This is a genomic window from Streptomyces tauricus, from assembly GCF_014650955.1.
GTDB lineage: Bacteria > Actinomycetota > Actinomycetes > Streptomycetales > Streptomycetaceae > Streptomyces > Streptomyces tauricus.
Genome location: NZ_BMVY01000040.1, coordinates 1 through 55418, shown reverse-complemented (window position 1 = coordinate 55418; position 55418 = coordinate 1). Strand labels below are relative to the sequence as shown.

Below are 55418 nucleotides of genomic sequence, written 5' to 3'. Positions count from 1 at the left end.
CACGGCGGAGGATCTCGGGGTAGCCGGGATCCTGACCTTCGCGATGTTCCACCCCGAGGCCGCCGCGATCATCGCGGGCGTCCTGCTGCTGGCCGGTCTGCTGACGCTCTACTTCCTGGTCTCGCGGATCAGACGGTTCCTGCGGCGCCGGGCCCAGCGCCGCGAGGAGAGACGGCTCGTGGGCCGGCACGGGCCGCCACCGCCCGGCTGACCCCGGCGGGCGCCCGGGCCCGCGGGCCCGTTGTCGGTGGCGGCCGATAAGGTCCCTGGCATGGCACGGATTGTGGTGATCGGCGCCGGGATGGGCGCGATGGCGGCCGCTGCCCGGCTGGCCGTCGCGGGCCACCGGGTGACGGTGTACGAGCGGGCGGCGACGTACGGCGGAGCGGTGGGCCGCTTCGAGCGCGACGGGTTCGCCTTCGACACGGGCCCCGGACTGCTGCAACTGCCCGCGGTCTACCGCGATCTGTTCGTGAAGACCGGCAAGGAGCCGCTGGAGGCGTGCGTCGACCTCGTCCAGGTCGACCCGGCGGCGCGCCACGTCTTCGCCGACGGCACGGAGGTCCCGCTGCCCAACGCCTCGCGCGCGGGGGTCGTCTCGGCCCTGGACGGGGCACTGGGCGCGGGCGCGGGTGAGCGCTGGGGCGACTTCCTGGTCCGGGCGCGTGAGGCCTGGGACCGGACGCGCAGACCGCTCCTGGAGGAGCCGCTGTGGTCCGACTGGCAGGTGCTGGGCGAGCGCGAGCCCTACCCCGCGCTGCGGCAGCGGCGTCTGCTGCGCACGCGTACGGCGGGCCGGCTCGCCGAGGTCGGCGCCTGGGAGCTGGGCGACCCCCGCCTCACCGCCCTCCTGGAGAGCTACGCGCTGGCGTACGGCCTCGACCCCCGCGCGGTCCCGGCGAGCGCGGCCGTCCTGCCGTACATGGAGCACGCCTTCGGCGCGTGGTACGTGCGCGGTGGGATCCGCGAGCTGGCGCGGGCCGTGTACGAGCGGTGCGTGGCCCGCCGGGTGGAGTTCGCGTTCGGGGCGGAGGTCGTCTCGGTCACCGAGAAGGACGGCCGGGCGAGTGGCGTGGAGCTGCGCGACGGGACCGTCACCGAGGCGGACTTCGTGGTGGGCGGCCCGCCGGAGCTGCTGAGGAGCCTGACGGGCCACGACGAGCTGTACGCGGGCGAGGCACCGGGGCAGCGTCCCGAACCTCCGTCCTGCGGCAAGGCCGTGGTCTGCCTCGCCCTGCGCGGCCCGCGCGAGGCGGGCGCCGTACACCGCACGGTCGTGCACACGGTGGACCGGGCCGAGGAGCTGGACCACACCTTCGGGGCGGGTGCGGCGGCGCCGCGGCCCACGGTGTGGGTGGACCGTCCGGACGATCCGCGGCTGCGCCCGGACGACGCCCACGAGTCCGTGGTGCTCACGGCGACGGTGCCGTCCCTCGCGCGCCACGACTGGGCGGCGGCCGGTGCCGCCGACGCCTTGGCGGACCGGATGGTCGCGGCGGCGGAGCGGGCCGTGCCGGATCTGCGCGCTCGGGTGCTGTGGCGCGAGGTACGGACGCCCCTGCACACGGAGCGGGAGACCGGGACCCGGGGCGGCGGTGTGCCCGCTCCCGCGCTGGCCGGCGCCGACGGCACCCGCCTGCGGCCGGGCAACGCCACCCGTGTACCGGGCCTGTTCGCGGTCGGCGGCTGGGCGCACCCCGGCGGCGGACTTCCGCACGCCGGTATGTCGGGGTCACTGGTCGCCGGACTGATCGTGGAGGGGCCGGACTTCAGGGGTTCGCAGTGACGGTGGCTGCCCGCGTGACACCACGCGGGCACCCGTGTCAGTACCGGTACTGCTGCTCGTCGTACCCGCCCTGCTGCTGACCGTTGCCCTCGTACGGATACGGCTGCTCCGGCGGGAGTTCGCCTCCGTACGGGTCCTCGGTGGTCCGCTGCTGCGGCACCCAGACGCCGCCGGGCGGAGTGCTGTCGCCGGCGTTGTAGGCACCCGCGGCGTACTGGTCCTGTTCGTAACCCTGCTGTCCCTGCTGCCCGTACTGCTGCTGCGAGGTGTCGTAGGACTGGCCGTAGGAGCCGGCGTCGTAGGACTGCGCGCCGACGTACGGGTCGGAGTAGGGGGCGTACTGCTGCTGCTGTCCGGTGTCGTAGCCGTACTGCTGCTGGTCGTAGCCCGAGTAGCCGTCGTACCCGTAGTTCTGGGCGAACTGGTCCTGGGACTGGCCCTGATCCGCCTGGCCGCCCTGCGCCTGTGCCTGGGCTGAGGCGGCGTACGCGGCGTCGGCGGCCGCCGCGTAGGCGGCTTCGCTGTAGACGCCGTACTGGCCGGTGTCGTCGGGCAGCGGCTGCGGCTCGTAGACCGCGGTGGACTCGGCGGCGTTCGCGGGGCGGTGCCCGAAGACCGAGTCCTCGCGTGCGAAGGCGTCGTCCCCGCCGAAGCTCTCGCTGCGGCCGAAGTCGTCCTGAGGATACGTTCCGCTCTGTGCGGCCTGGAGGTCCGTGACCTCCAAGGTCGGTTCCTGGCGGTCGGGTTCGCCGCGGCGGCGCTTGGTGATGCCCGGCCGTCCGGCGACGGCCCAGCCCGCCGCGAAACCACTGCGGAACGACAGCGTGACGTACGTCTGCCCGACGGCGAAGGCGGCGGCGCCCAGACCGATGACCACCACCGACGGGATCAGGACACCGATGACCACCCCGAGGAAGCCGCCGAAGGCCAGCAGCCGCCAGCGCAGCCGCGCCTTGTACTGCAGCAGGACCTCGCCCAGCAGCCACAGCGCGACGATGCCGAATGCGATGTAGAGGACCGTCCAGCCCATGTACGCCCCTCTCCCAGATGGCCGCTACGCAGTGTGTCGTATCACGATGCGACCGGTCTAGGCCTGCTGTGGGTGATGCAGGCCCAGGTTCTCGTAGATTTCCAGCGTCGCGGTGGAGTTGTTCAACGTAATGAAATGCAGTCCGGGGACTCCCTCGGCCAGCAGCCCCGCGCAGAACTCCGTGGCGAACTCGATGCCAATGGAGCGTACAGCCGCCGGATCGTCTTTGGCTGTGAGGATCCGCTCTTTCAGGGCCTCCGGGAACGAGGCGTTGCTCAGTTTCGGCAGCCGCTCCAGCATCTTGACGCTGGTCACCGGCATGACCTCGGGGATGACCGGGGTGTCGCAGCCCGCGGCGTCGACCCGGTCGCGCAGCCTCAGGTAGGCGTCCGGGCGGAAGAACATCTGCGTGATCGCGTAGTCGGCGCCGGCCCGGCACTTGTCGACGAAGTTCGCCACGTCCGTGTCCCAGTCCGCGGACCTCGGATGCATCTCCGGGAAGGCCGCGACACCCACGCAGAAGTCGCCGGACTCCTTGATGAGCTGGACCAGTTCGGCCGCGTAGGTGAGGCCCTGGGGGTGCGCCACCCAGTCGGCCATGGGGTCGCCGGGCGGGTCTCCGCGCACGGCGAGCATGTTCCGGATCCCGGCGTCCGCGTACTGGCCGATGATGTTGCGCAGTTCCGCGATGGAGTGGTCGACCGCGGTGAGGTGGGCGACCGGGGTGAGCGTCGTGTCGGCGACGATCTGCTCGGTGGCCTTGACCGTGCCGGCGCGGGTGGTGCCGCCGGCGCCGTAGGTCACCGAGACGAAGCTGGGGGCGACCGCCTCGACCCTGCGCAGCGCGTTCCACAGGTTCCGCTCGCCTTTTTCGGTCTTCGGCGCCCAGAACTCGAACGAGAAGGTCGTCTTGCCGGTCGCGAGCATGTCGCGCACGGTGCGCGCGCGGTCAGTCCTGGTGGAAGCAGATCCGAGGGCCATACCCGCAGGTTAGCCAGGGGGAGACGGTCCCCCAACCGGATGTGGGGAATTTGCCCGATTTGTCGACTTGTTGTCCACTCCTCGGACAACCGGCGCTCGACCGATCCTGGATCGGCGCGTACGGATCCCGCGGTTCAGGCCGCCCGGAGCCGCTTGGTGAACTCCGCCGCCGCCGCGCCCGGGTCGTCGGCCTCGGTGATCGCCCGGACGACGACGACCCGGCGGGCGCCCGCTTCCAGCACCTCGTCGAGGTTGCCGAGGTCGATGCCGCCGATGGCGAACCAGGGGCGGTCCGTGGCGAGCGCGGCCGTGTGCCGGACCAGGTCGAGGCCCGGCGCGTGGCGGCCCGGCTTGGTGGGGGTCGGCCAGCAGGGGCCCGTGCAGAAGTAGTCCACGCCGTCCTGGACGGCGGCGGCCGAGGCCTCCGGTCCGGCGTGCGTGGAGCGGCCTATCAGGACCTCGTCGCCGAGGATCGCGCGGGCCGCGGGGACGGGGAGGTCTCCCTGCCCGAGGTGCAGGACGTCGGCCCCGGCGGCGTGCGCGACGTCGGCCCGGTCATTCACCGCGAGGAGCTTGCCGTGCCGGCGGCAGGCGTCCGCGAACACCGCGAGGTGGTCGAGTTCCTCGGCCGCCTCCATGCCCTTGTCCCGCAGCTGCACGATGTCCACGCCGCCCGCGAGGACCGCGTCCAGGAAGGCGGCGAGGTCGCCCTGGCGCCTGCGGGCGTCCGTGCAGAGGTAGACCCGGGCGTCGGCGAGCTGCGCGCGTGCGGTGGATTCGGGCATGCGTGGGTCCCCCGTGTGGTGTCGGTGGCGTACGGGCCGCGGGCCGGGTCCTGCCTCGCGGCCCGTTGCCCGTGGCCCGTACGCCGTGCGGCGGTGCGGTGCTGCGGTGGTGCTGTGTGCTCAGGTCAGACGGCGAGCGCCTGGGCGCGGCGCTTCACCTCCGTGCCGCGATTCTCACTCAGAGCCTGTGCGGGGGTGCCGGGCAGGCTCTCGTCGGGGGTGAAGAGCCACTCCAGCATCTCTTCGTCGTTGTAGCCGTCGTCCCGCAGGAGCGTCAGGGTGCCTGCGAGGCCCTTGACGACCTTCTGTTCGTCCACGTCGATGAAAGCGGCGGGGACGTGCAGCGCGCGGTTCTCACCACGGCGTACGGCGATCAGCTGGCCTTCCCTGACCAGCTGCCGGACGCGCGTCACCTCGACGCCGAACTTTTCGGCGATGTCGGGGAGGGTGAGCCAGGCGGGGACGAGAGCATCGATCTTTGCGTCAATCTCGGTCACGAGGACAAGCCTGCCATCTCCCACTGACACCCGGTACCCGGGCGGTGCGCTCCGCGCGGATCGGGGGTGCGCCGGGTCGTCCGTGGGGTGCGGGCGGCTTCCGGCCGGTCGCGCTCCCTACGAGCGGCGTCCGCCACCGGGTCGTTCGTCGGGTGCGGGTCGTTCGTCGCCGGCCGCGCCGTTCCCCGCGCCCCTGACGGGGCGCCCAGTTGGGGGCGCGGGGAACTGCGCGAACGGCCCCCACCGGGCCGCGAACGACGCACGCCCTCCCCCGCGGAGCTCTAGAGCGCGGCCCCCTTCAGGGGGCGGGACGGGTCCGTCAGCAGGGCTGGGTCCATTCGGGTGCCCGACTCGATCAGGCGGCGGCCCTGCGCCAGGTCCCGCGGCCGCCCCACCGCGAGGACCGCGACCAGGCGGCCCTCCCGCAGCCAGCACACCGACCAGGACGGCCCCGCCGGATCCCCCCGCCAGAGCAGCGCGTCGGCGGCCCCGTGGTGCCCCGCGTACTGGACGAAGCGGCCGAACTGCTCGGACCAGAAGTACGGCACCGGGTCGTACGGCGCGGGCGTCTCCCCCACGATGTTCGCGGCGACCGTGCGCGGGCCCTGCAGCGCGTTGTCCCAGTGGTGGACCAGCAGACGCTCCCCGTAGCGGCCCGACGGGAACGACGCGCAGTCGCCGACCGCGTACACGCCCGGGAGGGAGGTCCGCAGATGGTCGTCCGCGACGATCTCCCGGTGGGCGCCGAGTTCGATCCCCGAACCGGCCAGCCACGCGGTGGCCGGCCGCGCCCCGATCCCGACGACGACGGCACCCGCGGGCAGCCGCGAGCCGTCGTCCAGCACCACCGCGCCGGGCTCGACGCGCACCACGCGCGCGTGGGTGCGCAGCGACGCCCCGCTGTCCGCGTACCAGGCGGCCATCGGCGCGGCCACCTCCGCGGGCAGCGCGCCCACGAGCGGCCGGCCAGCGGCCTCGACGACGGTCACCGAGCACCCCGCCTCACGTGCCGCCGTGGCGAACTCCGCGCCGATCCACCCGGCGCCCACCACCACGATGTCGTGCTGCCGGGCGAGGACGGGGCGCAGCCGCTCGGCGTCGTCGAGGGTGCGCAGCAGATGGACACCGGGTACGCCCTCGGCGCCCGGCAGCCGGACGGGTTCCGCGCCCGTGGCGACGACCAGGACGTCGTACGGGACGGGTCCCTCGGCGGTGTCGAGTTCGCGCCGGGCCGGGTGCACGCCGGTCACTTCCAGGCCCAGGCGCAGTTCCACGTCGAGCGCCTCGAAGTCGACGTCGAAGGCGGAGCCCTCGGCCTTGCCGAGCAGTACGGCCTTGGACAACGGCGGGCGGTCGTACGGCTGGTGGGGCTCCGCGCCGATCAGGGTCACGCTGCCGGGGAAGCCCTGTTCCCGCAGGGCGACGGCGGTCTGCACCCCCGCCATGCCCGCGCCGACGATCACGACGCGTACGCGCGCCGCCGGGCCCGTCTCCTGTGTCAGGTCGCTCACCCGATCACCATAGACAGTCGGTGAAATCGTCGGTCAGGGGCGCGGTCGGTGACCTGCTGCACACCCTCACGGCACGCCCTCCAGGTACGCGTCCTCGGGCTCGGCGTCAGCTCCCGGTGACCTCTTCGACCACACTCGTCCCGCTGCCCTCCTGGGACTCCCACTCCCAGGTCTCCGCCAGCCGCACCCGGCCGTCGGACGTCTCGGCGACCTGGGACACACAGTGCCCGGAGGAGGTGGTCCCGTCCGTCTTCAGCTGTACGTACCGGAAGTCGAGCCGGTCGCCCTCGCGGGTGCCCACGAGGTGGCCGCGCACGACATCGCCGCCCGCGTAGTCGGCCCAGATCACACCGCCCCGCTCGTGGTACGAGAACCGGGTGCGCGTACCCACCTGACCTGGCGCCTGGTCGGCCACGGGGGCGAGAACGAGTCCGTCGAGCGAGCGGGCCATGCCGTGAGGCTCCCTTACTGAGGTGCGAGGCGAAGAGCTAGGGTGGCCAACGTAAAGCACTCGCGGGAGCCCGGGCGTACCGGGCTGAGAGGGAGGCTGGGACGGCCTCCGACCGTACGAACCTGATCCGGGTCATGCCGGCGAAGGGAGGGGCTGGACGCCCATGTCGCGTACACCGCAAGCACCTTCATCCCACGTCCCGGCCGTCGACGTCCTGGTCGTCGGGGGCGGGATCATCGGCTTGGTCACCGCCTGGCGGGCCGCGCAGCGCGGGTTGACGACCGCGCTGGTGGACCCCGAGCCCGGCGGCGGCGCCGCGCAGGTCGCGGCCGGGATGCTGGCCGCCGTCACCGAGCTGCACTACGGCGAGGAGACCCTGCTCGGCCTCAACCTGGCCTCCGCGCGCCGTTATCCGGACTTCGTCACGGAGCTGACCGGGGCGACCGGCCAGGACCTCGGCTACCGCAGGTGCGGCACGCTGACCGTCGCGCTCGACGCCGACGACCGCGCCCATCTGCGGGAACTGCACGCCCTGCAGAGCCGGTCGGGCCTGGAGTCGGAGTGGCTGAGCGGCCGCGAGTGCCGTCGCCTGGAGCCGATGCTCGCGCCCGGGGTGCGCGGCGGGCTGCGGGTGGACGGCGACCACCAGATCGACCCGCGACGGCTCACTTCGGCGCTGGTCACGGCCTGTGAGCGGGCCGGAGTGGTCTTCCACCGGATGTGGGCCGAGCGTCTGACCGTCGTACGGGACCGCGCCCGCGGAGTCGTCGCCTCGGACGGCACCGAGCTGTCCGCGGGGCAGGTGGTCCTCGCCGCGGGCAGCCTCAGCGGACGTCTCGCGGGTGTGCCCGAGTACGTACTGCCGCCGGTGCGGCCCGTGAAGGGGCAGGTGCTGCGGCTGGCCATGCCGGAGCCGCCCCCGGCGCTCACCGGCCCGAGCGCGCCCTTCCTGAGCCGGACGGTGCGCGCCGTCGTCCGCGGCAGCCACGTCTACCTGGTGCCGCGCGAGAACGGCGAGCTGGTCGTCGGCGCGACCAGCGAGGAACTGGGCTGGGACACCACGGTGACCGCGGGCGGGGTGTACGAGCTGCTGCGGGACGCCCACGAACTCGTCCCCGGCATCACCGAACTGCCGCTCGTCGAGACGCGCGCGGGACTGCGCCCGGGCTCCCCCGACAACGCGCCGCTGCTCGGCCCGACCGAGCTTCCCGGGCTGCTCCTGGCGACCGGCCACCACCGCAACGGCGTGCTGCTCACCCCGGTGACCGGCGACGCCCTGGCGCACGCCCTGACCACCGGTGAACTCCCCGAAGAGGCCCGCCCGTTCGCCCCCGGCCGGTTCGACGCCGCCGCACTCACGGAGCAGCCCGCATGAGCGTGACCGTCCTCGTCAACGGGGAGCGGCGCCAACTGGCCGCCGACACCGCCCTCGACACCCTCGTCACGACGCTCTGCGCGGCCCCCTCCGGGGTCGCCGCCGCGCTCAACGAGACCGTCGTCCCGCGCACGCAGTGGCCGACGACCCTCCTGCGCGAGGGAGACCGCGTCGAAGTACTCACCGCCGTCCAAGGAGGCTGACCCATGGCCGACGACCCGTTCGTCCTCGGCGGTACGTCCTACACGTCCCGTCTGATCATGGGCACCGGCGGTGCCCCCAGCCTCGACGTCCTGGAGCGCTCGCTCGTCGCGTCCGGCACGGAGCTGACGACGGTCGCGATGCGGCGCGTGAGTCCCGGATCGCACGGCTCGGTGCTCTCCGTGCTGGACCGGCTCGGTATCCGCGTGCTGCCCAACACCGCGGGCTGTTTCACCGCCGGGGAGGCCGTCCTGACGGCCCGCCTCGCGCGTGAGGCGCTCGGCACGGACGTCGTCAAGCTGGAGGTCATCGCCGACGAGCGCACGCTGCTGCCCGACCCGATCGAGCTGCTCGACGCCGCCGAGACCCTGGTCGACGACGGCTTCACGGTCCTGCCGTACACGAACGACGACCCGGTCCTCGCGAGGAAGCTGGAGGACGTGGGCTGCGCCGCGATCATGCCGCTCGGGTCGCCCATCGGGTCGGGGCTCGGGATCCGCAACCCGCACAACTTCCAGCTGATCGTGGAGCACGCGCGCGTACCGGTCATCCTGGACGCCGGAGCGGGCACGGCGTCGGACGCGGCGCTCGCCATGGAGCTGGGGTGCGCCGGTGTGATGCTCGCCTCGGCGGTGACCCGGGCGCAGGAGCCGGTCCTCATGGCCGAGGGCATGCGGCACGCGGTCGAGGCCGGGCGGCTCGCGTACCGGGCCGGGCGCATCCCGCGCCGCCACTTCGCCGAGGCCTCGTCACCGGTGGACGGAATCGCGCGACTCGACCCGGAACGCCCCGCTTTCTGACCTTTGGCCTGAACATCCGTCCGGATCCGCACACCCCGTCGCGGTTTTCCGGTGCGAGGTCCGTCACAGCTCGGCTTCAGTACCGCCCCGGTATCGCCCGCACGGGCGGCTCCGTCAGTGGTGGCTCGTACACTCACCTGCGTGGATACGACCCTTCAAGACCCCTTGGTCGGGCATGTGCTCGACGGTCGGTATCGCGTCGACGCGCGCATCGCGGTCGGCGGGATGGCCACGGTCTACCGGGCCGTGGACACCCGCCTCGACCGGGTGCTCGCGCTCAAGGTGATGCATCCGACCCTGGCGGCCGACGCCTCGTTCGTCGACCGCTTCATCCGCGAGGCCAAGTCGGTGGCCAGGCTCGCCCACCCGAACGTGGTGCAGGTCTTCGACCAGGGCACCGACGGCCCGTACGTCTATCTGGCGATGGAGTACGTGGCCGGATGCACCCTTCGTGACGTACTGCGCGAGCGCGGGGCGCTCCAGCCGCGGGCCGCGCTGGACATCCTGGAGCCGGTCCTCGCCGCGCTCGGCGCCGCGCACCGCGCCGGGTTCGTGCACCGCGACATGAAGCCGGAGAACGTCCTCATAGGGGACGACGGCCGGGTGAAGGTGGCGGACTTCGGTCTCGTGCGGGCCGTGGACACGGTCACCCACACGACGGGCGCCGTCCTCGGCACGGTGTCGTATCTCGCGCCGGAGCAGATAGAACACGGCACGGCCGACCCCCGCGTGGACGTGTACGCGTGCGGCATCCTCCTCTTCGAGATGCTGACCGGCGACCGTCCCCACTCGGGCGACTCACCCGCCGCGGTGCTCTACAAGCACCTCCACGAGGACGTGCCCCCGCCGTCGGCGCTCGTGCCGGGCCTCGCCTACGAACTCGACGAGCTGGTCACCGCGGCGACCGCGCGCAACCCCGGCGTCCGCCCGTACGACGCGGTGGCGCTGCTCGCCCAGACCCTGGACGCGCGCAGTGCCCTGAGCGACGACCAGCTGGACGCCGTACCCCCGGGGGCCCTCACCACGGACCGCCCGGGCGGCGCCGAGAACCGTACGAGCGTGATCCCGCGCTCGCTGTCGGTGCCCCGGATGCTCCCGGTGAACGAGGACGACGACGCGGAGCTGCACCGCACCAGCTTCCTGCCGTCCCCGCCGCCCGAGCCCCCGCGGCGCGTGCGCACCATGGCACCTCGCCGGGGCGTCCTCGCGATCGTCGCCGCGGTGCTGCTGGTCCTCGGCGTCGGCGCCGGGGTCTGGTACATCAACTCCGGCCAGTTCACCGAGGTCCCCGCGGTGCTCGACAAGACCGAGGCGCAAGCCAGGAAGACCATCGAGGACGCCGGCCTCGACGTGCGGACGAACAAGGCGTACAGCGACACGGTCAAGCTCGGCCGGGTCATCAGCACCGACCCGAAGCCCACCTCCCGCATCCGCGACAACGGCTCCGTGACCCTGACGATCTCCAAGGGCCCCAACACCGTGCGGGTCCCGGACCTCAAGGGCTACACGCTCGACAAGGCCAAGCAGCGGCTGAAGAAGGAAGGCCTCGCCGCGGGCATGGTCACCAAGTCCTTCAGCGAGGACGTCACCGCGGGCTATGTGATCGGCACCAAGCCGGGGGCGGGCACCGAGCGCCGCGGCGGTTCGGCGATCGCGCTCGTCGTCAGCAAGGGCAGCCCGGTGGACGTGCCCGACGTGCTCGGCAACGACCTGGAGGACGCCAGGCAGGAGCTGGAGGACGCGGGTCTGACCGTCGAGGTCGCCTCCGGGCGGATCACCTCCGACTACGAGGCCGGCCAGGTCGCCGAGCAGTCGCCCGAGGCCGACAAGCAGGTGGCCCAGGGCGACACCGTCAAGCTGACGGTCTCCAAGGGTCCGCCGCTGGTCGAGGTCCCGGACGTCGTGGGCGACAGCGTCGACGACGCCAAGCAGACGCTGGAGGACGCCGGTTTCGAGGTCGAGGTGGACCGCGGGCTGCTCGGACTCTTCGGCGACACGGTCGAGAGCCAGTCGACCGAGGGCGGCGAGACGGCACCCAAGGGCTCGAAGATCACCATCGAGATCCGCTGAGTCACCTAGCCGCTGAGCCGCTGAGCCGCTGAGCGAGGTTCGTCAGGCTTGTACGGACATGGCCGACGACGGGACCGCCGGGACCGCGTGACACCCTTGGCGGGTGAGCACTCAGCAGTCCCGCAACCCCGTCGGCGGCCATGTCCCCGTCGCCGGAGGCCTTGCCTCCGTAGGCCTCTCGTACGCGCGTGACCTGGTCGCCGAGACCGTCCAGGTCTTCGTCGCCAACCCGCGCGGCTGGGCGACACCGCCCGGGAACCCGGCCCAGGACGAGCAGTTCCGCGCCGCCTGCGCCGCGGAGTCCATCCCCGCGTACGTCCACGCGCCCTACCTGATCAACTTCGGCTCGCACACCGAGGCGACCGTGGAGAAGTCCGTGGAGTCGCTGCGGCACTCACTGCGCCGGGCGCGGGCGATCGGGGCACTGGGCGTGGTCGTGCACACGGGCTCGGCGACCGGTGGCCGGGAGCGCTCGGTCGCGCTGCGGCAGGTGCGCGAGCACATGCTGCCGCTGCTCGACGAGCTGACCCACGACGACGACCCGTTCCTGCTCCTTGAGTCGACCGCCGGCCAGGGCTCCTCGCTCTGCTCGCGGACCTGGGACTTCGGGCCGTACTTCGAGGCGCTCGACGCCCACCCCAAGCTCGGCGTCTGCCTGGACACGTGCCACATCTTCGCCGCGGGCCACGACCTCACCGGGCCCAGCGGGATGCACCAGACCCTCGATCTGCTGGTGGACACGGTCGGCGAGGGCCGCCTGAAGCTGATCCACGCCAACGACTCCAAGGACGTGGCCGGCGCCCACAAGGACCGCCACGCGAACATCGGCGCCGGTCACATCGGCGAGGACCCGTTCCGCGCCCTGATGACCCACCCCGCCACCGAGGGCGTACCGCTGGTCATCGAGACGCCCGGCGGCAAGGAGGGGCACGCGGCGGACGTGGAGCGCCTGAAGAAGCTCAGGGACGGCTGAGAAGACACAAGCCGCCCGGCACGACTGCACGACTGCACCCGGTACGCGACACCTGGCACCCGGCACCCGACACCCGGCACCCACAGCGGGTCGAGCGCCTTGAATGGATACCCCCAGGGGGTATATGGTCGGACTGTTCGAACCCTGAGACAGGAACCGTCGTTCACCGATGCCGGAGGTTCTGATGCAGCACGACGGACACCCGCACGCGAGCTGGTCCACGGCCGTCCGCGCCACCCTGCACTGCCTCACCGGGTGCGCCATCGGCGAGGTGCTCGGCATGGTGATCGGCACCGCGCTCGGCTGGGACTCCGTGCCGACGCTTCTCCTGGCGATCGCCCTGGCCTTCTTCTTCGGTTACGCGCTCACCCTGCGCGGCGTCCTGAAGGCGGGCGTCGACCTCAGGTCCGCGATCCGGGTCGCGCTCGCCGCGGACACGCTCTCCATCGCCGTGATGGAGCTGATCGACAACGGCGTGATCGCCCTCTGGCCGGGCGCGATGGACACCGGGCTCGGGGATCCGCTGTTCTGGTGGGTGCTGGCGATCGCGCTGGCCGCCGCGTTCGTGGTCACGACGCCGGTCAACAAGTGGATGATCGGTCGCGGCAAGGGCCACGCCGTGGTGCACCAGTACCACCACTGACCAGGCAGTACCACCACCGACCAGGAGAGACGGCGGGACCGGGGACCGTCAGAGCTCGGGGCCGTCCCCGGGCTCCTCCTGGTAGGAGTAGCGCTGCTCACGCCAGGGATCGCCCACGTTGTGGTAGCCGCGCTCCTCCCAGAAGCCGCGGCGGTCGGCGGTCATGTACTCCACGCCGCGGACCCACTTGGGGCCCTTCCAGGCGTACAGCTGCGGGACGACGAGACGCAGCGGGAAACCGTGCTCGGCGGTGAGCAGTTCACCGTCCTTGTGGGTGGCGAAGATCGAGCGCTCGGACGCGAAGTCCTCCAGGCGCAGATTCGAACTGAAGCCGTACTCCGCCCAGACCATGACATGGGTGACGGCGGGCGCCGGCGGGGCGATCTCCAGGATCGTCCGGGTCGGCACACCACCCCACTCCGCACCGACCATGCTGAACTTGGTGACGCAGTGCAGATCGGCCACGACCGTCGCGTACGGCAGTGCGGTGAACTCGTCGTGGGTCCAGCGGTACTTCTCGCCGTCGGCGGTGGCGCCGAAGATCCTGAATTCCCAGCGCTCGGGGCGGAACTTGGGTACGGGCCCGTAGTGCGTGACCGGCCAGCCCCGCTGCAGTCGCTGCCCCGGCGGAAGCTCCGACTGCCCTGCTTCTCCAGATTCACGACCCACCGGCTGACCCATGACTCCATCCTGACAGACCGGGGAAGGTGGACATGACCAGGTCCGTACCCTCCCGGCCAACCACGACAAGTCGGACTAAGCCTGTACTTACTTACTAAGCATGCACTTACTGGACGATCTTCAACACCGGTGCAATCATGCGGCGCAACCCACCAGTTCCCCCGCCTGGAAGGAGCCTTCGCGATGCAGGGCGACCCCGAGGTTCTCGAATTCCTCAACGAGCAGCTGACCGCCGAGCTCACCGCGATCAACCAGTACTTCCTGCACGCGAAGATGCAGGAGAACTTCGGCTGGACGAAGCTGGCGAAGTACACGCGCTCCGAGTCGTTCGACGAGATGAAGCACGCCGAACTGCTGACCGACCGCATCCTCTTCCTTGACGGCCTGCCGAACTATCAGCGGCTCTTCCACGTCCGGGTCGGACAGACGGTCACCGAGATGTTCCAGGCAGACCGCCAGGTCGAGGTCGAGGCGATCGACCGCCTCCGGCGCGGTATCGACGTGATGCGGGCCAAGGGCGACGTCACGTCCGCGAACATCTTCGAGTCGATCCTCGCGGACGAGGAGCACCACATCGACTATCTGGACACCCAGCTGGAGCTGGTGGAGAAGCTCGGCGAGGCGCTCTACATCGCGCAGCTCATCGAGCAGCCGGAGAGCTAGGGCAGGCAGGCCAGGCAGGCCTCAGGCCGCCTCGTCCAGCCGCTCCTCCCGGCGCCGCGCCTCCGCGAGGGCGGGGATGCCCTGATCCGCCGACGCACGGCCGGGGACGGCGCCCCGGCCCAGCAGCGCCTGGATGCGCCGGACGCAGGATCCGCAGTCGGTGCCCGCCTTGCAGGCGGACGCTATCTGCCGGGGGGTGCAGGCACCGTCCGCCGCGTGCTTCTTCACCTGTGCCTCGGTCACTCCGAAGCAGTTGCAGACGAACACGCGGTTCCACCTCCCGACGGGATTCGATAGGTCGTGCCGTCCCGAAGATCGGTGAGGCTAACCTAACCTTACCCGTCGAGTCTGAGCCGCAAAAGTGCGGTGGGGCGCGGATCGTATGTGATCCGCGCCCCACCGCACATGCCGCTCACGTGCCTCCCGCGCCCCGGTGACCACCGGAACCGCTACCGGCCCACTACTGGTCCCGGTACATCTCCGCCACCAGAAACGCCAGGTCAAGCGACTGGCTGCGGTTCAGCCGGGGGTCACAGGCTGTCTCGTAGCGCTGGTGCAGGTCGTCGACGAAGATCTCGTCGCCGCCGCCCACGCACTCGGTGACGTCGTCACCGGTGAGCTCCACGTGGATACCGCCCGGATGGGTGCCGAGGCCCTTGTGGACCTCGAAGAAGCCCTTGACCTCGTCGAGCACGTCGTCGAAGCGGCGGGTCTTGTGGCCGGAGGCCGCCTCGTAGGTGTTGCCGTGCATCGGGTCGGTGATCCAGGCGACGGTCGCGCCCGAGGCGGTGACCTTCTCGACCAGCTCGGGCAGTTTGTCGCGGACCTTGTCGGCGCCCATCCGGACGATGAAGGTCAGCCGGCCCGGCTCGCGGTCCGGGTCGAGCCGCTCGATGTACTGCAGCGCGTCCTCGGCCGTGGTCGTCGGGCCCAGCTTGATCCCGATCGGGTTGCGGATCTTCGAGGCGAACTCGATGTGCGCGCCGTCCAGCTGCCGGGTGCGCTCACCGATCCACACCATGTGCCCGGAGACGTCGTACAGGTGCCCGGTGCGGGAGTCGACCCTGGTCAGCGCCGACTCGTAGTCGAGGAGCAGCGCCTCGTGGGAGGCGTAGAACTCGACGGTCTTGAACTCCTCGGGGTCGGCCCCGCAGGCGTTCATGAAGTGCAGCGCCTGGTCGATCTCGCGCGCCAGCTGCTCGTAGCGCTGGCCGGACGGCGAGGTCCGTACGAAGTCCTGGTTCCAGGCGTGCACCTGGCGCAGGTCGGCGTACCCGCCGGTGGTGAAGGCGCGGACCAGGTTGAGCGTGGAGGCGGAGGCGTTGTACATCCGCTTCAGGCGCTCGGGGTCCGGGATCCGGGCCTTCTCGTTGAAGTCGAAGCCGTTGACCGAGTCGCCGCGGTACGTCGGCAGGGTCACGCCGTCGCGGGTCTCGGTGTTCTTGGAGCGCGGCTTCGAGTACTGGCCGGCGATCCGGCCGACCTTCACGACCGGCACGGACGCCGCGTACGTGAGAACGGCACCCATCTGGAGCAGGGTCTTGAGCTTGTTGCGGATGTGGTCGGCTGACACGGCGTCGAAGGCCTCGGCGCAGTCGCCGCCCTGGAGAAGGAACGCCTCGCCCTTGGCGACTGCTCCCAGCCGGGCGCGCAGCTGGTCGCACTCGCCGGCGAAGACGAGCGGCGGATACGACTCGAGGTCCGCGATCACTTCGCGCAGAGCCTTGGCATCGGGGTACTCGGGCTGCTGCGCCGCGGGAAGGTCTCGCCAGGTGTTGCCAGCGCTCGCGCTGGACTTAGCGTTCACGGTCACGGCGTCAACATTACGGGGTCGTGTCGGGCATCCCGCCACATGCTCATCAATTGAGACGGATCGCGCTCGATCGAAGCGCCGCGAACCGGCCACCGTGCGCGGCATCCGCCGCGGGGGCGGTGTGGGGTAGGGTGCGGCGCATGTTCGCGCACTCGACCCAGAACCAGAACTGGTGGTGGACCGCTCATCCGGCGGCCCACTGACTGCGCGTACGCAAGACTTCGCGAAGGCCGCCCGAGGGGCGGCCTTCGGTGTTTTCGCGACCGGGCCCGTCCCTCTCCACCTCTCTCCCTAGAGACGCCGAGAAGGAACACGGACCCATGAACCTGCTCGATCTGCTGGACGATCCCCGACCGTTCGCCCTGCTGCGCCGCCGCACTCCGGGCCACGATCACGACACGGTCGAGCTGCTGCTCGGCCCGGTCACCGGGTACGAGCGGCTGGCCGACATCCCCGAGGGGCTCGCCCTCGTCCCGTACCGCCAGATCCGCGAGCGCGGCTTCGACGTCCACGACGACGGCACTCCCCTGTCGGTACTGACCCCCGAGGAGTCGTACGCGTTCTCGCTGGAGCAGGTGCTGGCGGAGCTGCCCGCGCACGACGTACGCGTCGAGGACGGCGGCTTCGACGTCGCGGACGAGGAGTACGCGCGGATCGTCGGGCGGGTGCTGCGCGAGGAGATCGGGCGGGGCGAGGGCGCGAACTTCGTCATCCGGCGGACGTACGAGGGTGAGATCCCCGGGTTCGGCCGGGCCGACGCGCTGGCGCTCTTCCGGCGGCTGCTGGTGGGCGAGCGGGGCGCGTACTGGACGTTCGTGGTCCACACCGGGGAGCGGACGCTGGTCGGGGCGAGCCCCGAGGTGCATGTGCGGATGTCCGGCGGGACCGTCGTGATGAACCCGATCAGCGGGACGTACCGCTATCCCGCCGAGGGGCCGACCCCGGAGAACCTGCTGGAGTTCCTGTCCGACGGCAAGGAGATCGAGGAGCTCTCCATGGTCGTCGACGAGGAACTCAAGATGATGTGCACGGTCGGCGACATGGGCGGCGTCGTGATCGGGCCGCGGCTCAAGGAGATGGCGCATCTCGCACACACCGAGTACGAGCTGCGGGGCAGGTCGTCGCTGGACGTGCGCGAGGTGCTCAAGGAGACCATGTTCGCCGCGACCGTCACCGGGTCGCCGGTGCAGAACGCCTGCCGGGTGATCGAACGGCACGAGGTCGGCGGACGCGGCTACTACGCGGGAGCCCTCGCCCTCATCGGGCGCGACTCCGGCGGCGCCCAGACCCTCGACTCCCCCATCCTCATCCGGACCGCCGACATCGACGGCGGCGGACGGCTGCGGGTACCGGTGGGCGCGACGCTCGTCCGCGGGTCGGACCCGGCGGGCGAGGTCGCGGAGACCCACGCGAAGGCCGCGGGCGTACTGGCCGCTCTCGGCGTACGCCCCGGGCGGCCGGGCGGGGACGAGGCGCGAGCGAACCTCGCGGACGATCCGCGGGTACGGGCCGCGCTCGACGGGCGGCGGGCCTCGCTGGCGCCGTTCTGGCTGCGGATGCAGGAGCCGTCCACCGAGCTGTCGGGCCACGCGCTCGTCGTGGACGGGGAGGACACCTTCACGGCGATGCTCGCGCATCTGCTGCGCTCGTCCGGTCTCGCGGTGACCGTACGGCGGTACGACGAGGCGGGGCTGCGGGAAGCGGTGCTCGCACACGACGGCCCGCTGGTGCTGGGCCCCGGCCCCGGCGACCCGTCCGACCTGACGGACCCGAAGATGGCGTTCCTGCGCGGCCTCACCGCCGAGGTGCTGCGCGGGCACCGGTACGGCGTCCTGGGTGTGTGCCTGGGCCACGAACTGATCGCGGCGGAGCTGGGCCTGGAGATCGTGCGCAAGGAGATCCCGTACCAGGGCGCTCAGACGGACATCGATCTGTTCGGGCGGACCGAGACCGTCGGTTTCTACAACAGCTTCGTGGCGCGCTGCGACGACGAGGCCGCGCTGGAGCTGGCGGCCCACGGCCTGGAGGTCGCCCGGAGCCAGGGCCAGGAGGTGCACGCGCTGCGCGGGCCGGGCTTCGCCGGTGTGCAGTTCCACCCCGAGTCGGTGCTGACCCTGCGCGGCACGGACGTCGTACGGGACCTACTGGTTCAGGTGCGCGCCGGCGCGGGCACCAGCACGTTCTCGGAGCGGCGGCCCGCCAGGTAGTCGAGGACGTTGCGCACCGTGGTCTCGATGATCTGGCCGACCGCGTCCACGGTGTAGTACGCCTGATGGGAGGTGACGACGACGTTCGGGAACGTGACGAGGCGGGCCAGGGTGTCGTCGTCCACCACTTCGAGGGACTTGTCGAGGAAGAAGAGCCCTGCCTCGGCCTCGTACACGTCGAGGCCGACGCCGGTGAAGCGGCCGGCGCGCAGTTCCGCGACGAGGGCCCGGCTGTCGATGAGGCCGCCGCGGCTGGAGTTCACCAGGACCGCGTCGTCCTTCATCGTGCGCAGGGCGTCGGCGTCGATCAGGTGCTGGGTCTCCGGCAGCAGCGGTACGTGCAGGCTGACGAGGTCGGACTCGGCGAGGAGCCGCTCCTTCGTGACGTACTTCATGCCCAGTTCCACGCAGGCGGGGTTCTCGGCGGCGTCCCAGCCGAGGAGATCCATGCCGAAGCCATGGGCGATCCGGGTGAACGCCTCGCCGATCCTGCCGGTGCCGAGGACGCCGGCGGTACGCCCGTGCAGGTCGCGGCCCATCAGCCCGTCGAGGCGGAAGTCGAAGTCGCGCGTGCGGTTGGAGGCGCGGACGATGCGGCGGTTGACGGCCATGGCGAGGGTCCAGGCGAACTCGGCGACGGAGTGCGGCGAGTAGGACAAGACCCGCGCGACCGTCATGCCGAGGCGTTCGGCGACCTGGAGGTCGATGTTGTTGAAGCCGGTGGAGCGTTGGGCCACCAGGTGGGTGCCGCCGGTGGTGAGTTTTTGCAGGACCCTCGTGCTCAGTTCGCAGTTGACGCTGGTGGAGACGGTCTCGTAGCCGGCGGCGATGGGGGCGGTGTCCTCGTTGAGGAAGACGTCCAGGCAGCGGACGTCGTGGTGTCCCTCTGCCCGGAAGGCCTCTTCGAGGAGGGGCTTCTCGTCGGCCTGGACGCCGAAGGCGAGGATCTCCACGGGGCCCTCCGGGGGTTTGGGGGTGTCTGCCGCTTACCCCGCCGAATATACGAACCCTGGACGATTCCCGCCCCCGCCGCCCCTACCCGTTCCCGTCCCGCATGGGGGCTGCGCCCCCTCGCCCCCTTGTCCTCAAACGCCGGACGGGCTGAAGGATTAGCCTCTCCGGCGTTTGAGGAGCGGGGGTTCGGCGGCAGCGCCCCCGAGTCGGTGACGGGAAGGGTAGGGGCGGCGGGGGCGAGGAGAAGTCAGCCGAAGAAGACTCCGACCTCCGCGTACAGGCGGGGATCCACCGTCTTCAGGCGGGCCGTGGCCTCCGCGATCGGGACGCGCACGATGTCCGTCCCCTGGAGCGCGACCATCTTGCCGAAGTCCCCGTCCCGCACCGCCTCGATCGCGTGCAACCCGAACCGAGTCGCCAGCCACCGGTCGAACGCACTCGGCGTGCCACCCCGCTGCACATGCCCGAGCACGGTCGTCCGCGCCTCCTTACCCGTACGCCGCTCGATCTCCTTCGACAACCACTCCCCCACACCCGACAACCGCACATGCCCGAAGGAGTCCAGCGACCCGTCCTTCAGAACCATGTCGCCGTCCTTGGGCATCGCCCCCTCCGCCACGACCACGATCGGCGCGTACGAGGCCTTGAAACGCGAGGTCACCCAGGCACAGACCTGGTCGACGTCGAAGCGCTGTTCCGGGATGAGGATGACGTTCGCGCCGCCCGCGAGGCCCGAGTGGAGCGCGATCCAGCCCGCGTGCCGCCCCATCACCTCGCACACCAGTACGCGCATGTGCGACTCGGCGGTGGTGTGCAGCCGGTCGATCGCCTCGGTCGCGATCCCGACGGCGGTGTCGAAGCCGAAGGTGTAGTCGGTGGCGGACAGGTCGTTGTCGATGGTCTTCGGGACGCCGACGACCGGCACCCCGTACTCGTCGGTGAGCCGCGCCGCGACCCCCAACGTGTCCTCGCCGCCGATCGCGATCAGGGCGTCCACCTCGCACTTGGCGAGGTTCTCCTTGATCCTGCGGATGCCGTTCTCGGCCTTGAGGGGGTTGGTGCGCGAGGAGCCGAGGATGGTGCCGCCGCGAGGCAGGATGCCCCGCACGGCGGGAATGTCGAGCCGGACGAAGTCGCCTTCCAGCGGACCCCTCCAGCCGTCCCGGAAGCCGGTGAAGTCATAGCCGTACTCCTGCACGCCCTTGCGGACGATGCCCCGGATGACGGCGTTGAGCCCGGGGCAGTCGCCGCCTCCGGTCAGTACTCCGACCCGCATGGAAAGTCCCTTCGCCACGGTTGGCTGACGGAACTCACGCTAATAGTGATCCAGGTCACTCCAGGAGAGGGCGGAAGGTCAATTCCGGTGCAATGTGCGGGAGTTGATCACCTGGCATCACTCGTTGGTGTGTATCGGTGGGTTTACACGTCGTCGAGGCCCCGCTCTATGGCATAGCGCACCAACTCCACGCGGTTGTGCAACTGGAGCTTGCCCAGGGTGTTCTGGACGTGGTTCTGCACGGTGCGGTGGGAGATCACGAGGCGTTCGGCGATCTGCTTGTAGCTCAGGCCCTTGGCCACCAGGCGCAGTACCTCGGTCTCCCGGTCGGTGAGCTGCGGGGCCCGGGGTTCGTCGCCGCCCGAGGCCGGGCCGGGGTCGGAGGCGAGTCTGCGGTACTCGCCGAGGACCAGTCCCGCGAGGCCCGGCGTGAAGACCGGGTCGCCTACGGCCGTGCGGCGCACCGCGTCGATCAGCTCCTCCGTGGAGGCCGACTTGAGGAGGTAGCCGGTGGCGCCCGACTTGACCGCCTCCAGGACGTCGGCGTGCTCGCCGCTCGCGGAGAGGACCAGGACGCGCAGGGCGGGGTTGAGGCCGACGAGTTCCTTGCAGACCTGCACCCCGGGCTTGGCCGGCAGGTTCAGGTCCAGCACCAGGACGTCGGGCCCGACGGCCTGGGCCCGGCGCACCGCCTGCTCGCCGTCGCCCGCGGTCGCGACCACGTCGAACCCCGACTCCGCCAGGTCGCGGGCGACCGCGTCGCGCCACATGGGGTGGTCGTCGACCACCATGACCCTGATCGCGGCCTGCCCCGAAACCTGTGCCTGCTCCTGTGGCTGTGGCCGTTCCTGCGCCTGTGCCTGTCCCTCGGTCATGCCTTCTCCGCCTTCCCCCGTGTGCCCTTCGGCTCCTTCGGCCCCTTTGAGGCCTTGGGTGCCTGCTTCGGTACCTTCAGTTCCACTTCCGTGCCCTGCCCCGGCACCGAGATCAGCTCGGCGGTGCCCCCGATCTCGCGCAGCCGTCCCCGGATCGACAGGGCCACTCCGAGGCGCCCCTCCCCCTCGGCCTGGGCGAGCCGCCCCTCGGGGATGCCGGGGCCGTCGTCCCGTACGGTCACGATCACCTCGTCCGGCTCGTCCTCGACCAGGATCCACGCCCGGGCGTCCTCGCCCGCGTGACGATGGACATTGTCCAGGGCGGCACCGACCGCCGCGGCCAGCTCCCGCGCGGCCCCGCCCGCCAGCGGCACCGGGGTGCCCGGCTCGGAGAACGTCACCTTCGCGGTGGCGTAGGGCGCGAGCAGCGGGCGCAGGTCGCGGGGTGCCGAGTCGTCCTGCGGGTCCGGCTCCTCCACCGCGCGCACGACGGCGCCCTCGGCCTCGTCCTCCGACACCCGTGAGACGGGTACGAGCCCGCCGGAGACCAGGGTGCGCAGCGCGACCTCCTGCTCGCCGGCGAGACGGCCCAGCTCCGCGGCCTCCCCGCCGACCGCGGAGCCGCGCCGCTGCACCATGGCGAGCACCTGGAGGACTCCGTCGTGGATGTCACGGGCGAGCCGCTCGCGTTCGCGGGTCGCCGCCTCGATCTCCAGGGCGCGGGCGAGGGTGCGCTCGGAGGCCCGGGCGACCTCGACGACGTATCCGATGGCGATCGAGGCGACCCAGACCAGCAGCACGTTGTGGAGGGTGTCCTCGCTGAGTGCGCCGCGCTGTACGACGTTGGCGACGCCGACGAGCGCCGAGGCGAAGGCCGCCCAGCGCCAGCCGCCCTTGATGGCGAACGCCAGCACCGCGCCCGCGGTCCAGATGGACGGCAGGGTCGGGCCGCCCGCCACGATCCGGTCGTGGGCGTCCGCGACCGGGGTGAGCAGGATGCCGGTGAGGGCGACGGTCAGATCAGCCGCGAGAAAGGGCTTGGTGCAGCTCTGCGCGTTCGCGACCTTGGGCAGGGTGGCGAAGGTCCAGGCGAAGAGCAGCACGTAGTAGCCGATGGCCACCTCGGGGCGGATGAACTCGTCGTTCTTCGCCACGAAGAGACCGATCGCGTAGAACAGCGTCAGGACGCGGTACGCCGTGAGCGCGCGCCACAGCGGCTGCTCGACCGACATCCTCATGACTCTTTCGCGCTTGGCCATGTCCCCCAGTACCCCATCCCCCGTGGCCGCGTCCAGGTCTACGAGCCGGTCTGCTCCTTCTCGGCCCGTTCCTTCTCGGCCCGCTCCTTCTCGGCCCGCTCCTGGTCCGCCGCCTGGCGCACCCGGTCCGCTTCCTTCTGGGCTTCCTTGTGCGCCTGCTTCTGCGCCTTCGCCGCCTCCGCGATCTGCCGCTTGGCGGCCGTCGCGTAGATGTCGACGTACTCCTGTCCGGAGAGCCTCATGATTTCGTACATGACCTCGTCGGTCACCGCGCGCAGGACGAAACGGTCGTGCTCCATGCCGGCGTAGCGGCTGAAGTCCAGCGGTTCGCCGATACGGATGCCCGGGCGCATCAGCTTGGGCATCACCTTGCCGGGCGGCTGGATCTTCTCGGTGTCGATCATGGCGACCGGGATCACGGGCGCCCCGGTGGCCAGCGCCACGCGCGCGAGTCCGCCGGGCTTGCCCCGGTAGAGGCGGCCGTCGGGCGACCGGGTGCCCTCCGGGTAGATGCCGAACAGCTCGCCGCGCTCAAGGACGTCGACACCGCTCTTGATCGCCGCCTCGCCCGCGCCCCTGCCACCGGAACGGTCCACCGGGAGCTGGCCGACGCCCTTGAAGAAGGCGGCCGTCATCCTGCCCTTGACGCCGGGCGTGGTGAAGTACTCCGCCTTCGCGATGAAGGTGACCTTGCGGTCGAGGACCGCGGGGAGGAAGAACGAGTCCGAGAACGACAGGTGGTTGCTCGCCAGGATGGCCGGGCCCTCGGCGGGAATGTTCCTGAGGCCTTCCACCCAGGGCCTGAAGGCGAGCTTCAGGGGCCCTCCGATGGAAAACTTCATTGCGCCGTAGATCACCCGAGTGCCTCCTGTGTATGTCGATCAGACCTTAACCCGGAGCACCGTCAATGGGCCCGACGGCCCTGGTCGGTGTCAGTGCCGTCGCGTACGGTGAAGTACGCCTCGAAGCTTCGGGGTGATCGTCGCGTCGCCCTTGAACGAACAGGAGACCGAAGGTGCCGGTCCTTCCCGGAGCTGAGCCGTTCCACCACGAGGGGGGAGAGGTCGGGGTCCTCCTCTGCCACGGCTTCACCGGTTCCCCGCAGTCGCTGCGCCCGTGGGCGGAGTACCTCGCCGAGCGCGGTCTCACCGTCTCGCTGCCGCTGCTGCCCGGACACGGCACACGCTGGGAGGACATGCAGCTCACGGGCTGGCAGGACTGGTACGCGGAGGTGGACCGCGAACTGCGCGCCCTGCGCGAGCGCTGCTCCCACGTCTTCGTCTTCGGCCTCTCCATGGGAGGCGCGCTCACCCTGCGGCTCGCCGCCAAGCACGGCGACGAGGTCAGCGGCATAGTGGTCGTCAACCCGGCGAACAAGGTGCACGGTCTCGCGGCGTACGCGCTGCCGTTGCTCCGCCACTTCGTCAGGACGGTGCCGGGCATCACCAGCGACATCGCCAAGGACGGCGGGATCGAGATCGGCTACGACAAGGTGCCCCTGCACGCGGCCCACTCGATGCGTAACTTCTACCGGCTGCTCGACGGCGAGCTTCCGCAGGTGACCCAGCCGATGCTGCTCCTGCACAGCCCGCAGGACCATGTCGTGCCGCCCGCCGACTCGGCCCGCGTCCTCAGCCGGGTGTCGTCCGTGGATGTCACGGAGATACTTCTGGAACAGAGCTACCACGTCGCGACGTTGGACCACGACGCGGACCGGATCTTCGAGGAGAGCTTCGCCTTCGTCTCCCGGCTCGCACCCGGTGCCGGCAAGGAGGCCGGCGCGGGTCAGGCGAGTCAGCAGGAAGGGACGGCCACTGGTGGCTGAGCACGACGCGGACCGCGAGCCCGACGAGAAGGACGCACCGCCCGGCGGGGAACAGGGCCCGTCGTTCGACGAGACGGCGGCGTGGGAGGCGATCGTGGCCGGGTACGGCGACGAGCCGCCGGACCCGCCCGGCGCCAAGCCCTTCAAGTCGGTGGAGGACCTGGCGCTCCTGGAGCCCGAGACGAACGACGCCGGCGGCGGCCCGGGCGGCTCCGGCGGCAGCTCGGCGACGCCCAAGGGCGCCAAGGGCAAGCAGAGCGGTACGGACGGTACGGGTTCGGAGGGTGACTCCGAGGCCGATGCGAAGGCCGGCTCGAAGGACGAGCCCGGCGCCGGGAAGCCGCTCGGCAGTTCGGTGGCGTTCGCGCCCGGTGTCGCCGGGCCGCGTGACTTCACGGCGCCCGAACCGGCCGAGGAGGACTTCGACGAGGACGACGAGGGCCACTTCGTGCCGCCGGAGCCGCCCCCGCTGCCCGCCGCGGACGCCACGGCCAAGTTCGCCTGGCTGGGCGTGATCGGCGGCCCCGTGCTGCTGCTTCTCGCGGTACTGCTCGGGTGGGAGATGACGTGGTACCTCGCCACGCTGGGCATCGGCGGCTTCCTCGGCGGGTTCGCCACGCTGGTGGGGCGGATGCGCAGCGACGAGGAGGACGAGGACGATCCGGGGCGCGGCGCGGTCGTCTGACTCCTACTGACTGACTGACGGCTGACGGCTGACGGCTGACGGCGTTATCGGGTGGCCGGGATTCTGAGGGCGGCCAGGACCGGGAGGTGGTCCGTGGCGGCCCTCAGGTCCGCCTCGGTCACTCCGGGCTGGTCGAGTGGCACGCCACAGCCCAGGACCTCGACCCCCGCGGTGGCGAAGAGCGCGTCGATGCGCTGATGGGGATCGCCGGGGGTGGAGGTGTGTTCCCCGCCCCAGGGGGCCACCGCCCAGCCGTCCTGGAGCGCTGCGGCGAGGCGTTTGAACGTCCGGCCGTTGGGGCGCTCGTTGAGGTCGCCGCCCGCGACGGCGTGCGGGGTGTCCAGGGCGGCGAGGTTGTCCAGGAGCATGTCGCCCTGCTTCTGCCGCTCGTCCTTCTGGAGGGAGAGGTGGCAGCTCAGTACGCCGACGCGGGGGCCGTTCGCCCCTCCGAACCGTACGACGGCGGTCGCGAAGCCGCGGCGGTGCAGGCCGGGGGTGAGGGGGAGCAGTACGTCCTCGGTGTGTTCGACCGTGGCGCGCAGGGAGCAGAGGAGGGCGGGGCCGGACGCGGTGGCTCCGCCGGAGAGGACGACCTGTCCTGAGGCGGCTGCCAGGCGGGCCAGCTTCTTGCGCCAGCGGAAGAAGCGGGGGGCTTCCTGGAGGAGGACCAGGTCCGGTTCGCAGGCGGCGATCACTCGGGCGAGTGCGGTGGTGTCGTCCCGCATGGAGCGGATGTTGTAGCTGAGGACCCGGATGACGGCCGAGCCGTCTCCCTCTGTCCGGGAGGGGGGCAGCAGCGGACTGGCGGTGGGGCTGGTCGGCATGCGCATCAAGATATCGGCCCGGGGGCCGAGCCAAGTTCTTTGACCGCACCCGAGCGGCACGTGATCGCGCCGTTCCCCGCGCCCCTGAAAACCCGGCCTCCCGCCTACCCATCGACCGCGCCCCAGTGACGGTTGCCCGCGCCGTTCCCCGCGCCCTGGGAACGGGGCTACGCCCCTGCTTCCAGGCGAGCCGCTGGCTTTCAGGGGCGCGGGGAACTGCGCGGCACGCACCCACCGGGCCGCCATCGATGGGCCGGGGGCAAGCGCTGTTTTCCGTTTTTAGGGGCGCGGGGAACTGCGCAGTCTTTTGGGGTGGCGCCCGCCGGGGCGCAGACGGCGTGGCGGCGGCTCTCGCCGGGCCTCAGGCACCGACCACAGACGCCCGCCCGCCCCGGAGGGCTCGGCGGGCGTCGGTGGAGGGGGTACGGTCATTACATGATCGGGTCGGGCTCCCGGGCCAGGTCGGCCGCTCCTACCAGGCCCGCCTCGTTGCCCAGTTGCGCGGCGATCACGTCGGCGACGGGACGCCAGTTCCCGCCCACCAGCCACCGCTTGTACGACTTGCGGATCGGGTCGAGCACCAGCTCGCCCTCGTCCGACAGCCCCCCGCCGACGATGAACGCGGAGGGGTCGAAGAGCGAGGCCAGGTCGGCGAGCCCGGCACCGGCCCAGCGGGCCAGCTCACGGTAGGAGTCCACGGCCACCGGGTCCCCCTGCCGCGCCGCCATCGAGATGTGCTTGCCCTCGATGCCGTCGGGCGACCCGTCACCCAGCGACAGCAGGATGTCCGCGTTCTCGGGGGTCGCGTTGGCTCGCTGCTTCGCGTACCGGACGAGCGCGCGCCCGGACGCGTACTGCTCCCAGCAGCCCTGGGAGCCGCAGCCGCACAGCAGCCCGTCCGGGACCATCCGGATGTGCCCGAACTCGGCGGCAACCCCGAAGTGCCCGCGCCGCAGCTTGTTGCCGATGATGATGCCACCGCCGAGCCCGGTGCCCAGCGTGATGCAGATGACGTTGCGGTGGCCCTTGCCCGCGCCGAACTTGTACTCGCCCCAGGCCGCGGCGTTCGCGTCGTTCTCGACCACGACCGGCAGGCCCACCCGGGCCTCCACCGCTTCCTTCAGGGGCTCCTGCCGCCAGTCGATGTTCGGCGCGAAATAGACCGTCGACCGCTGCCGGTTGACGTATCCGGCGGCACCGATGCCCACGCCGACGATCTCGTGCCCGGCCCTGGCACCTTCGACGGCCGCGGCGATCGCGTCCACGATCGCCTGCGGCGTCGTGGGAGTCGGCACCTTGAAGGTCGAGAGGATGTTGCCTTCCTCGTCGACCACCCCGGCCGCGATCTTCGTGCCGCCGATGTCGACGCCGATGGTGAGTCCCATGAATCCCTCAGTTTCGGTCGAGCCCCGCTATGGCCAACCGTACCCGAGCGACTTCAGTCGAGGTCGATGTGTTCACCGCTACCGGTGCCCTCGTCCCGGGGGCGCGCGGCGGTGTCGCGGGCGGTCCAGCGCCGTTCCTGTGCCTCGACGGCGGAGCGGTACGCGGCGAGCAGCTCGGAACCGGCGCTCGCCAGGTGGTCGAACACGTCGGGGTTGCGCTCGATGACGGGCTCGACGGCGGCCTTGGCCTGCTGCACGACCTGGTTCACCATCTGCTGTGCGGCGCCGCCCGCGACGGCGCCGAGCAGGGGTGGCTGCAGTCCGGACAGCTTGTCGGCGACGGCGTCGACGAGTTTGCGCAGTTCCTCGGCGGCCGAGCCGGGCGGCGGGCCGGACCGGGTGCGGCGGCGGGCCTTCTCGGCGGCCAGGTCCTCGGCGCACGCCTTCGCCCAGGCGTCGTCGTCGGTCGTGCGGACCTCGTCGCGCTCCCCGCCGTGCACCGTGCCGTCGTCGTGCACCGGGTCGAGCGCGTCCTCCCCCGCGTCGGACATGGGGCGCTCATCGCTCATGGCGGACTCCAAGCATCGGCTCTGTGTCTGTCGACGTTACCCGAACGGGGTAGGCCGTTCACCGTGTCCGTGGCCACAGATCCGGGTCGGGCGCGAACCGGACACGCAGTTCGCCCTCGCGCAGGGAGGCGCCGTCCACCGCGCAGCGGCGCAGGGCGGACGGCAGCGCGACGATCCGGCGGAACTGCCCGACGGTGACGACGAGTTCGTCCCCGCGGCGTACGAGGTCCAGCTCCTCGCGTATCGCGCCGGGCAGCGGGATGTGCCAGACCAGTACGCCGTCGTCGGCGAGCCGGTCGACGACGGGCCAGGCGGGCGGACCGGAGTCGTCGCCGGCGGCGGTCCCCGGGAGGGGCACGGGCAGCAGGGCCAGGTCCTCGGCGCCGCGCGGGTCGCGGCCGAGGTGGGCGACCTCGTGCACATCGCACGTCCTGCCCCACTCGTCACGCCACTCGTCGAGGGACTTGCGCTGCTGGGCGGCGAGGGCGGCCAGCCAGGTGTCGGGGGACGCGTCGGGCAGGACGCGGTTGCCGATCAGGGCGTCGGTGCGCAGACCGCGCAGGGCGAGACCGGTGACGGCGGAACGTACGGCGTCGGCGCCCGCGGGTCCCGGCTCGGCGACCAGCCGTACCGTCGTGGCCGGGTCCTCGACGGCCCGCTGGACCGCGGCGAGTTCGACGTCCCAGCGGGCGGCCGTCTCGTACAGCCGGTCCGTGGGCATGGGGACGCCGGCCAGGCGGCCGAGTACGGGGCGCAGGGCGCGGGCCGCCTGGCGTTCCGCGGGCAGCAGGCGGCGCAGGTAGCGGCGCAGTTGTTCGGGGAGGGCCAGCAGGGCGAGTGCCTGGGGGGCCGGCGGCAGGTCGACGACCAGCAGGTCGAAGGTGTCCGCGGCGGCCGCGTCGCGCAGGGCGCGGAGCAGGGTGAGTTCCTCCGCGCCGGGCAGCGGGGTGAGCTCCTCGGCGTCCAGACGGGCCGAGCCCAGCAGGTCGAGGGCGGTGGAGGCCTGTTCCTGGAGGGCCAGGAGGTCCGCCCGGAAGCGCTCGCCCGCGTCCGGCCGCCAGGCGGTGAGCCCGGGGGCGGTCTCGGCGGGTGCGGAACCGGTGGGGGCGCCGAGGGCGGCACCGAGGGTGTCGGTGCGGTCCGCGGAGAGCACCAGGGTGCGGGTGCCCCGGCGGGCGGCCTCCAGAGCGGTGGCCGCGGCGACGGTGGTGCGGCCGGAGCCGCCGGGGCCGGTGATCAGGATCGTGCGCATGGAGGTGAACGGTACGGGGTGCGCGGGCGGTGGCGGCGGGCCGCTGCTCGTCGCCCGGCCCCGTCTCCTTGCCGGCGTCCCCGACTACGCTCCCTTGCCGCCCGCGTCCTTGTCCCCCGCGTCCGTGTCCCCCTTGCCGGCGTCGCCCGACTCCACGCGCTTCTTCAGGCCCGCGAGCGCGCGGTCGATGATGACCTTCTCGGCCTTGCGCTTGATCATGCCGAGCATCGGGATCTTGACGTCGACGGTGAGCCGGTAGGTGACCTCGGTGGCGCTCAGACCGGCGGGCCTGAGGACGTACGAGCCGTCCAGGGAGCGCAGCATCTGCGACTTGACCAGGGTCCAGGAGACCTCGTGGTCGCCGGTCCAGGTGTAGCCCAGGGTCTGGTCGTCCTTGATGGCGCCGGCGTCCATGACGAGGCGCACCTGCTCCGCGCGGCCCTTCTCGTCCGTCGCGAGCACCTGCGCCTCCTTCACCTCGCCCGTCCAGTCGGGGTAGCGGGCGAAGTCGGCGATGACCGCCATGACATCGGCCGGTGCCGCCTCGATCGTGATACTCGAACTGGTGTGTTCCGCCATCGCTGTGGCTCCTCCAGATGCGGTCCGGACAGGGGGGTTCTGCGGGGTACGAACGCTTTCTACCTGTGTGCGCAGCGTGAACGCTACCGCGCTGTGGAGGGGCCGCCGCCCCCGGCCCCGCGACCGCCGGTGGCCCCGGCGGCCCTCACCACTCCAGTGCCCACGGCTTCCCCGTCCCGGCGAAGTGACCCACGTTCACGCACTCCGTGGCGCCGATCCGCATCCGCCGGGCGAGCGGCTGATGGACGTGCCCGAAGAGGGAGTACCGCGGCCGGGTGCGCCGGATCGCGGCCAGCAGCGCCCGGCTGCCCCGCTCGAAGCGCCGCGCCACCGTGTCGTAGACCAGCTCGGGCACCTCGGGCGGGATGTGGGTGCAGAGCACGTCGACCTCGCCGACGGCCTCGATCTTCGCCGCGTACTCCTCGTCGCTGATCTCGTACGGGGTCCGCATGGGCGTACGCAGTCCGCCGCCGACGAAGCCGAAGACCCGGCCGCCGATCTCCACGCGCTGTCCGTCGAGCACGGTGGTGCCGGGTCCGGCGTACTCCGACCAGAGGGACGGGATGTCGACGTTGCCGTAGGTGGCGTACGTCGGGGTGGGGAACGCCGCGAAGAGTTCGGCGTACTGCTTGCGTACGGCCTTCTCGATGGCGGGGCCGCGGTCGACGCCCGCCCACAGCCGGGCGCCGAGGGCCCGTGCCTCCTCGTACTTGCGGGCGGTGCGCAGTTCGACGATGCGGTCCGTGTTCTCGGTGCCGAAGAGGTCCGGGAAGATGCCGCGGGAGTGGTCGGCGTAGTCGATGAAGAGCACGAGGTCGCCCAGACAGATCAGGGCGTCCGCGCCCTCTCCGGCCCTGAGCAGGTCACGGACGTTGCCGTGCACGTCGCTCACGACGTGGATCCGTGTCCTTGGGGATGTTCCCGGGGAAGTCCCCGCGAGTGTCCTCGCGGTCTCTCGCCCGCCGCCGTCGCCGCCGCCTTGTGTACCTGCCATGGCGATCAAGAGTAAGCCTGTGGAGCAAAGGTGTGTAGACGCGGGCGGACCTGCGGTTACTACCCAGTCCGTAACGGCTTGGACTACTCTGCGCCAAGGAACGCCAACACGTGTGACGCGGGGAACATCTCACCGGACCCCCCTGTCGTAGAGGCACTACCGGCGGGTAACGTCCGGGCAGTCCAGTCGTGCTCAGGGTTTCAACAACCGACTCCCGGAGCACCTGCCCGAGCCTTGGACCGCTCCGTCGCATCACACGAAGTCGTGGCGCCGGCGCCCTATGAGGAGCAGCAGTCTTGCGCGAGTTCAGCCTTCCGGCTTTGTACGAGGTCCCTGCGGACGGCAATCTGACCGACATCGTCCGCAGAAACGCCGCGCAGCATCCCGATGTCGCGGTCATCGCCCGCAAGGTCGGCGGTACCTGGACGGATGTCACGGCCACCGTCTTCCTCGCCGAGGTGCAGGCCGCCGCGAAGGGCCTGATCGCCTCGGGCGTGCAGCCCGGCGACCGCGTCGCCCTGATGTCCCGCACGCGGTACGAGTGGACGCTGCTCGACTTCGCCATCTGGAGCGCGGGCGCCGTCACCGTACCCGTGTACGAGACCAGCTCCCCCGAGCAGGTGCAGTGGATCCTCGGCGACTCGGGAGCGACCGCGATCGTCGTGGAGCTCGACGCGCACGCGGCCACCGTGGAGTCGGTGCGCGACCGGCTGCCGCACCTCAAGCACGTCTGGCAGATCGAGGGCGGCGGCGTCGACGAGCTCGACCGCGCCGGCAAGGACGTCTCGGACGCCGCCGTCGAGGAGCGCAGCTCGCTCGCCAAGGCCGACGACGCGGCGACGATCGTCTACACCAGCGGTACGACCGGACGCCCCAAGGGCTGTGTGCTGACCCACCGCAGTTTCTTCGCGGAGTGCGGCAACATCGTGGAGCGGCTGCGGCCGCTGTTCCGTACCGGTGAGTGCTCGGTGCTCCTCTTCCTGCCGCTCGCGCACGTCTTCGGGCGGCTCGTGCAGGTCGCGCCGATGATGGCGCCGATCAAGCTGGGCATGGTCCCGGACATCAAGAACCTCACCGACGAACTGGCCTCGTTCCGGCCGACGCTGATCCTCGGTGTGCCGCGCGTCTTCGAGAAGGTCTACAACTCGGCGCGGGCCAAGGCGCAGGCGGACGGCAAGGGCAAGATCTTCGACAAGGCGGCGGACACGGCGATCGCGTACAGCCGCGCGCTGGACACGTCGGCGGGGCCGTCCATCGGGCTGAAGATCAAACACAAGGCGTTCGACAAACTCGTCTTCAGCAAGCTGCGCGCGGTGCTCGGCGGCAAGGGCGAGTACGCGATCTCGGGCGGCGCCCCGCTGGGCGAACGCCTCGGCCACTTCTTCCGCGGCATCGGCTTCACCGTCCTTGAGGGCTACGGGCTGACCGAGTCGTGCGCCGCCACCGCGTTCAACCCGTGGGACCGGCAGAAGATCGGCACGGTCGGTCAGCCGCTGCCCGGCTCGGTGATCCGCATCGCCGACGACGGCGAGGTGCTGCTGCACGGCGAGCACCTGTTCAAGGGGTACTGGAACAACGAGGGCGCGACCGAGGAGGCGCTGGCCGACGGCTGGTTCCACACCGGTGACATCGGCACGCTCGACGAGGACGGGTACCTGCGCATCACCGGCCGCAAGAAGGAGATCATCGTCACGGCGGGCGGCAAGAACGTCGCTCCCGCGGTGATCGAGGACCGCATCCGGGCGCACGCGCTGGTCGCGGAGTGCATGGTCGTCGGCGACGGGCGGCCGTTCGTGGGCGCGCTCGTCACCATCGACGAGGAGTTCCTGGGGCGGTGGGCCGAGGACCACGGCAAGCCGGCCGGCTCCACGGCGGCGTCCCTGCTCCTCGACCCGGATCTGCTCGCGGCGGTGCAGAGTGCGGTGGACGACGGGAACGCGGCGGTGTCGAAGGCGGAGTCCGTACGGAAGTTCCGCGTGCTGTCGCACCAGTTCACGGAGGACTCGGGGCACCTGACGCCGTCGCTGAAGCTGAAGCGGAACGTGGTGGCGAAGGACTACGCCACAGAAATCGAAGCGCTGTACCAGGCCTGAGCGGACCTGACTCCGTCCTGCACCGGCGGCCCGGTAAGGCCCGTTCGCGCCGTTCCTCGCGCCCCTCGCCTTCAGGGGCGCGGGGAACGGCGCAGTCTTTTGCTTTCAGGGGCGCGGGGACTGCGCAGTCTTTTGCCCTTGGGGGCGCGGGGAACTGCGCGAACAGCCCTCGCCGGGGCGCGGCGCTAAAGCAGCCCCCGCAACCCCTCCGCCAACAGGTCCCAGCGCCATTTCTCCTCCACCCACTCCCGCCCCCGCTCCCCCATCCGCCGCCGCAGCTCCGGATCCGCGAGGAGCGTGACGATCCGGTCCGCGGCGTCCTCCGCCGAGCCACCCCGGACCACCCACCCCGTCTCCCCGTCGAGCACCGCGTCCGGCGCACCCCCCGAGTCCCCCGCGACCACGGGCAGCCCCGTCGCGGAAGCCTCCAGGTAGACGATGCCGAGCCCCTCCACATCCAGCCCCCCGCGCCGCGTCCGGCACGGCATGGCGAACACATCCCCCGCGCCGTAGTGGGCCGGCAGCTCGGACCACGGCACCGCCCCGGTGAAGCGGACGGACTCGCTCACCCCGGTCTCGTACGCGAGCCGCCGCAGATCCTTCTCGTACGGCCCCCCGCCCACGATCAGCAGCACGGTCTCCGGCTCACTCGCCAGAATGCGCGGCATGGCGAGGATGAGCGTGTCCTGGCCCTTGCGTGGGACCAGCCGCGACACGCAGACCACCACCGGCCGCTCGGTGAGACCGAGCCGCACCCGCACGGCGTCCCCGCCGGACCCGGGGTGGAACGTCTTCTCGTCGACCCCGGGCGGGAGTTGCACCATCCGCCCCGCCGCCTCGGGCGTCAGCGCGGCGGCGATCCTCGACCGCGTGTACTCCCCCAGGTACGTGATCGTGTCCGTCGACTCCCCGATCCCCCGCAGGAGCCGGCGCGCCGCGGGCAACTGCGCCCACCCCGCCTCATGGCCGTGCGTGGTGGCCACGAGCCGCTCCGCGCCGGCCTTCCGCAGCGCGGGCGCGAGCATTCCGAGCGGCGCCGCCGCACCGAACCACACCGAGGTGCAGCCGTGCTCCTTCAGCAGCCCGACGGCCCGCCGGGAGACCCCAGGAGTGGGCAGCAGCATGGTTGTTCGGTCGCGTACGATGACGAAGGGTTGTTCGGCGTCGAAGGCGGCTGTGGCCTCGGCTCCTTCCCGGCCCCGCTTCCACGTGGAGGCGTAGACGACGAGCCGTTCGGGGTCCAGGCGCAACGCCATGTTGTGCAGGAAGGCCTGGATACCGCCCGGTCTCGGCGGAAAGTCGTTGGTCACGATCAGGGTCTTGTGCATGGTCTCGCGCATCGCCGTCGACAGTACCGAACCCGTACCCCACCGCTCGGCCCGGCCGCGCTTCACGGCTCTCGCACAGCCGCGCGGGGGATCATGACCCCACAGGGCGGCGGTACGGCGGGGCCGCACGGCGGATGCGTACGAACAAGGGGCAGGTGGGCATGGCGGGAGCCAAGGGGCCGAGGTTCCCGTACGTACTGCTGGCGACCTGGGGCCTGACGAGACTGCTGCTCCTGCTCTTCGTCTTCAAGGTGTTCGTCTTCCCAGGACCGGACGTCACGAGCGACGTCTCGGTGACCTACCAGAACTGGTACGAGGTCCTGCGCACCGGCACCTTCCCGCTGGACGACGTCACCTGGCAGTACCCGCCGGCCGCCGCGCTCGCGATCCTCTCCCCCGCGCTGCTGCCCTTCCTCGCCTACACCGAGGCGTTCTTCGTCCTCGCCTTCGCCGCCGACCTGATCGCCTTCGGACTGCTCCTGTACGCGGCCCTGCGCCCCGCCGCCGGTGAGGACGGGCCGATGCCGGTGTCGGTGCGCGGCGTCTGGGTGTGGGTGATCGGCGTACCCCTGCTCGGGCCGACGGTGTACTCGCGCTACGACGTGATGGTGACCGCCGTCGCCGTGGCCGCGCTCCTCGCGGGCGTCCGGCACCCGAAGGTGATGGGCGTCCTCGCCGCGCTCGGCGCGATGCTGAAGGTGTGGCCGCTGCTGCTGCTCGTGGGCACCACCGGGCGCAAGGCCTGGGCCGCCGCGGCCGCCGCGGCCGCGGCCCTCGCGTCGGTGTTCGTCGTGTCGATGCCGGGCGCGTTCGCGTTCCTGACCTTCCAGCGCGACCGCGGCACCGAGGTCGAGTCCCTGGGCTCGCTGGTCTTCCACGTCGCCCGGCACCACGGCTGGGAGGGCCAGGTCCTGCTCAACTACGGCTCGGTGGAGTTCCTCGGCCCGTACGTCGACGTGGTGAGCACGGTGGCGCTGATGCTGACCGGGCTCGCCTTCGGCTGGCTGCTCCTGTGGCGGCTGTGCGCGACCCGGTTCCTGGTGCACACGGCCGCCGACGCCGCGTTCATGGCGGTACTGCTGTTCACCACGACGAGCCGGGTCATCAGCCCGCAGTACCTGGTGTGGCTGGTCGGTCTGGCCGCCGTGTGCCTGATCTTCCGCGGCAGCCGGATGGGGTGGCCCGCGGTGATGGTGCTGGTGGCGTGCCTCTTCACCGTCCTGGAGTTCCCGATCTTCTTCGCGGACGTCGTCGCCAGCACCGACCTCGGCATCGAACTGCTCGTGATCCGCAACGGCCTGCTGGTCGCCGCGACCGTCACCGCGGGTGTGCTCCTGTGGCGCGACACCGTCTCGTACGCGGACCCGGCCCCGGCGCCCGGCCGGGCAACCCCCGCCGACGCCGACGAGGAATCACTCGCCTCCTGACGCCACGGACGCGAGTACGGGCGCAACAAGGGCACCAAGTTCGGGCCGACGCACGCCGCTCAGCGGTTCTCGAACAGCGCGATGCCTGCCGCGTCGGCGAAGCGCGGTGCTCCGCCTCCGCGACCATGAGGGCGGCGATCCCCGCGCGCGGCGCCCTGGACGGGATCATGCGCGGCGCGAACGGTGGTCCCGCCCGCCTAGCGGCCCCGTCCGGGCCGCGCTGCCGACGTCTGAACCCGGCGTCATTAACTTTAAATGCAATCTAGTCACGGCTAGATTTACTCGCATGCAACTGGATCTGAATCTGCTGACCGCGCTCGACGCCCTGCTGGAAGAGGGCAGCGTGACGGACGCCGCCGCCCGCCTGCACGTCTCCGCTCCCGCGATGAGCCGCACCCTGAGCCGTATCCGCCGGGCCACGGGCGACGAGATCCTGGTGCGCACCGGCCGCACCATGACGCCCACGCCCCGCGCCCTCGCCCTGCGCGCGACCGTGCACGAACTGGTCCAGCAGGCGCGGACGGTCCTGTCCCCCGACACCGAGGTCGACCTGACGGCCCTGGAGCGGACGTTCATCCTGAAATGGCACGACGCCCTGGCCGCGGCGGCCGGCCCGCACCTGCTCCGCTCGCTGCGCGCCGAGGCACCCGGCGTGCGGCTGCGTTTCCTGGCGGAGGCCAGTACGGACGCCCACGACCCGCGCCGGGGGGACATCGACCTCGAAGCCGGCGCTGGCGCACCCTCCTCGTCCGAGATCCGTCACGAGGTCGTGGGCCACGACCGGCTGGTCCTGGCCCTGCGCCCCACCCACCCCCTGTGCGACGGCGCCAGCGGCGGCGAAGAGGGCGGTGACGGCCCGCTCGGGCTGGAGGAGTACGTGACCGCCGAGCACATCACCGTCTCCCGCCGGGGACGCCTGCGTGACCCCATGGACGACGTGCTGGAGGCCCGGGGCCTGAGCCGTCGGGTCGTGGCGGCCGCTCCCACCGCGGCCACGGCCCTGCAGCTCGTGCGCCACGACGACCTGGTCGTCGCGGTGCCCCGCCTCACCAGCCGCCCGCTGCTGGACGGCCTGGGCCTGTGCGTCCGGCCGCTGCCCCTGCCCATGCCCGACGTCCCCGTCCACCTGGCCTGGCACCAGCGCTACGACAACGACCCCGCCCACATGTGGCTGCGCCGGCACGCGCGTGCCGCCCTGCACCACGCGTGCGCCGCCACCGACGAGGTGACTCCCCGCCTCAGCGGACGCGGCGGATCCTGATCGGGCCGCGGGCCTTCGCCGGTTCGACGACCCGGCCGCCCTGGGTGATCTCCACCTCGCCGGCCTCGACCAGCCGCCGGGCCGCGCGGCGGGCGGGTTCCATGAGGGCGCGCCAGCCGTCGTCGTCGCCCGTGTACACCGCCCGCGCGGCGTCGGAGGGGCAGATCGTCGCGGTCGGGGCCCGGCGCTCCAGCAGGTCCAGGATGGCCCGCTCCAGACGCAGGTCGGCCCGCCGTTCGCTGTCCGTCACTCCGCCAGGGTCGCACCGGCCGCTCCGCACGGCCATCGCGACCGGGCGGCCCGCCCGACAGCCGGCCCCTCGACCCTCACCCCTCGGCCGTCGACCGACGGCCATCGACGGTCGACCGTCGGCCGTCACACGAGCCGATCCCGCAGATACGCCTGCCACAGCCGCGTGAATTCCCCCGATGACGTGTCCAGGACCTCCCGCAGCCCCGCCTCCACCGCGCCCGCGCGCTTCTCGTGCGCCCCCACGGCCCGGTAGAACTCCCTGAGCCGCACCTCGCCCCACCGCTCGGCGATCATCCGGCAGGCCAGCCACCCGCTCTCGTACGCCCGCGCCAGCTTCCCCGCGTCCCCGCCGAAGCCGAAGTCCCCGTCCTCTGGCAGCGCGTCCGGCACGCGCCCGTCCAGCACCGCGCGCGTCAGCTCGGGCGCGGCCTGTGCCGCCGTGCGGCCGGTGCCCAGGTAGCCGACCCAGTCCGCGTACCCCTCCGACAGCCACAGCGGGGTCGCCGCCGAGGTCGCGGCGCGGGTCGCGACATGGGTCGTCTCGTGCGTGAGCACGACCTGCCGGCCCAAGGAACCCAGCACCCCGTACGCGTCCGGGTTCACGATGATCCGGTCGGCGGGCGCCTTGCCGGAACCTCCCCCGGCCTCCGGCCGCGGGGACCCCCGATCCGCCTCGCTCACCACGCCCGTGGTGACCGCCGCGATCCCCCGGTACCCGGACGCGGGCGCCCCCAGCAGCTCCGCCATGCCCTCCAGCGACTTCGGTACGAGGACGACGACCCGCCCCGGCCACTCCGCGCCCCACGCCTCCCGTACGACGGGCACCGCGCGGTCGGCCAGGTCCGCGTAACCGCGCAGCGTGCCGCGGGACTGCCCGACCCCCAGGACGAGGCTGTGCTCGCCGCGTACGGCCACCACGGCCCCCTGCTCCCACAGTTGCCGGCTCGCGTCACCCGCGGGCCGGTCGTCGCTCACGTACCAGCGCCCCTCGGCGCGGACGAGGCTCAGCGTGCGGGCGGTGACAACGGGCGCCCTGTCGTAGCCCTCTATGCGGTAGCGCAGCTCCGCGTCGGCGGTGGCGCGCTCGCCGGTGCGGTGGAAGCCGGTCACGCGGTACGACCAGTCGGTCAGCGGGACCGCCCGCAGGTTCCTGAACCCGGTGCGCGCCTCGGCCCGTTCGGCGGCGGCGACGGAGCCGGGCGGCGCCGTCGCCACGAAGGCCCGCTCGCTGCCGTCGCGCACCGCCGCCGCCCGCCGGTCCAGTACCTGCTTCACATCGGCGGACGCGGCGTCGGTCCCGGCGGAGCCGGCACAGCCGACCAGTCCCGTCAGCCCCGCCAGACCCGTCAGGCCCGCCAGCAACAGCCCCAAGACCCTTTTCGGCGCACGTCCACGACCAGCCACGATCCTGATCGTACGGCGCGGGGTGCGACGGGTCAGGGGCGCGTCACGGCCGAGACGGGCATCATGCCCACCGGGTCGTAACGCACGGGGGCGCCCGGGTAGGGCGCGTGGACCACCTGGCCGTTGCCCACGTACATCCCGACATGGCTGGCGTCGTCCCGGTAGGTGACGATGTCGCCGGGCTGCGCCTGCGAGAGCGGCACCTGCCGGCCGGCGTGCGCCTGGGCCTGCGAGGTGCGCGGCAGACCGACACCGGCCTGCGCGTACGACCACTGGGTGAGGCCCGAACAGTCGAAGCCGGAGGGCCCGTTGGCCCCCCAGATGTAGGGGCGGCCGACGGCGGAGCGGGCCGCGGCGACGGCGGCGGCCGCACGCCCGGAGGACGGGACGGCGCCGGTGAGGTCGGGGGTCCGGCCGGAGCGGGAGGTCCGGTCGTAGGCGGCGCGGTCGGCGTCGGGCATCGAGTTGAGCAGTTGCCGCGCCTTGGACAGTTTCCGCTCGACGGTGCGTTTGTGCCGGGCGACGGCCTCGCGGCTCTTGTCGAGTTCGGCGAGCTTGCTGGTCGTCTCCGCGCGTTCCTGGGCGAGGTCGCGCATGGCTCCCTGGAGCTTCCTCAGCTCCCCGGCCTGGCGGGCGCTGATCCGGTCGATCGCGGCGGCCTTGTCCAGGTACTCGTCGGGGTCGTCGGAGAACATCAGCGCCAGCGAGGGATCGAGGCCGCCGGAGCGGTACTGGGCCCCGGCGAGCGAACCGAGGGCGTCCCGCATGGTGTTGATGCGGTCCTGCTGCCGGGCGATGCGGTCCTGCGCCTTGTCCACCTCGTCGTGCAGGAGGTCGGCGCGCTCGTCGGCCTTGTTGTACGACTCGGTGGCGTGCTCCGCCTCCTCGTACAGGCGGTCCACCTCCGCGCGGTTGTCGTCCCGCGGTGCGGCGCCGGCGGGCAGGACGCCGAGGGCCGCGGCCGCGACGGTCAGTACGCACAGGGTGGCGCCTCGGGCGCCTCGGGCGCCCCGGTCGAAGCCGGACGGTGCAAGACGGCGATGGGACCCCACAGGAAGCCGCACTCCCTTCCGCTGACGGACCCCCGGAGTTGGGGGAAACGCGCCAGACAGTAGTCGTGTGACTACGCGGTGACCAAAGAGCCATCCGTGTACACAACGCGACGCCCCGCCCTAGACGCAGGTCATGGGCGGGGCGTGGGGTCAGCGTCAGTCACCGGAATTCGCCCGTTCGGGCGGCGTGGCGACCGGCCTTCAGGAAAATCCCGAGGCGCTCGGATCAGACGCGGACACCGAACTGGAAGGAGCCGATCGTGCTCATCGACTCGAGGCGGACGACGGCGCCGGGCTTCGGCGCGTGCAGGACCACGCCGTTGCCGGCGTACAGGCCGACGTGCGCGAGGCTGTTGAAGAAGACCAGGTCGCCGGGCTTGAGGGCGCTGCGGCCGATCTTCACACCGTCGTTCTGCTGCGTGTAGGTGGTCCGGGATATGGACTGGCCGGCCTGGTTGTACGCCCACTGCGTCAGCCCGGAGCAGTCGTACGAGTTGGGGCCGCTGCCACCGGACACGTACGGCTTGCCCATCTGGGTCTTCGCGGCGGCGAGGGCGGCGGCACCGCGCTCGGAGGCGGGCGCCTCGTTGCCGAGTTCGACGCGGTCCCCGGCGTCGCGGCTGGCGCGCGTGTCCGCGGTCTTGATGGCCGCCTGCTCCGCGGCCGTGAGGGTGTTGAGGAGCGTGCGCGCCTTGGCGAGCTTCTCCTGGACTTCCTTCTTCTTCTGGCCCAGGGTCTTGCGGGTGTCGGAGAGCTCCTTGAGCTTGCCGGCCGCTTCCTGACGCTGCTGGGCGAGGACCCGCTGCTTGTCCTGGACCTTCTTGAGTGCCTCGACCTGCTGGGCGCTCAACTGGTCGATGGCGGACGCCTTGTCGAGGTAGTCGTCCGGGTCCGAGGAGAGGAACAGCTGCACGGAGGGGTCGACGGCGCCCGTGCGGTACTGGGAGCTGGCCATCAGACCGAGGCCGTCACGCATGGAGTTGAGATCGTCCTGGCCGCGGGCGACCTGGTCCTGGAGGGTGTCGATCTCCTTCTCCAGCTTCTCCTGCTTCTCCTCGGCGCCGTTGGCCCTGTCCGTGGCGAGCGCCGACTCCTCGTAGAGCGCGTCGACCTTGGCCTTGACCTCGTCCTTGCTGGGCTTCTCACTGGGCGCGGCGTTGGCAGCCTGTGAGCTGAGGGCAACGGCGGCAGCGGCGGCGGTGGTGAGCACGGTCACACGGGTGCGGCTCGGCTGCTTCGGTCGACGGTGGGACGCCACGGAGGCGAGCTCCTTCATTACCTCAGCCGCCCACCGAAGACGCCGGTTGGCGGTGCCCCTCCACCGTCACTCCCAATGAGTGATCACCCGAGTGGAGGTTCGACGCCTGACCCTAGTGACCACCTGTGATCAGTTCAAATCCTCCCCGGAAAAATCTCGGTCACCGATCGCATTCTTTACAATCAACTCACGTGCAGTAACGCTCTCTTGACCCTACGTTGCGTGAAGGTTTCGCCAAGTCGGGCAAGACGACCATGTGTTGCTCTTGGTGCGTCCGACACCTATGGGGCGTACGGGACAGAACGGCGACCGCGGTCCGCGAAGGGGTGAGGGTGCCCGCGAAGAGCGGTTCTCAACCCCTCGAAAGACGCTTCAGCAGCACCACGGAGGCCACCGGACGGGCGCCCGCGCTCGCCACCCCGTCGGCCACCTCGCGGTCCGTGGAGACGACGATGACGGGCCGCCCCGGCGGTTCGGCGCGCACCAGCTGGCGGATCAACTCGTCCGCGGTGACACCCGGCTTGGAGAACAGCACCCGCACCCCGCGCGGCGGAGCGAGCAGCACCGGGGCGGCCAGCTCGGCCCCGTCGAAGACACAGGTGACCTCGGCGCCGGTCTGGGCGGCGAGCTGCGAGAGCTGACCGAGCAGCCGCAGCCGCTGCTTCTCCAGCGGCATCTGCGGATAGCCGGTCTTGGTGACGTTGTACCCGTCGACGACCAGATGCGCCTGCGGCAGCGCGAGCAACTGGTCCAGGACGGCGGGATCGCTGTCGGACAGCGCCCGGGCCGCGATGTCCTTCGGTGTCATCCGCCCCGGCTCGACCGCGTCCACGGTCTCCGCCGGCCGCACCGACACCGGTGGCAGGGCGAGTTCGCGCCGCAGCCCCTGGGTGGCTTCGAGCACGGTGTCGAGGAGCAGCCGCACCCGCATGTCCTCGACGCTGCGCCCCTCGCGCGCCGCGCGGCGGGTGGCCTCAAGGGAGCCCTCGACCTCGCCGAGGCGCTGCTTCAGCCGCCGGCTCTCGCTCTCGGCGGCGGACACCTGGGCCTGCCCCTCGCCCCGCACGGCCTCCATCTCGCCGCGCAGCTTGCGCAGGGCCGCCTCACCCCGTTTGACGTCGCTGAAGGCTCCGCGCAGCTTGCGGTGAAGCGATTCCGCTTCCTTCTTCGCCGCGTCGAGTTCGGCGCGCAGCCGCTCCGTCTCGGCCCGGGTCTGCCCCCGGGCCTCGGCCAGCTCCTCGCGCAGCCGCTCCAGCTCGACGCGGCTCTCCTCGTCGGCGCGCTCGGCGTCCGCCCGCAGGGCCTCCTCGCCGGCGGCGGTCACCAGCTTGACCCACCCCGTGGGGCGCAGCACATAGGCCGCGGCCGCCACGTCCAGCGGGTCCGCGGCCGGGGGCGGTGAGCCCGAGTCGAGAGCACCGGCCAGCTCGGGCTGGGCGTCTCTGAGTTTCTCGGCGATGCGCTGTCTGAAAAGCGGATCGGTCTCCATGGCCGCCGCCATCGCGGTCCCGGCGAACTTGGCACGACGATTGGGGGCGAACCGGGCGTACTGCCTCAGTTGAGTGGGCAGTTCGGCCACGGTCAGCCCGCCGAACCCGTCCGACACGATCTGTACGACCCTGCGGCGCACCCCGTCGGGCAGCGGACGGTCGAGCACCTCGGCGTCGCCGTCGTCCGGCTCACCGCCTGTGGTCTCCACCATCCTTCACCCCATCGTCCGTGCGGGGCCGGCTCCTGTCAGGAGCGGGCGCCCGGCCTGTCCACCAGTTCCACCTGATCCACCGCGTTGCACCACCGGCAGCGCACGGAGTCGATGGTCTCACTGACCACGTCGCGTTCCTCGACCTTGGGTTCCCCGGCCAGGTCCAGATGTACGTACTCGACGACCTTCGACGAACGGGTCACATCGAAGCGCGTGAGGTTGCCGCAGAGCGTGCAGCGCCACCGGGTCTCGGCCGTCGGGAGGGGAACCGTCATCGTGGCAGTCGCTCTCTTTCCGTAAGTCTTCGTGCCGCACCGGATTCCCCGGGGCGTGTGGCTCGTAACCCTACGGCCTGGCGGGTACTCGACGCCCGTCCACCGCGAGCGGCGAGGCGCTCTGTGCGGTTCGGTCCCGTTACGTCATGCTCTGTTCATGCTCGGCAACTGGGGTGCACCCGGCAACAGGACGGTCAGAACGGTCAGGGCGATCCGGAGCCACCCCGCTCCGGTGACCTACGGACTGATGGCCCTGTGCTGCGCGATCTTCGTGATCGGCCCGGCTTCCGGACTCAGCCCGTCGTACGGCACCGGTGACGAGCTTCTTTCCGCGCAGCGGGCCTATTTCGAACGGTGGGGCGTGGTGCCCGTCGAACTGTTCCAGGGGACACCGCGGGCCCTCGGCACCCCCGCCACCGCCCTGTTCGTGCACGGAAGCTGGCTGCATCTTCTGGGGAACATGCTCTTCCTCTACGTCTTCGGGGCGATGGCCGAGGAGAGGATGGGCCACGTCGAGTTCGCCCTCTTCTACGTGGGCTGCGGCTACCTCGCCCTGCTGGGCTACGCGGGCGCCCACGCCGACTCGGCGCAGACCCTCGTCGGCGCGTCGGGGGCGATCTCCGCCGTCCTCGGCGCGTTTCTGTACCTGTTCCCCAAAGCCCGGGTGACCAGTCTCTTCCCGTTCCTCTTCTTCCTTCCGCTGCGGTTCCCCGCGTGGGTGGTGCTGCCGTTCTGGGTGTCCCTGCAGTGGCTGGCCGCGGGGCGCGCGTCGCAGGGGCCCGGGGTCGCCTATCTGGCGCACCTGCTGGGCTTCTCCGCCGGGTTCCTCTACGCGTGGGTGCGGTACGGGCGTCCGGCTAGAGTGAAATCCCCAGCGACGGCCACCGAGGGAGAAAACCAGCCGTGATCACCGCGATCGTGCTCATCAAGACCAGCGTGGACCGGATTCCCGAGATCGCCGAGTCGATCGCGGCGCTGGACAGCGTCAGCGAGGTGTTCTCCGTGACGGGGACGTACGACTTGATCGCCATGGTCCGGGTGAAGGCCCATGACGATCTGGCGGACGTCATCCCCGGCATGATCAGCAAGATTCCGGGGGTCGAGGGGACGGACACGCATGTGGCGTTCCGGACGTACTCGCAGCACGACCTGGAGGCCGCGTTCGCCATCGGGGGCGACAACTAGCCCCCGCGGGGGCGGGACGGGGCTCCTCCGGAAGCGGGGCGGGGACCCCTGCGGGGCCCGGCCCTAGGCCGGGACGCAGCGGCCGTTCTCCGTGCGGTAGTTCCAGCTCGCGCCGTTCTTGACGAGCTCCTTCACCGCTCCCACGAAACGCTCCACGTGCTCGTCGGGGGTGCCCGCGCCGAAGCTGACGCGGATGGCGTTCAGGGACTTCTCGCCGGGCGCGGCTTCGGGGGCACCGCACTCGCCCTGGGACTGCGGGTCGCTGCCGAGGAGCGTACGGACCAGCGGGTGGGCGCAGAAGAGGCCGTCGCGGACGCCGATGCCGTACTCGGCGGAGAGCGCGGCGGCGAAGTGTGAGCTGTTCCAGCCGTCGACGACGAACGAGATGACGCCGACGCGCGGGGCGTCGTCGCCGAAGAGCGAGAGCACCCGGACCTCGGGCACCTCGGCGAGGCCCTGGCGGACGGTGGCGACGAGCCGCTGCTCACGGGCGACCAGGGTGTCGAAGCCGGCCTCGGTGAGGGCCTTGCAGGCGGAGGCGATGGAGTAGGCGCCGATGACGTTGGGCGAGCCGGCCTCGTGCCGTGCGGCGCTCTCGTGCCACTCGACGTCGACGCCGCCGTCCACGCGCCGCGACACCTTCTTCGAGGCACCGCCGCCGGCGAGGTAGGGGTCGGCCTCTCGCAGCCAGTCGAAGCGTCCCGCGAGCACACCCGAGCCGAACGGCGCGTACAGCTTGTGGCCGGAGAACGCGACCCAGTCCACGTCCAACTCCCGTACGGACACCGGGTGGTGGGGCGCGAGCTGGGCGGCGTCGAGCACGATGCGGGCGCCGTGCGCGTGGGCGGCGGCGGCCAGTTCCCGTACGGGCCACAGCTCGCCGGTGACGTTCGAGGCGCCCGTGACGCACACCAGCGCCGGACCGTACGGGTCACGCTCGGCAAGGGCCCGCTCCAGCGTCGCGACGGCCTCGGCCGGGGTGCGCGGGGCGTTGAGGTAGGTGACCCGGGCGTCCTGCCACGGCAGCAGCGACGCGTGGTGCTCGGTCTCGAAGACGAAGACCTGGCAGTCGGCGGGCAGGGCGGCGGCGAGGAGGTTGAGCGAGTCGGTGGTGGACCGGGTGAAGACGACCTCGTCGTCGGCGCGGCAGTCGAGGAACTCGCCGACGGTCCTGCGGGCGTTCTCGAAGAGGTCCGTGGAGAGCTGGGACAGGTATCCGGCCCCGCGGTGCACACTGCCGTAGTACGGGGCGTACGCGGCCACGTCGTCCCACACGCGCTGGAGGGCGGGGGCGCTGGCAGCGTAGTCGAGGGCGGCGTAGGTGACCTCGCCGCCCGTCACGAGCGGAACGGTGACGTCCCGGCCCAGAACGGGCAGGGATCCCTCGGTGTCACAGTGGGCGGACCGGTCGGCGGCAGCGGTGGAGACAGACATGGCGAAGCTCCCATGAGGCAGGCGGAATCACCGCGCGAGCGGGCAGGGCTCGGCGCGGGAAGGTGATGGGGAAGGGGTACGCGGAAGTGGGGCTCGGCGCCCTATCGCATTCGCTTGCTCATGAAAGGCTCCCTCGAACGACCAGGACCCCTGGTGTCCCCGCTCAGAGAGCGGCGAGGGGTCCGCGCTTGCCGTAGACCTCACTGCCTACGACCTGGTCTTCACCCGGGGCACCCCGCCACGGACGGAGGGTTGCCGGACAGTCGGCCGGGGCCTGTTGACTGTCACTCATGACCTGCCAGCATCTTGCCACACGATGATCCGACCGCAACCCCCCTGTCCGCATACCGGGACGCCCGCCCTTCCCTCGCCGCCCCCACCTCAGGGGCTCCGCCCCCGAACCCCCGCTGCGCAGTTCCCCGCGCCCCCAGGGCCCCCAGGGGCCTCCACAGGGGCGCGGGGAACGGCGCAATCCTTTAAGCCCGCCCCCACCCGGCAGCTCAGGGGCGCGGGGAACGGCGCAATCTTTTACGCCCGCCCCAACCGGGCAGCTCAGGGGCGCGGGGAACGGCGCAATCCTTTACGCCCGCCCCGCCAACCCCGCGCCCCGCCCCGCCAGCGCCAGCGACTACGCGTTGGTCGCGGTCACCCACCGCTCCAGCGTCCGCAGCGCCGCGCCGGAGTCGATCGCCTCCGCGGCGCGAGCCATCTGCGTACGGATCTGGTCCGCGAGCGACCCGGAGCCGGGCGCCAGAGCCACCAGCGCCGCGGCCGAGTTCAGCAGCACCGCGTCCCGCACGGGCCCCCGCTCACCCCCCAGCAGCCGCCGCGCGACATCCGCGTTGTACGACGCGTCAGCCCCCCGCAGCGCCTCCACGGGCACCAGATCGAGCCCCACGTCCCGCGGGTCGAACGCCTCCTCGCGCACCTTGCCGTCCCGCACGACCCACACTCGGGACGTGGCCGTGGTGGTCAGCTCGTCGAGGCCGTCGTCGCCGCGGAAGACGAGCGCGGAGTTGCCGCGCTCGGCGAGGACCCCGGCCACGATGGGCGCCATGGGCGCGTGCGCGACCCCGACCGCCTGGGCCCTGACCCGGGCCGGGTTGGTGAGCGGGCCGAGGAAGTTGAAGGTGGTGCGGATGCCCAGCTGCCCGCGCGCCGCCGCCACGTGCCGCAGCGCCGGATGGAACTTCACCGCGAAGCAGAAGGTGATCCCGGCCTCCTCGGCGACCTCGGCCACCCGCCGCGGCGTCAGCTCCAGATTGACGCCGAGCTTCTCGAGGACGTCAGAGGCGCCGGACGCGGAGGACGCGGCGCGGTTGCCGTGCTTGACGACCTTGGCGCCCGTACCGGCGATGACGACGGCGGACATCGTCGAGATGTTGACGGTCTTCGCCCCGTCCCCGCCGGTGCCGACGATGTCGACGGTGTCACCCGGCACCTCGATCACGTTGGCGTGCGCGTACATCGTGCGCACCATGCCGGAGATCTCCTCGACGGTCTCGCCCTTGGCCCGCAGGGCCACCGCGAACCCGGCGATCTGCGCGTCGGTCGCCTCGCCCCGCATGATCAGGTCCATCGCCCAGGCCGTGTCGTCGGCGCTCAGGTCGCGCCCGTCCAGCAGGCCGTTCAGCAGGGCGGGCCAGGAACGGCCCGCCGCGAAGTCGCCTCCAGCGGGGGTCACAGCACTCATCTGCCGCTCCTGGGTTCGTGTTCGTGGACGTGAGGGTTCCAAGGGACGGGTCCACCCTATCCAGGCCCCGGGACGGCAAAGAGCCCCGTCCATGCAATGGACGGGGCTCCTGCCGTGGCGGACAGGTGGTGATCAGTGGTGGCCGTGGCCGCTCGTGATCTCCTTGTACTCCTCGGCGGTCGGCTTGGGGATCTGGCCGTCCTCACCGAAGTAGGCGGTGCTGAGCTTCGCGCGGAGCTTCTGCGGGCCCTTCACCTTGCGCTCGACACCGTTCTCGTCGACCGTCGGGCCGATCTCGGCCGGCTGGTACTGCTCGTGCGCCGTGAGGGTGTGCATGGCCTCCTGGCTGAGCGGCTCGTGCACCTCGACGAACTCACCGTGCGGCAGGCGCTTGATGATGCCCGACTCGCGGCCGTGCAGCACCTTGTCCCTGTCCCGGCGCTGCAGGCCGAGGCAGATCCGCTTGGTGGCGATGAACGCGAGTACCGGTCCGAGGAAGAACCCGATCCGGACGAACCAGGTGACCGTGTTGATCGACAGATGGAAGTGGGTCGCGACGATGTCGTTGCCACCACCGATCAGCATGATCATGTACGCGGTGACCCAGGCGACACCGAAGGCCGTACGGGTCGGGGCGTTGCGCGGGCGGTCCAGGATGTGGTGCTCGCGCTTGTCCCCGGTGACCCAGGACTCGATGAACGGGTAGAGCGCGATGAGCGCCAGGAAGACACCGAAGATCACCAGTGGGATGAGCACACCGAGGACCAGCGTGTGGCCCCAGATGTTGATCTCCCAGCCGGGCATCGCGCGGATCAGACCCTCGGCGAAGCCCATGTACCAGTCGGGCTGGGCGCCCGTGGACACCTGGTCCGGACGGTACGGCCCCAGTACCCAGATCGGGTTGATGGACGCGACCGCGGCCAGCATGGCGATGAACCCGAAGACCAGGAAGAAGAAGCCTCCGGCCTTGGCCATGTAGACCGGCAGCAGCGGCATGCCGACGACGTTCTTGTTGGTCTTCCCGGGACCCGCGAACTGCGTGTGCTTGTGGTAGAAGACCAGGATCAGGTGGCCGACCACGAGCCCCAGCATGATGCCGGGCAGCAGCAGGATGTGGATCGAGTAGAACCGCGCGACGAAGTCGCCGCCCGGGAACTCCCCGCCGAACAGGAACATCGAGATGTACGTGCCGACGATCGGCATCGACAGGATCGCGCCCTGGGTGAAGCGGACACCGGTTCCGGAGAGCAGGTCGTCCGGGAGCGAGTAACCGGTGAACCCGGTGAACATGCCCAGGACGAACAGCAGGAAGCCGAACAGCCAGTTGACCTCACGCGGCTTGCGGAACGCACCGGTGAAGAAGACGCGCATCATGTGCACGAACATGCCGGCCAGGAAGACGATCGCCGCCCAGTGGTGGATCTGCCGGATGAGCAGACCGCCGCGGACGTCGAAGCTGATGTCCACCGTGGAGGCGAACGCCTCCGACATCAGCTGCCCCTGGAGCGGGACATAGCTTCCGTGGTACTCGATCTCGTTCATCGAGGGGTGGAAGAACAGCGTCAGATACACACCCGTGAGGATGATGATCAGGAAGCTGTAGAGGCAGATCTCGCCCAGCATGAAGGACCAGTGGTCCGGGAAGATCTTGCGCATGTTGGCCTTGGCCAGGGAGTAGATCCCCAGCCGGCCGTCGGCCCAGTCGGCGACCCGCTCGCCGGCCGGCGCCTTCTCTCGCGAACGTCCCGGCGCGCCTGCGCCCGAGGGGTTCGGGGTGGTCGTAGTGCTCATCCGCGCTCCCAGAAGGCAGGACCGACGGGCTCTTCGAAGTCGCCGTGCGCCTCGAGATAGCCCTCGTCGTTCACACCGATACGCAGCTGCGGAAGGGCGTGACCGGCCGGGCCGAAGATCACTCGGGCACCGTCGGAGAGGTCGAAGGTGGACTGGTGGCACGGGCAGAGGACGTGGTGCGTCTGCTGCTCGTACAGGGAGATCGGGCAACCGACGTGGGTGCAGATCTTCGAGTACGCCACGATGCCCTCGTGGGACCACTCAAGTTCCTGCTTGTCCTTGATGTTCTCCGGCTGGAGCCGGACGATCATCAGGGCGGCCTTGGCGATCTCGGTCTGGAAGTCGTGGTCGTGCTCCTCCAGGCCCTCGGGCTTGGCGAAGGTGAGCGAGCCCACGGCGACGTCGGAGGGACGCAGCGGCTCGTCGGTGTTCATGTTGACGAGCAGCTTGCCCTTGGACCACAGCGTGTGCCGCAGCTTGTCCTCCGGCAGCGGACCGAGGTCGCGCAGCAGGACGATGCCGGACAGCGGGAACAGGGTCAGCGCGCCGAACATCGTGTTGCGGATGAGCTTGCGGCGGCCGAGCGCGGATTCCTTGGCGCCCTGCTTGAAGTCGGCCAGTACCTTGGCCTTGACCTCGGGCTCCGCCGCGATGGCGTGGCGCTCGTCGGCCATCTCCTCGTCGGACATCAGGGTGCGGGCCCAGTGGACCGCGCCCGCGCCGATGCAGAACAGCGCCAGGCCGAGCGTCATGCCCAGGGCGAAGTTCAGACCGCTGATGTGACCGAGCGGGAAGATGTAGACGATTCGGTCGGCCGGGATCGTCACGAAGGACGCGATGAAACCGACCGTGGCCAGCATCGAGAGCGTGAACAGCAGGGCGACCGTGCGCTCGGACCGCTTGGCGGCCCGCTCGTCGATGTCCTGGATGCGGTGCTCGTGCGGCGGCAGACCGGGATCCGCGAAGGGATCCTTCTCGTTCGCCGCCACGCTCACGTCACCGTGCGCGTGAGCGTGCTCGTCGGCGGCCCGCTCGGCGGGCAGGTTCTCTTCTGGAATGTCTTGGCTACTCATGACTTCTTGGCCTTTGCGGTCCGGGCGGCGACCCACACGGCTACGGCGATCAGACCGCCGAGACCGAAGATCCAGCCGAAGAGGCCTTCACTGACCGGCCCGAGGCCGCCCAGCTCCAGACCGCCGGGGCTCTCCGAGTCGTCGCTGTTGACCGCGTCGAGGTACGCGATGATGTCCTTCTTGTTCTTCTCCGTCAGCGTGGTGTCGGGGAAGGACGGCATGTTCTGCGGGCCGGTCTGCATGGCCTCGTAGATGTGCTTCGGGTCGACATCCTCCAGCGTCGGGGCGTACTTGCCGTTGGTCAGCGCGCCGCCCTTTCCGGTGAAGTTGTGGCACTGCGCGCAGTTGGTACGGAACAGCTCCCCGCCCTCGGCGATGTCCGCGCCCTCGGGGTTGTACTGCTCCTCGGTCGGCACGTTCGGACCGGCGCCCAGCGAGGCGACGAACGCCGCGAGCTGGTCGATCTCCGCCTGCGAGTAGATGACCTTCTTCTTCGGAACCTGCGCGCCCGGCTGCTGGGCGGGCATGCGGCCGGTGCCGACCTGGAAGTCCACGGCCGCGGCACCCACGCCGACCAGGCTGGGACCGTCGGTCGAGCCCTCACCGCCGGTGCCGTGGCAGCTGGCGCAGCCGACGGCGTAGAGCTTCTTGCCCTCGTCGATGGCGAGGGACTGGGCGGATGTATCGGCCTGCGCCTTGTCCGCGGGCGCGAACGCGGTGTACAGCCCCCCGGTGGCCGCCAGCGCGAGGAGTAGGACGACGACCGCCGCCAACGGATGGCGTCGTCGTGCGGAGAGCTTTTTCACGGATTACCCCGGTGTCAGGATCTTCTGCGTCGATGCTTCTGGAATGTGCGCGGGAACGGGCCCGGCTACTTGATCATGTAGATCGTGGCGAAAAGGCCGATCCAGACGACATCGACGAAGTGCCAGTAGTAGGACACGACGATGGCGGCGGTCGCCTGCTCGTGCGTGAACCTGCGGGCCGCGTAAGTGCGCCCGAGGACCAGCAGGAAGGCGATGAGACCACCCGTCACGTGCAGGCCGTGGAAGCCGGTGGTCAGGTAGAACACCGAGCCGTACGGGTCGGACGAGAGCGACAGGCCCTCGTGCTTGACCAGCTCGGTGTACTCGTACACCTGGCCGCCGATGAAGATCGCACCCATCACGAAGGTGACGATGAACCACATCCGGAGCTTCTTCACGTCCCCACGCTCGGCCGCGAACACGCCGAGCTGGCAAGTGAGGGAGGAGAGCACCAGGATCGTGGTGTTGGTCGCCGAGAACGGGAAGTTCAGGGCGGACGCCATTTCCTTCCAGTGGTCGGGACCGGTCACCGATCGGAGGGTGAAGTACATCGCGAAGAGGGCCGCGAAGAACATCAGCTCGGAACTCAGCCAGATGATGGTTCCGACGCTGGTGAGGTTCGGCCGATTGACCGACGGGTGCGCGTGCCCGGTATCTACTGTCGTTGCTGTCGCCACGACCGACATTATGTCGGTCGCTTATCCCGCCCTCACCTCGGGGGGTGCCGTTCGGGGTGTCTGTGGGGTGTGTCCAGCCCATATGGCCCATCGAAGCCCTGTCCGAACCGGTGTTGACGACGTGATCGAGGGAGTAGCATCCGCGCATCGGACTGTGTCCGTCCCTGTCTCTGCTCTGTGCTCTACGACGCTGACGTCCCGGAGGAAGAATGCAGCCGACCGCAACGGTGCTGGTCTACAGCGACGACTCCAACACCCGCGAACAGGTGCGGCTCGCGACGGGGCGCAGGCCCGCGACCGACGTCCCCCAGGTGGAGTTCATCGAGTGCGCCACCCCGGCGGCGGTGATCAAGGAGCTGGACCGCGGCGGGATCGATGTGTGCGTGCTGGACGGTGAGGCCGTTCCCGCGGGCGGGATGGGGATCTGCCGGCAGATCAAGGACGAGATCTTCAACTGTCCTCCGGTGCTGTTGCTGATCGGGCGGCCGCAGGATGCGTGGCTTGCCACGTGGAGCCGGGCCGAGGCGGCTGTGACCTTGCCGGTCGAGCCTGTGGAGTTCGCCTCTGCCCTGGCGGGGCTGCTTCGCAGTAAGCGTGCGCTGAGCGCGTAGTCGCCTTCGCGGATGGTGTCGCGGGGCGGCTGCGGGTCCGTTGTGGCTGGGTCTGCACCGTTCCCCGCGCCCCTAAAAGCGAAAGACTGCACCGTTCCCCGCGCCCCTAAAAGCGAAAGACTGCGCCGTTCCCCGCGCCCCTGAAGGCGGCGGGCCCCTGTGGGGCCGGCCTAGGCCAGCTCCGGGCGTAGTTTCAGGCGGTCTGCCGGGGGTGGGCCCTCCGGGGTGTCGGCTGTCAGGGCGCTGCCCTTGCGCCAGTTCTTCCAGGTGAGGTTCCAGTCGCCGAAGCCGTTGCCGAACGGGTCCATCATGTCGCCGTACGAGTTGACGACCTTGACGATGTCCCCGGCGCGGACGGTCTCGAAGAACCATTCGGCGTTGGCGGTGCTCATGCCGGTGCAGCCGTGGCTGACGTTGGCGGCCCCCTGGGAGCCCGCCGACCACGGCGCGGCGTGCACGTACTCGCCGCTCCAGGTCACCCGCGTGGCGTAGTAGACGGGCAGGTCGTAGGAGTCCGCGGTGCCCTCGGCGATGCCGATGCTGGTGCCGCGCATCCGTACGAAGTACTCCTTGCCCAGCACCACCTTGACACCGTTTCGGGTGTCGAAGCCCGGCTTGCCGGTGGTGACCGGGATCGTCTTGATCGCCTCGCCGTTGCGGTAGACCGTCATCGAGTGCGCCGCGGCGTCCGTCACGGCCTCCAGGCGATCGCCCGTGGTGAGCGTCAGGGGCTTGGCCACGCCGCCCCAGAGGCGCTCGGCCACCTTGATGCCCGCGAGGTTGCTGTGGGCCCGGAGAGTGGCGTGTGCGGGCCAGTACTCCTTGGGGCGGTAGTGCAGTTCCTTGTCGTCCACCCAGTGCCAGGCGCCCTCGACCGCGGGCTGCGACTGCACCTTGAGGGCCCGCTCGACGACGGCGCGCGCCGCCCTGTCCTTGACCGGGGTGCTGAGTTCGGCGGTGACGGGCTGGCCCACGCCGTACGTGCCCTTGTCGGGGCCGAACGTCACGTCGAGGCGCTTCTTGGTCCTCGGGACGCTGGTCTCGAAGTCGACGACCTTGCGACCGGGCGCGCCGTCGTCGTCCTCGGTGCTCACCCGCACCGTGTAGTGGGCGCCTGCGGCCAGCGGCGAGGTGCTGTGCCACCGGCCTCCGTCGGCCGTCAGTTCGCCCGCCACGTACCGTCCTGCGGCATCCGTGGCCGTGACGTCGGTGATCCGTCCTCCGGAGTCCTTGGCGGTGATCTCCAGGGGCTTGTCCGGGTCGGCCTTCTTCCCGTCGCTCACGGCGGCGCTGAAGGAGAGGTCCTTGGCCGCGTCGTAGGGCTCGGCCGAGAGCGGATGGCCGCCGGAGCCGCAGGCCGTGACGCCCGCGCCTATGGCGACCATGAGCGCCGTGCAGCCGACGGCGGTACGGTTCCGCGGGCGCGCCGGGCCGGCGTCGGCGCTCCTGGAGGAAGCTGAGTGGCTCATGTCCCGAGCGTAGGAACCGCGGTCGGTCGCGGCGCGCCTATTGGGCCGAGCGAGGGACGGGACACGTGGCGAAAGGGGGAAGCCCGGACCTCCTGACGGAGTGTCCGGGCTTCCGTGCGCTCAGCGCGTGTTACTGATTCTGGTTCTCTCCGCGGTAGTACTCGAAGACCCAGCCCCACAGGCCGATCATGATGATCGGGGCCGAGAAGAAGAGCAGCCACCAGCCGAAGACGACGCCCATGAAGGCGAGCGCGCCGCCGATACCGAGCGAGAGCGGCTGCCAGCTGTGCGGGCTGAAGAAACCGACCTCACCGGCGTCGTCCGCGACGTCGGCCTCCTTGTTGTCCTGTGCGCCCGTGTCGACCCGCCGGGCCGTGAACCACAGGTAGTAGCCGATCATGACGCTCAGGCCGAAGCCCAGGAAGAGCGCCGTGGTACCGGCCGGCTCCTTCGACCACACGCCATAGACGACCGCCATGACGAGGATGAAGACGGCGAGCCAGATGAACATCTTGCCCTGGACCTTCACTTGCCCGCCTCCTTGCCGCCGGCGAGGGCCTTCTCACCGTGACCGGCGTTCTCGAGCTGGTCGAGAGCGGCGATCTCGGGGTGGTGCAGGTCGAACGCCGGGGATTCGGAACGGATCCGCGGCAGCGTGAGGAAGTTGTGCCGCGGCGGCGGGCAGGACGTGGCCCACTCCAGCGAACGGCCGTAACCCCACGGGTCGTCGACCTCGATCTTCTTGCCGTACTTGGCCGTCTTCCACACGTTGTAGAAGAAGGGCAGGATCGACAGGCCGAGGACGAACGAGCTGATCGTCGAGATGGTGTTCAGCGCGGTGAAGCCGTCGGCCGCGAGGTAGTCCGCGTAACGACGCGGCATGCCCTCGGCGCCCAGCCAGTGCTGGACGAGGAACGTCCCGTGGAAGCCGATGAACAGCGTCCAGAAGGTGATCTTGCCGAGGCGTTCGTCGAGCATCTTGCCGGTGAACTTCGGCCACCAGAAGTGGAAGCCGGAGAACATCGCGAAGACGACCGTGCCGAAGACCACGTAGTGGAAGTGCGCCACCACGAAGTACGAGTCCGAGACGTGGAAGTCCATCGGCGGCGAGGCCAGGATGACACCGGTCAGACCACCGAAGGTGAAGGTGATCAGGAAGCCGGTGGCCCACAGCATCGGGGTCTCGAAACTCAGTGACCCCTTCCACATGGTGCCGATCCAGTTGAAGAACTTCACACCGGTCGGCACGGCGATCAGGAACGTCATGAAGGAGAAGAACGGAAGCAGCACACCGCCGGTGACGTACATATGGTGCGCCCACACCGTCACGGACAGACCCGCGATGGCGATGGTCGCGCCGATCAGGCCCATGTAGCCGAACATCGGCTTGCGGGAGAAGACCGGGATGACCTCACTGATGATGCCGAAGAACGGCAACGCGATGATGTACACCTCTGGATGGCCGAAGAACCAGAAGAGGTGTTGCCACAGCAACGCTCCGCCGTTGGCCGAGTCGAAGATGTGTGCGCCGAACTTCCGATCCGCCTCCAGCGCGAACAGCGCGGCGGCGAGCACGGGGAAGGCGAGCAGCACCAGGACCGCGGTGAGCAGCACGTTCCACACGAAGATCGGCATACGGAACATCGTCATGCCGGGGGCGCGCATGCAGATGATGGTGGTGAT

Annotated in this window: 55 protein-coding genes and 2 riboswitches (1 of these 57 running past the window's edge); of the genes, 19 read left to right on the top strand and 36 right to left on the bottom strand. The window is 70.9% G+C overall.

Annotated elements, in window-relative coordinates; translation table 11 throughout:
• Both IE278_RS36305 and IE278_RS36300 read left to right on the top strand, forming a co-directional pair.
• Positions 1 to 211, top strand: the final stretch of a protein-coding gene (locus IE278_RS36305) for a DUF4126 domain-containing protein (protein WP_189779020.1). The gene continues 407 nt to the left of window position 1, outside the view; 211 of the gene's 618 nt are visible here — the last part of the coding sequence; its start codon lies off the left edge, out of view; it ends in the stop codon at positions 209 to 211.
• A gap of 60 nt (positions 212 to 271) precedes the next feature.
• The gene (locus IE278_RS36300; protein ID WP_189779018.1) at positions 272 to 1786 is read left to right on the top strand and encodes a phytoene desaturase family protein; all 1515 of its coding nucleotides are present in this window, start codon (positions 272 to 274) and stop codon (positions 1784 to 1786) included.
• Between the two features lie 37 nt (positions 1787 to 1823).
• On the opposite strand, the gene IE278_RS36295 is transcribed toward IE278_RS36300, so the two are convergent.
• The 6 genes from IE278_RS36295 to IE278_RS36270 all read right to left on the bottom strand — a co-directional run bounded on the left by IE278_RS36295 (position 1824) and on the right by IE278_RS36270 (position 7041).
• Positions 1824 to 2816, bottom strand: a complete 993-nt coding sequence (locus IE278_RS36295) for an SCO2102 family sporulation regulator (RefSeq protein ID WP_189779016.1) — start codon at positions 2814 to 2816, stop codon at positions 1824 to 1826.
• 57 nt (positions 2817 to 2873) lie between these two features.
• Positions 2874 to 3797 (bottom strand): methylenetetrahydrofolate reductase [NAD(P)H], encoded by a 924-nt coding sequence (gene metF / locus IE278_RS36290; RefSeq protein WP_189779014.1) that lies wholly within the window; start codon positions 3795 to 3797, stop codon positions 2874 to 2876.
• 134 nt (positions 3798 to 3931) lie between these two features.
• Positions 3932 to 4582 carry a thiamine phosphate synthase gene (gene thiE, locus IE278_RS36285; protein ID WP_189779012.1) on the bottom strand — a complete coding sequence of 217 codons (651 nt, stop codon included), beginning with the start codon at positions 4580 to 4582 and terminating at the stop codon, positions 3932 to 3934.
• Positions 4583 to 4707: 125 nt separating this feature from the next.
• Positions 4708 to 5079 (bottom strand): Rv2175c family DNA-binding protein, encoded by a 372-nt coding sequence (locus IE278_RS36280; protein WP_107017464.1) that lies wholly within the window; start codon positions 5077 to 5079, stop codon positions 4708 to 4710.
• A gap of 281 nt (positions 5080 to 5360) precedes the next feature.
• The gene (locus tag IE278_RS36275) at positions 5361 to 6524 is read right to left on the bottom strand and encodes an NAD(P)/FAD-dependent oxidoreductase (protein ID WP_373312186.1); all 1164 of its coding nucleotides are present in this window, start codon (positions 6522 to 6524) and stop codon (positions 5361 to 5363) included.
• A 172-nt stretch (positions 6525 to 6696) separates the two neighbouring features.
• A complete protein-coding gene (locus IE278_RS36270; protein WP_189779008.1) occupies positions 6697 to 7041 on the bottom strand; it encodes an avidin-fold protein in 345 nt (114 codons plus the stop codon).
• Positions 7042 to 7093: 52 nt separating this feature from the next.
• Positions 7094 to 7207, top strand: a riboswitch (TPP riboswitch).
• Here IE278_RS36270 and thiO point away from each other — a divergent pair.
• From thiO to IE278_RS36240, 6 genes are all read left to right on the top strand, one after another.
• Positions 7205 to 8416 (top strand): glycine oxidase ThiO, encoded by a 1212-nt coding sequence (gene thiO, locus IE278_RS36265; protein ID WP_189779007.1) that lies wholly within the window; start codon positions 7205 to 7207, stop codon positions 8414 to 8416. Its footprint overlaps the riboswitch before it by 3 nt.
• Entirely contained in the window at positions 8413 to 8619 is a 207-nt protein-coding gene (thiS, locus tag IE278_RS36260) for a sulfur carrier protein ThiS (RefSeq protein WP_189779005.1), read from the top strand. The genes thiO and thiS overlap by 4 nt, the downstream gene beginning before the upstream one ends.
• 3 nt (positions 8620 to 8622) lie before the next feature.
• Entirely contained in the window at positions 8623 to 9417 is a 795-nt protein-coding gene (locus IE278_RS36255; RefSeq protein WP_189779002.1) for a thiazole synthase, read from the top strand.
• A gap of 141 nt (positions 9418 to 9558) precedes the next feature.
• Positions 9559 to 11487: a Stk1 family PASTA domain-containing Ser/Thr kinase gene (gene pknB, locus IE278_RS36250; protein WP_189779000.1), complete on the top strand. Its 1929-nt coding sequence runs from the start codon at positions 9559 to 9561 to the stop codon at positions 11485 to 11487.
• Positions 11488 to 11590: 103 nt separating this feature from the next.
• Positions 11591 to 12460 (top strand): deoxyribonuclease IV, encoded by an 870-nt coding sequence (locus IE278_RS36245; protein ID WP_189778997.1) that lies wholly within the window; start codon positions 11591 to 11593, stop codon positions 12458 to 12460.
• A gap of 184 nt (positions 12461 to 12644) precedes the next feature.
• Positions 12645 to 13103 carry a DUF4396 domain-containing protein gene (locus IE278_RS36240; RefSeq protein ID WP_189779063.1) on the top strand — a complete coding sequence of 153 codons (459 nt, stop codon included), beginning with the start codon at positions 12645 to 12647 and terminating at the stop codon, positions 13101 to 13103.
• A 48-nt stretch (positions 13104 to 13151) separates the two neighbouring features.
• Here the strand turns inward: IE278_RS36240 and IE278_RS36235 are convergent, their stop codons facing one another.
• Positions 13152 to 13784 carry a sulfite oxidase-like oxidoreductase gene (locus tag IE278_RS36235; RefSeq protein ID WP_189778995.1) on the bottom strand — a complete coding sequence of 211 codons (633 nt, stop codon included), beginning with the start codon at positions 13782 to 13784 and terminating at the stop codon, positions 13152 to 13154.
• 183 nt (positions 13785 to 13967) lie between these two features.
• On the opposite strand from IE278_RS36235, the gene bfr reads away from it, so the two are divergent.
• Positions 13968 to 14447, top strand: coding sequence for a bacterioferritin (gene bfr / locus IE278_RS36230; RefSeq protein WP_107017456.1), 480 nt, complete (start codon positions 13968 to 13970; stop codon positions 14445 to 14447).
• Between the two features lie 21 nt (positions 14448 to 14468).
• Here bfr and IE278_RS36225 read toward each other — a convergent pair whose 3' ends face one another.
• Positions 14469 to 14714 carry a (2Fe-2S)-binding protein gene (locus tag IE278_RS36225; protein WP_189778993.1) on the bottom strand — a complete coding sequence of 82 codons (246 nt, stop codon included), beginning with the start codon at positions 14712 to 14714 and terminating at the stop codon, positions 14469 to 14471.
• 193 nt (positions 14715 to 14907) lie between these two features.
• The gene (locus IE278_RS36220; RefSeq protein WP_189778991.1) at positions 14908 to 16260 is read right to left on the bottom strand and encodes a class II 3-deoxy-7-phosphoheptulonate synthase; all 1353 of its coding nucleotides are present in this window, start codon (positions 16258 to 16260) and stop codon (positions 14908 to 14910) included.
• A 140-nt stretch (positions 16261 to 16400) separates the two neighbouring features.
• On the opposite strand from IE278_RS36220, the gene IE278_RS43310 reads away from it, so the two are divergent.
• Both IE278_RS43310 and IE278_RS36210 read left to right on the top strand, forming a co-directional pair.
• Complete coding sequence (locus IE278_RS43310; protein ID WP_152788727.1) at positions 16401 to 16463, top strand: trp operon leader peptide; 63 nt, start codon at positions 16401 to 16403, stop codon at positions 16461 to 16463.
• Positions 16464 to 16580: 117 nt separating this feature from the next.
• Positions 16581 to 18467 carry an anthranilate synthase family protein gene (locus IE278_RS36210; protein WP_189778987.1) on the top strand — a complete coding sequence of 629 codons (1887 nt, stop codon included), beginning with the start codon at positions 16581 to 16583 and terminating at the stop codon, positions 18465 to 18467.
• Here the strand turns inward: IE278_RS36210 and IE278_RS36205 are convergent.
• The 5 genes from IE278_RS36205 to IE278_RS36185 form a co-directional block, all read right to left on the bottom strand.
• Positions 18410 to 19420: a 2-hydroxyacid dehydrogenase gene (locus IE278_RS36205; RefSeq protein WP_189778985.1), complete on the bottom strand. Its 1011-nt coding sequence runs from the start codon at positions 19418 to 19420 to the stop codon at positions 18410 to 18412. The genes IE278_RS36210 and IE278_RS36205 overlap by 58 nt on opposite strands.
• Positions 19421 to 19668: 248 nt before the next feature.
• Entirely contained in the window at positions 19669 to 20697 is a 1029-nt protein-coding gene (locus tag IE278_RS36200; RefSeq protein ID WP_189778983.1) for a 6-phosphofructokinase, read from the bottom strand.
• A gap of 143 nt (positions 20698 to 20840) precedes the next feature.
• Entirely contained in the window at positions 20841 to 21488 is a 648-nt protein-coding gene (locus IE278_RS36195) for a response regulator (protein WP_189779061.1), read from the bottom strand.
• Between the two features lie 80 nt (positions 21489 to 21568).
• Positions 21569 to 22831, bottom strand: coding sequence for a MacS family sensor histidine kinase (gene macS, locus IE278_RS36190; protein WP_189778981.1), 1263 nt, complete (start codon positions 22829 to 22831; stop codon positions 21569 to 21571).
• 38 nt (positions 22832 to 22869) lie between these two features.
• On the bottom strand, positions 22870 to 23673 hold the full coding sequence (locus tag IE278_RS36185; RefSeq protein ID WP_189778979.1) for a lysophospholipid acyltransferase family protein: 804 nt from the start codon (positions 23671 to 23673) through the stop codon (positions 22870 to 22872).
• Between the two features lie 173 nt (positions 23674 to 23846).
• On the opposite strand from IE278_RS36185, the gene IE278_RS36180 reads away from it, so the two are divergent.
• Positions 23847 to 24656, top strand: a complete 810-nt coding sequence (locus IE278_RS36180; RefSeq protein WP_189778977.1) for an alpha/beta hydrolase — start codon at positions 23847 to 23849, stop codon at positions 24654 to 24656.
• Entirely contained in the window at positions 24649 to 25341 is a 693-nt protein-coding gene (locus tag IE278_RS36175; protein ID WP_189778974.1) for a hypothetical protein, read from the top strand. Before IE278_RS36180 ends, IE278_RS36175 begins: the two co-directional genes overlap by 8 nt.
• A gap of 44 nt (positions 25342 to 25385) precedes the next feature.
• Here IE278_RS36175 and IE278_RS36170 read toward each other — a convergent pair whose 3' ends face one another.
• From IE278_RS36170 to IE278_RS36145, 6 genes are all read right to left on the bottom strand, one after another.
• Positions 25386 to 26165, bottom strand: a complete 780-nt coding sequence (locus IE278_RS36170; protein WP_189778972.1) for an endonuclease/exonuclease/phosphatase family protein — start codon at positions 26163 to 26165, stop codon at positions 25386 to 25388.
• Between the two features lie 431 nt (positions 26166 to 26596).
• Positions 26597 to 27550: an ROK family glucokinase gene (locus IE278_RS36165; RefSeq protein WP_107017445.1), complete on the bottom strand. Its 954-nt coding sequence runs from the start codon at positions 27548 to 27550 to the stop codon at positions 26597 to 26599.
• 53 nt (positions 27551 to 27603) lie between these two features.
• On the bottom strand, positions 27604 to 28119 hold the full coding sequence (locus IE278_RS36160) for a DUF5304 domain-containing protein (RefSeq protein ID WP_189778970.1): 516 nt from the start codon (positions 28117 to 28119) through the stop codon (positions 27604 to 27606).
• A gap of 58 nt (positions 28120 to 28177) precedes the next feature.
• Complete coding sequence (locus tag IE278_RS36155) at positions 28178 to 29371, bottom strand: ArsA family ATPase (RefSeq protein ID WP_189778968.1); 1194 nt, start codon at positions 29369 to 29371, stop codon at positions 28178 to 28180.
• Positions 29372 to 29455: 84 nt separating this feature from the next.
• A complete protein-coding gene (locus IE278_RS36150) occupies positions 29456 to 29950 on the bottom strand; it encodes an SRPBCC family protein (protein WP_189778966.1) in 495 nt (164 codons plus the stop codon).
• A 145-nt stretch (positions 29951 to 30095) separates the two neighbouring features.
• Entirely contained in the window at positions 30096 to 30851 is a 756-nt protein-coding gene (locus IE278_RS36145; RefSeq protein WP_189779059.1) for a metallophosphoesterase family protein, read from the bottom strand.
• A gap of 389 nt (positions 30852 to 31240) precedes the next feature.
• Between IE278_RS36145 and IE278_RS36140 the strand changes: the two genes are divergently transcribed.
• Positions 31241 to 33037: an AMP-dependent synthetase/ligase gene (locus IE278_RS36140; protein WP_189778964.1), complete on the top strand. Its 1797-nt coding sequence runs from the start codon at positions 31241 to 31243 to the stop codon at positions 33035 to 33037.
• A gap of 185 nt (positions 33038 to 33222) precedes the next feature.
• Here IE278_RS36140 and IE278_RS36135 read toward each other — a convergent pair whose 3' ends face one another.
• A complete protein-coding gene (locus IE278_RS36135; RefSeq protein WP_189779057.1) occupies positions 33223 to 34365 on the bottom strand; it encodes a glycosyltransferase family 4 protein in 1143 nt (380 codons plus the stop codon).
• Positions 34366 to 34499: 134 nt separating this feature from the next.
• Here IE278_RS36135 and IE278_RS36130 point away from each other — a divergent pair, with 134 nt between their 5' ends.
• Both IE278_RS36130 and IE278_RS36125 read left to right on the top strand, forming a co-directional pair.
• Entirely contained in the window at positions 34500 to 35792 is a 1293-nt protein-coding gene (locus tag IE278_RS36130) for a glycosyltransferase 87 family protein (protein WP_373312180.1), read from the top strand.
• Between the two features lie 286 nt (positions 35793 to 36078).
• Entirely contained in the window at positions 36079 to 37053 is a 975-nt protein-coding gene (locus tag IE278_RS36125; protein ID WP_189778962.1) for a LysR family transcriptional regulator, read from the top strand.
• Here the strand turns inward: IE278_RS36125 and IE278_RS36120 are convergent.
• The 6 genes from IE278_RS36120 to IE278_RS36095 form a co-directional block, all read right to left on the bottom strand.
• Positions 37031 to 37303 carry a DUF3253 domain-containing protein gene (locus IE278_RS36120; RefSeq protein WP_189778960.1) on the bottom strand — a complete coding sequence of 91 codons (273 nt, stop codon included), beginning with the start codon at positions 37301 to 37303 and terminating at the stop codon, positions 37031 to 37033. The genes IE278_RS36125 and IE278_RS36120 overlap by 23 nt on opposite strands.
• A gap of 125 nt (positions 37304 to 37428) precedes the next feature.
• On the bottom strand, positions 37429 to 38709 hold the full coding sequence (locus IE278_RS36115; RefSeq protein ID WP_373312179.1) for a hypothetical protein: 1281 nt from the start codon (positions 38707 to 38709) through the stop codon (positions 37429 to 37431).
• A 32-nt stretch (positions 38710 to 38741) separates the two neighbouring features.
• Complete coding sequence (locus tag IE278_RS36110; RefSeq protein WP_189778958.1) at positions 38742 to 39761, bottom strand: C40 family peptidase; 1020 nt, start codon at positions 39759 to 39761, stop codon at positions 38742 to 38744.
• Between the two features lie 226 nt (positions 39762 to 39987).
• Positions 39988 to 41019, bottom strand: a complete 1032-nt coding sequence (locus tag IE278_RS36105) for a C40 family peptidase (RefSeq protein WP_189778956.1) — start codon at positions 41017 to 41019, stop codon at positions 39988 to 39990.
• A gap of 352 nt (positions 41020 to 41371) precedes the next feature.
• Positions 41372 to 42721 carry an NYN domain-containing protein gene (locus tag IE278_RS36100; protein ID WP_107017439.1) on the bottom strand — a complete coding sequence of 450 codons (1350 nt, stop codon included), beginning with the start codon at positions 42719 to 42721 and terminating at the stop codon, positions 41372 to 41374.
• 35 nt (positions 42722 to 42756) lie between these two features.
• Positions 42757 to 42996, bottom strand: a complete 240-nt coding sequence (locus IE278_RS36095) for a hypothetical protein (protein ID WP_189778954.1) — start codon at positions 42994 to 42996, stop codon at positions 42757 to 42759.
• A gap of 157 nt (positions 42997 to 43153) precedes the next feature.
• Here IE278_RS36095 and IE278_RS36090 point away from each other — a divergent pair, with 157 nt between their 5' ends.
• A complete protein-coding gene (locus IE278_RS36090; RefSeq protein WP_189778952.1) occupies positions 43154 to 43903 on the top strand; it encodes a rhomboid family intramembrane serine protease in 750 nt (249 codons plus the stop codon).
• The gene (locus IE278_RS36085) at positions 43900 to 44181 is read left to right on the top strand and encodes an Lrp/AsnC family transcriptional regulator (RefSeq protein WP_107017436.1); all 282 of its coding nucleotides are present in this window, start codon (positions 43900 to 43902) and stop codon (positions 44179 to 44181) included. The genes IE278_RS36090 and IE278_RS36085 overlap by 4 nt, the downstream gene beginning before the upstream one ends.
• 63 nt (positions 44182 to 44244) lie before the next feature.
• Here IE278_RS36085 and IE278_RS36080 read toward each other — a convergent pair whose 3' ends face one another.
• From IE278_RS36080 to ctaE, 6 genes are all read right to left on the bottom strand, one after another.
• Positions 44245 to 45615 (bottom strand): aminotransferase class V-fold PLP-dependent enzyme, encoded by a 1371-nt coding sequence (locus tag IE278_RS36080; protein ID WP_189778950.1) that lies wholly within the window; start codon positions 45613 to 45615, stop codon positions 44245 to 44247.
• Positions 45616 to 45794: 179 nt separating this feature from the next.
• Positions 45795 to 45911, bottom strand: a riboswitch (SAM riboswitch).
• Positions 45912 to 46243: 332 nt separating this feature from the next.
• The gene (gene trpD / locus IE278_RS36075; RefSeq protein ID WP_189778947.1) at positions 46244 to 47308 is read right to left on the bottom strand and encodes an anthranilate phosphoribosyltransferase; all 1065 of its coding nucleotides are present in this window, start codon (positions 47306 to 47308) and stop codon (positions 46244 to 46246) included.
• A gap of 132 nt (positions 47309 to 47440) precedes the next feature.
• Positions 47441 to 49099, bottom strand: coding sequence for a cytochrome bc1 complex cytochrome b subunit (qcrB, locus tag IE278_RS36070; protein ID WP_189778945.1), 1659 nt, complete (start codon positions 49097 to 49099; stop codon positions 47441 to 47443).
• Positions 49096 to 50172 carry a cytochrome bc1 complex Rieske iron-sulfur subunit gene (gene qcrA, locus IE278_RS36065; protein WP_189778943.1) on the bottom strand — a complete coding sequence of 359 codons (1077 nt, stop codon included), beginning with the start codon at positions 50170 to 50172 and terminating at the stop codon, positions 49096 to 49098. Before qcrA ends, qcrB begins: the two co-directional genes overlap by 4 nt.
• Positions 50169 to 50978, bottom strand: a complete 810-nt coding sequence (gene qcrC / locus IE278_RS36060) for a cytochrome bc1 complex diheme cytochrome c subunit (RefSeq protein WP_189778941.1) — start codon at positions 50976 to 50978, stop codon at positions 50169 to 50171. Before qcrC ends, qcrA begins: the two co-directional genes overlap by 4 nt.
• 65 nt (positions 50979 to 51043) lie before the next feature.
• A complete protein-coding gene (gene ctaE, locus IE278_RS36055; RefSeq protein WP_107017430.1) occupies positions 51044 to 51664 on the bottom strand; it encodes an aa3-type cytochrome oxidase subunit III in 621 nt (206 codons plus the stop codon).
• Positions 51665 to 51864: 200 nt separating this feature from the next.
• On the opposite strand from ctaE, the gene IE278_RS36050 reads away from it, so the two are divergent.
• A complete protein-coding gene (locus IE278_RS36050; protein ID WP_189778939.1) occupies positions 51865 to 52266 on the top strand; it encodes a hypothetical protein in 402 nt (133 codons plus the stop codon).
• A gap of 170 nt (positions 52267 to 52436) precedes the next feature.
• Here the strand turns inward: IE278_RS36050 and IE278_RS36045 are convergent, their stop codons facing one another.
• From IE278_RS36045 to IE278_RS36035, 3 genes are all read right to left on the bottom strand, one after another.
• Complete coding sequence (locus tag IE278_RS36045) at positions 52437 to 53735, bottom strand: L,D-transpeptidase (RefSeq protein ID WP_189778937.1); 1299 nt, start codon at positions 53733 to 53735, stop codon at positions 52437 to 52439.
• A gap of 130 nt (positions 53736 to 53865) precedes the next feature.
• Entirely contained in the window at positions 53866 to 54264 is a 399-nt protein-coding gene (locus IE278_RS36040; RefSeq protein ID WP_189778935.1) for a cytochrome c oxidase subunit 4, read from the bottom strand.
• The coding region (locus tag IE278_RS36035) for a cytochrome c oxidase subunit I (protein ID WP_189778932.1) at positions 54261 to 55418 on the bottom strand (1158 nt) is incomplete at its 5' end. The genes IE278_RS36040 and IE278_RS36035, both read right to left, overlap by 4 nt.

What these genes read in the sequence shown, in the direction of transcription:
- IE278_RS36300 (WP_189779018.1), top strand. Translation starts at nt 272, where the DNA reads ATGGCACGGATTGTGGTGATCGGCGCCGGGATGGGCGCGATGGCGGCC.
- IE278_RS36295 (WP_189779016.1), bottom strand. Translation starts at nt 2,816, where the DNA reads ATGGGCTGGACGGTCCTCTACATCGCATTCGGCATCGTCGCGCTGTGG.
- metF (WP_189779014.1), bottom strand. Translation starts at nt 3,797, where the DNA reads ATGGCCCTCGGATCTGCTTCCACCAGGACTGACCGCGCGCGCACCGTG.
- thiE (WP_189779012.1), bottom strand. Translation starts at nt 4,582, where the DNA reads ATGCCCGAATCCACCGCACGCGCGCAGCTCGCCGACGCCCGGGTCTAC.
- IE278_RS36275 (WP_373312186.1), bottom strand. Translation starts at nt 6,524, where the DNA reads ATGGCGGGGGTGCAGACCGCCGTCGCCCTGCGGGAACAGGGCTTCCCC.
- IE278_RS36270 (WP_189779008.1), bottom strand. Translation starts at nt 7,041, where the DNA reads ATGGCCCGCTCGCTCGACGGACTCGTTCTCGCCCCCGTGGCCGACCAG.
- thiO (WP_189779007.1), top strand. Translation starts at nt 7,205, where the DNA reads ATGTCGCGTACACCGCAAGCACCTTCATCCCACGTCCCGGCCGTCGAC.
- thiS (WP_189779005.1), top strand. Translation starts at nt 8,413, where the DNA reads ATGAGCGTGACCGTCCTCGTCAACGGGGAGCGGCGCCAACTGGCCGCC.
- IE278_RS36255 (WP_189779002.1), top strand. Translation starts at nt 8,623, where the DNA reads ATGGCCGACGACCCGTTCGTCCTCGGCGGTACGTCCTACACGTCCCGT.
- IE278_RS36240 (WP_189779063.1), top strand. Translation starts at nt 12,645, where the DNA reads ATGCAGCACGACGGACACCCGCACGCGAGCTGGTCCACGGCCGTCCGC.
- IE278_RS36235 (WP_189778995.1), bottom strand. Translation starts at nt 13,784, where the DNA reads ATGGGTCAGCCGGTGGGTCGTGAATCTGGAGAAGCAGGGCAGTCGGAG.
- bfr (WP_107017456.1), top strand. Translation starts at nt 13,968, where the DNA reads ATGCAGGGCGACCCCGAGGTTCTCGAATTCCTCAACGAGCAGCTGACC.
- IE278_RS36210 (WP_189778987.1), top strand. Translation starts at nt 16,581, where the DNA reads ATGAACCTGCTCGATCTGCTGGACGATCCCCGACCGTTCGCCCTGCTG.
- IE278_RS36200 (WP_189778983.1), bottom strand. Translation starts at nt 20,697, where the DNA reads ATGCGGGTCGGAGTACTGACCGGAGGCGGCGACTGCCCCGGGCTCAAC.
- IE278_RS36195 (WP_189779061.1), bottom strand. Translation starts at nt 21,488, where the DNA reads ATGGTGGTCGACGACCACCCCATGTGGCGCGACGCGGTCGCCCGCGAC.
- macS (WP_189778981.1), bottom strand. Translation starts at nt 22,831, where the DNA reads ATGGCCAAGCGCGAAAGAGTCATGAGGATGTCGGTCGAGCAGCCGCTG.
- IE278_RS36185 (WP_189778979.1), bottom strand. Translation starts at nt 23,673, where the DNA reads ATGAAGTTTTCCATCGGAGGGCCCCTGAAGCTCGCCTTCAGGCCCTGG.
- IE278_RS36170 (WP_189778972.1), bottom strand. Translation starts at nt 26,165, where the DNA reads ATGCCGACCAGCCCCACCGCCAGTCCGCTGCTGCCCCCCTCCCGGACA.
- IE278_RS36165 (WP_107017445.1), bottom strand. Translation starts at nt 27,550, where the DNA reads ATGGGACTCACCATCGGCGTCGACATCGGCGGCACGAAGATCGCGGCC.
- IE278_RS36160 (WP_189778970.1), bottom strand. Translation starts at nt 28,119, where the DNA reads ATGAGCGATGAGCGCCCCATGTCCGACGCGGGGGAGGACGCGCTCGAC.
- IE278_RS36155 (WP_189778968.1), bottom strand. Translation starts at nt 29,371, where the DNA reads ATGCGCACGATCCTGATCACCGGCCCCGGCGGCTCCGGCCGCACCACC.
- IE278_RS36150 (WP_189778966.1), bottom strand. Translation starts at nt 29,950, where the DNA reads ATGGCGGAACACACCAGTTCGAGTATCACGATCGAGGCGGCACCGGCC.
- IE278_RS36135 (WP_189779057.1), bottom strand. Translation starts at nt 34,365, where the DNA reads ATGCACAAGACCCTGATCGTGACCAACGACTTTCCGCCGAGACCGGGC.
- IE278_RS36130 (WP_373312180.1), top strand. Translation starts at nt 34,500, where the DNA reads ATGCGTACGAACAAGGGGCAGGTGGGCATGGCGGGAGCCAAGGGGCCG.
- IE278_RS36125 (WP_189778962.1), top strand. Translation starts at nt 36,079, where the DNA reads ATGCAACTGGATCTGAATCTGCTGACCGCGCTCGACGCCCTGCTGGAA.
- IE278_RS36100 (WP_107017439.1), bottom strand. Translation starts at nt 42,721, where the DNA reads ATGGTGGAGACCACAGGCGGTGAGCCGGACGACGGCGACGCCGAGGTG.
- IE278_RS36095 (WP_189778954.1), bottom strand. Translation starts at nt 42,996, where the DNA reads ATGACGGTTCCCCTCCCGACGGCCGAGACCCGGTGGCGCTGCACGCTC.
- IE278_RS36090 (WP_189778952.1), top strand. Translation starts at nt 43,154, where the DNA reads ATGCTCGGCAACTGGGGTGCACCCGGCAACAGGACGGTCAGAACGGTC.
- IE278_RS36080 (WP_189778950.1), bottom strand. Translation starts at nt 45,615, where the DNA reads ATGTCTGTCTCCACCGCTGCCGCCGACCGGTCCGCCCACTGTGACACC.
- trpD (WP_189778947.1), bottom strand. Translation starts at nt 47,308, where the DNA reads ATGAGTGCTGTGACCCCCGCTGGAGGCGACTTCGCGGCGGGCCGTTCC.
- qcrB (WP_189778945.1), bottom strand. Translation starts at nt 49,099, where the DNA reads ATGAGCACTACGACCACCCCGAACCCCTCGGGCGCAGGCGCGCCGGGA.
- qcrA (WP_189778943.1), bottom strand. Translation starts at nt 50,172, where the DNA reads ATGAGTAGCCAAGACATTCCAGAAGAGAACCTGCCCGCCGAGCGGGCC.
- ctaE (WP_107017430.1), bottom strand. Translation starts at nt 51,664, where the DNA reads ATGTCGGTCGTGGCGACAGCAACGACAGTAGATACCGGGCACGCGCAC.
- IE278_RS36050 (WP_189778939.1), top strand. Translation starts at nt 51,865, where the DNA reads ATGCAGCCGACCGCAACGGTGCTGGTCTACAGCGACGACTCCAACACC.
- IE278_RS36045 (WP_189778937.1), bottom strand. Translation starts at nt 53,735, where the DNA reads ATGAGCCACTCAGCTTCCTCCAGGAGCGCCGACGCCGGCCCGGCGCGC.